Genomic DNA, 57,671 nt, shown 5'->3' with positions numbered 1-57,671 from the left:
GATTTTTTGCAGTATACTTTTATAGCGAAATCACAACAAAATCTGGCATTATATTCGCTTAATTATTAATGCCGTATACCTCCTATTTTAACTATTCCATCCTCTGATTTAACCGATTTGTTCCGATATATCCTCTAGAAAACTGTGCTTAACTGAACAAAAAGAAGGTTTATGAATCGGTATCGTTTATTGCGGAACAATAAGGAAACTGGCCCTTTTACGGCAGAAGAACTTATTACTAAAGGCTTCAAGCCTTATGATTTGATTTGGGTTGAAGGGAAAAGTGCAGGTTGGCGCTATCCCGGTGAGCTCCCGGAGTTCGCAGGTGTTGCTCCTATTGTGGAGGAACAACCTTTTGATCGATTCTTTAAGAAAGAGACATCGACACCCCCCACTATAACACAGCAGCAAGAGCAAATCCTGTCTCGCACTACTTCGGCATCTGCGGAAGTAAGCCCGAGAAAAGTATTTGTAACGATGCCAGCAAATAGAACAACGAAAAAAATTGAGCCCATTGTAGTGAGCACTCCTGTTCCAAAACAGGAAAAGACACCTGAATTCAAAGTAGATTCAGCAACTCGAGATGAAATTCGTTATAACAATCTTATAGATCAATTTGCGGAAGCGCCTGAAAAAACCGCCGATACTATTCGAAGCGGAAAAAGAACCACTAGGCGGCTCATTCGTGGTGCATTAGCCGCCTGTTTGCTTATTGGTGGTGTGATTATAGGATATTTGGTAAGCAATGTTAAACAACAGTCTGAACAAGAAAAATTGGCGGCTTTACTTGCATCACAACATTCAACTGAAACAACAAAACCCGTTCCAGTTGAGAACTTGAATCAAAATGCGCCAACAACTGCACCGAATGATTCTGTTTTAGTATCTGCAGAGGACGTTGCCTCCGCGTCAGAAGCAGCAGCTTCCATGGTTGTAAATACAGCTGCTCCGATAAAAAGGAAGTCAGCAACCGGGAAAACAACCCCTTCGTTACCAGTACAACAAGATCCTATTGTTACTAACACCGTTTCAGTTCCTGTTGCAGAAGAGCGAGTGGCAGTGAAAAAATTTGTAGCTCCTTCAGAAGAACAATTGATGAAATTAGTAACATTACAGGCGAACAATTATAAAGTAGGCGTTCTTGGTGGAATCTCGAATTTAAAAATAACGGTTTCAAATAATAGCAGTTTTCCTTTGTCGTCGGTTGTTGTAGCTGTGCAGTATTTGGGCCCTGAAGGGAGAATAGTTAAGGAACAGAAAATAAATGCAGAGTCGTTGAAAGCCGGTGAACAAAGAGAACTTGAAATACCGAAATCAGGTCGTGGTGTTAAGATCAATTACCGTTTAGATCGTATTTCAGCATCCGACAATGCAGTGGCTCAAAACAGTGGGGAATAACTAAAAACAGCAATTATAAATGCAAGCATCGTCATATGACGGTGCTTTTTTTTTAACTTGCGGTAGACAGAAATGATGCTTGTTATGGAAACAATTGTATTGATTGGTGCCGGTAAATCGGCTTCTTGCTTAATTGAGTATTTAGAAATTCAATCGCATAAGAATGGATGGATTTTTATCGTTGCAGACGCCAATATTGAATTAGCAAAGTCTAAAGTAAAATCTCCGAATACAATTGTTGTACAGCTGAACATAGAAGCAACTGAAGAACGAAGGGATTTGATTCGAAAAGCTTCTGTAGTTATTTCCATGATGCCTCCTCATCTTCATGTGCAGATTGCTGAAGATTGTGTTGATTTAGAAAAACATCTTCTCACAGCCTCCTATACAGATGAAAAGATAAGGCTACTTGAAGATAAAATCACCACCAAGCAGTTGTTTTTCTTGTGTGAAATGGGCTTGGATCCGGGTATCGATCACATGAGTGCCATGAAAATCATTGATGAGATCAAAGCAGCCGGAGGAAAAATTACTACGTTTAGGTCGCATTGCGGAGGACTGGTGGCTCCTGAATCGGATAATAACCCATGGCATTACAAGATCAGTTGGAACCCCCGAAACATCGTAATGGCAGGCAAAGCCGGCGCTGTATATCTGGAAAACGGGGAATCGATCACAAAAGACTACAAAGATTTATTTGATGCGAAGAACAGAGTATCAATTCCGGGTCTTGGTGAATTAGGTTGGTATCCGAATCGAGATTCGCTAAGCTATATGCCGTTGTATCAACTCGAAAAAGTCTCCAACTTTATTAGAACAACCCTGCGCTATCCTTCTTTTAACAAAGGCTGGAAACAGCTGATCGATTGGAACTTTACAGATGAGTCAATCAAATATGACTCGAACGCTGTAACTGTTAAGTCGTTTACCAAAAAACACTTGGCAAATTTTGACATAGAAAACGAATTTCATGCTGTTCTTTCTTCAAACGCAAAGGATTCTCTATTGAAAGAGCTCATCAATTATTTAGATCTTTTAGAAGACGACCGTTTGCCAATGAAAGGTGCATTTACTGCATTGGATTATATGCAATTCGTTTTGGAAACAAAATGGAAGCTGGAACAGTTCGATAAAGACATGATTGTAATGCTTCATGAATTTGAATATGAATTAAATGGTAGTACCCACCAATTAACAAGTTCGTTGGTTGTAAAAGGAAAAGATCCGGTAATGACTGCAATGGCGAAAACAGTTGGACTTCCTCTCGGAATTGCAGCAGTAATGTTACTGCAGCAAAAAATCGCATTAAGAGGGCTGTACATACCTACGGTACCTGAAATCTACCTGCCTGTTCTAGCTGAACTTGAAAAGGAAGGAATAATATTTGAGGAACAGCATTCAATTAGGTAGTTTCTATTTTATTGCTTCCAGTAGAAACTGATGTAGTAACGGCACTCCTATAGTTGCGGGCTGTTCAATGATAGTCAGATTGCTAATTTGCCTGGTTTGTGGTACTTTCTTATCAACAATAAACTTAGGGACACTATGGTATGCGTAGTTAAGTAATCCGGCAGCAGGGTATACTACTAAGGAGGTACCAACTACAGCGAAAAAATCGGCTGATTGTATAATAGGAATGGCTTCTTCTATCATTGGTACCGGTTCTTCAAACCAAACAATGTCGGGGCGCCACTGGTATCCGTCAGGTGCCAAATCACCCAAAGCAATATCGGTATAAATTTCTTGGCGATAAGATTCGTCTGCCTCACTGCGCATTCTCAATATTTCACCATGTAAATGCAGCACCTCGGTGCTACCGCCTCTTTCATGCAAATCATCAATATTCTGAGTAATGATAGTTACTTCAAAATCTTGTTCCATTCTTGCCAAAGTAAAATGTGCTTCGTTTGGTTGAGCTTGTAAAACATCTCTTCTGCGCATATTATAAAAATCAAGCACCAATTGCGGATCTCGTTTCCATGCTCTAGGGGTAGCAACATCGGCTACATTGTATCCTTCCCACAAACCATCGCTATCGCGGAATGTTCTCAATCCACTTTCGGCACTGATGCCGGCACCTGTTAAAACCACTAACTTCCTTTTACTCATATAAGTTATATGTACAGTAAATTACGCAAGAATTTATGATTTCGATGCTATTGAATTCTTGCGTGTGTACTTTTTAAATGCAAGATAAAAAATGCCAAGTACTACCCATAGGGGCCAAAGAGTTAAGAGTATTTGAGTAAAGGCAGCTACTCCATTCAAACCATTTAAAAATGCTTGTTTCCATTTAAGCCAAGCACTGTTTTCACTGTTTTCGAACTTGCTTTTAACCGTAATATCTAGTGTGCTATAGGCAGCGGTTTGAGTGAGATAAAGCGCTCTTCCTTGATACATGTCGATGTTTACCTGAACGGCATTGATGGCGTTTTGCACCTCCAACATTTCAGCAACATTGCGGGCTTTGGATAGCATATCCAAGTATCTGAGCCTAACTTGTCTTTTTGTATCAGCCATCAATTTAGCATCTCTGAATTCGCCGGTTACATCTTCAGCTGTTATTGATTTCTGTTCTACTTTTAAATCATACTGCAGCGCATTTTCAATGAACTGATCAAACTGATCAACGGGAATCTTTGCAACAATTTGTAAACTACGAGTATCTGAATTCTGATTGAAATTTTCGTTGCTGAAATAGCCGTTAACCTTGGCAACTGTTGATTTAAGATAAGACCTGAATTTTTCAATACTATCAGTGACAACAGTAATGGTTGCGGTTTTAACGATTTTCTTCTCTAATGGTATTGAAGACTGAGGAATCTTATTAACTTCTTCTCTTTTTTGATCTTCAGGTGGGCTTGATTGGAAAGCGGAGTCAGCAACCGGAGCAGCAAAGTCTGCTACCTGTGAGTTTTTTGATTCTTTCTGATTACATGCAACAACGGCTATACATATCGCAATAGCGAATAGTGCTTTTTTCATACAACTTGTTTTTGTGAGTTTATACTAGATCGTTAGGCTGTTGCAACAAACCACTAACTATTGATGCTAGAATTAGAAGATTGTCACCAAAAACAAGTGTTAAAAAAAACCTAATAAGCTTTATTGTTCCCCCGCGAGTTCCATAATCACATCCCATTCTTCATTGGTTACAGGCTGTACACTGAGTCTTCCGAGGCGAACCAACGCCATTTGTTGCAAACGAGCGTCTGCTTTGATTTGTGCGAGTGATACAGGCTTTTTTAGCTTCTTATGCGGCTTTACATCTACAGCTACCCAAGCTTCTTCCTCCGTTGTAGGATCTTGATAGGCTTCCTTTACAAGCTTGGCTACACCAACAATTTCGAGGCCTTCATTAGAGTGATACCAAAGCAAAAGATCGCCTTTTTTCATGGCTCGAAGATTGTTTCTGGCAGCGTAATTTCGAACCCCATCCCAAAAGGTTTGTTTATCGTTTTCGAACTGATCCCAAGAATATTTGAACGGCTCCGACTTTACCAACCAATATGCCATGAGTTTTAATTGAATCGTAAAATTAGTTGAAAGCGAGAATTTCGCCAATCGAAAAAAATTATTTTCCCGAAATCTGAAAAATTCCATTCCCCGTAAGTGATGATGTTCGTTACATGTAAACGATTTCAAAATCAAATCAATTAATCACAATTCATTTTTATTTATGAAACGCATTTTCACAGTAGTAGTTGCATTGGTTGCAATGGTAGGTTTTAACGGAGCTATGGCTCAAGAAAAAACAGTAGAAGTTGGTGGCGCTCCTATGTATCCATCTAAAAACATCGTTGAGAACGCAGTTAATTCGAAAGACCACACCACGCTGGTAGCAGCTGTTAAAGCAGCCGGATTGGTTGAAACATTGCAAACTGCGGGCCCGTTCACAGTATTTGCACCAACAAATGCAGCCTTCGAAATGTTACCTGCAGGAACTGTTGAAACACTTTTGAAACCCGAAAACAAAGCAAAATTACAAGGCGTACTTACCTATCATGTGGTAGCAGGTAAACTTGATGCAAAGACATTGGCGGCAAAAATTAAAGAAGGGAAAGGTAAAGCAGTATTAACTACTGTAGCAGGCGGGAAATTGATTGTATCAATGGAAGGCAACAAAGTTTTGATCACCGACGAAAACGGAGGTAAGGCATATGTAACCATCAAAGATGTTTATCAAAGTAATGGCGTGATTCACGTTATAGATCATGTGGTGTTACCCAAGAGCTAATGCTCTTACGAAGGCCTTGTTTTCAGGGCCTTCTTTTCATGTTGTAGTCGTGGTTGATAACAATCACGACTTTTTTATTTTGCAAAGAAAACAGTTTTTAAATGATCAATGAATGAAGTAAATAGCAGTACTGAAACCACACCTGTAAGAGCGAAGAGGTATTTGGCATGAACGATGCCGTAATATATTCCAAAGCCAACAGTGAGCACAATGAGCAGGTTTGCTATCCAATCGAAGATTGGCTGAATTGACTTAGACAGCGCCGTTCGAATTCCGGAAGTAACAGCGTGCACCAACATTTTCACCAAAAAAAAGAGAATCAACAGCATTAATATTCCAACGAAAATTTTACAAACAGTACCCAAGACGGAATTACTGATAAAAGGTCTCCAATTCTTACTATTAATAAATGAATTCGTATAAGTGAACATCACATAAATAGCACCGAGTAGTAAAACAGGGCTGTTCGCGATGGTATCCCAATGCCATTTAGGACTCGAATTAGACTTTGCCACGAGAAAGGATTGTTACCAACCGCTGGCCAATATATCAGCGATGTGATAGGTTTGTAATGAAAGTTGCTTGTTCTTTACGACTCCATCGATGTGCATTAAGCAAGACATATCCGTAGAAATGATGCATTCAGCGCCGGTTGCAGCTGCATTATTCGCTTTTTGATCGCCCATCCCGATGGAGATCGGTTCAAATTTCACAGCAAACGTGCCTCCAAATCCACAGCAAGTTTCAACATCTGCCATTTCTACCAGCTCCAACCCCGCTACATGTTCTAGGAGGATTCTGGGTTCCTTTTTTAGTTTACATTCACGCAAAGCCGCACAACTATCGTGATAAGTGGCTTTTGCATTAAAACTGGCACCCACATCAGTAACGTTCAATACGTTCACCAGAAAATCGGTGAACTCATATACTTTTTTCTGCAGCTCTTTTACTTCATTATGAAGGGATGAATTGTCAAAAAGTGCAGGATAATAGTTCTTAATAAAGCCAATACATGAAGCGCTTGGCGCAACTACAACTTCGGCGTTCTTAAAATCGTTCACAAATTTGGTACAGACTGCTTTTGCTTCATCTCGAAAGCCGGCATTAAAAGCAGGTTGCCCGCAACAAGTTTGTTCTGTATTATACACAACTTTACAACCCACTTTTTCCAGCACTTTCACCATATTAAAGGCTGTTTGAGGATAAAGTTGATCTATGAAACAAGGGACAAAGATTGCTACCGTTGGTTTATCTTGAAGTTGTTCCATTGCAATAACTATTATGCTTTTGATTGTGCCAATGCAGCCATTTTTAATGCTGTGATAGCTGCTTCGGTTCCTTTGTGACCATGTTTGCCTCCTATCCTTTCGATCGCTTGTTCCTCTGTAAGAACAGTAAGGACACCAAAAATAGTAGGAACAGGAAGTTTTAGATTTAATTGAACTACACCATCGGTAACAGCTTTACACACATAGTCAAAATGTGGCGTATCTCCCTGAATAATACATCCAAGTGCTATATAAGCTACCGGCTTTGAGGAGTTACTCGATTTTTCCCAATGATTTTTAATTGCAAAGGGTATTTCGAAAGCACCAGGCACACTGACAACTTGGTAATTTTTGAAACCTTGCTCATTCAAATAAGCCACACATCCTTCCTCTAATTTATCAAGAATCGAAGCATTCCAATCGGTTCGAACAATAACGATACGGGCATCCTTATTAAGAATGCCCGTATCGATTTTATATAATTTACTATTACTTACGTCAGCCATATTAATTTAATTCGCCTAAACGAGCTAAGTTTTTGTCCGCATCATTTGAATGTAAAGATGCAGGGAATTTCTCTTTTAATTGTTTGTAAGCTGTAATTGCTTCGGCGTTTTTCCCAAGTTTTTCATACACTTGAGCTAAGCGATACAAGTATTCTGCACTGTTTATTTCATCTGTTTCAAACACAGAACTTGCTTTCTTATAGTAATCGGCAGCTTTGTCAAACTTACCTGTTTCACCATAAGCATCCCCTAGGTTACCATACAAACGAATTTGCAAGTTTGGATCACTAGTTGAGAAATCTTCTAAAAACTTAATAGCGTTATTGAAGTCCTCCAGTTTAAGATAACACACACCAGCGTAGAATTTGGCTAGTTCGCCGGCTTTTGTTCCACTGTGCTCTTTTGCAACTTTTAAAAAGCCGATATTGGCTTTGGTTCCGTTTCCGTTCAAAGCTAATTTGAATGAATCGGTTTTAAAAGCGGCTTGGGCGGTCCAAATAGCGTCCAACGCTTTATTTTCAGCAGGTTTCTTAATCAATAGATCATATGCGAAATAACCACCTACTAAAACCACCACTGCGCTCAGGGCAATCAGGATTTTCTTACTGTTTTTACTCCAGAACTGCTCCGCACTCTGGCTTACTTTTTCCTCTACATTTTGAGGGGCTACACTTTGCTGTTCAGCTGTTGACATATTCTTTTTTTCTTGGTGTTAGTTGTCTATTAGTCTACAATGAATGGATAATTAGGTTCCATAACGATGTCTTTCAATACTTCATCTTCATTAGGCCAAGGGCTTTCCTCAGCAAAACGCACTGATTCTGCTACTTTGTCGTTCACACGTTTGTTGATCGCATCAATTTCTTCTTGAGTTGCAAACTTGTTTTCAAGAATTGTATTCAACACATGTTCAATTGGATCACGTTGTTTGTACTCCTCCACTTCGTCTTTGGTACGGTATTTCTGCGGATCAGAAATGGAGTGCCCTTTATAACGATATGTTTTCAATTCAATAAGTGTTGGGCCTCCACCTTCACGCGCGCGTTTTACTGCACGAGCTACTGCATCGTGCACCGCTTCTGGGCTCATCCCGTCGATTGAATCAGCCGGCATTTCATAAGCATCTGCCAGTTTATAGATGTCTTGTACGTTACTAGTTCTAGCAACAGAAGTACCCATTGCGTAGTTATTATTTTCACACAAGAAGATCGCAGGAAGCTTCCACGTCATTGCCATATTAAAAATCTCGTGCAAAATACCTTGGCGAGCAGCACCATCGCCAAAGAATGACAAGCTTACATTGTCAGTACCCTTATACTTTTCAGCGAACGCCAATCCGGCGCCGGTTCCAATTTGAGCACCTACAATTCCGTGACCGCCAAAGAAAGCGACATCTTTTCCAAAGAAGTGCATACTACCACCTTTACCTTTTGCGCATCCGGTAGCCTTCCCATACAATTCAGCCATACAAGACTCGGGACTAACACCTTTTGCCAATGCCAATCCATGGTCACGGTAACCTGTAACAAATGGGTCTTCAATTCTTGTAGCGGTCATACAACCGGCTGCAATAGCTTCTTGACCCACATAAGCATGGAAAAAGCCTCGAATTTTACCTTCCATTTTATACTTTTCTTCTGCCATTAATTCGAATTGGCGAATCAGGTACATCAATTCGTACCAATACATGTAAGTTTCTTTGGAAAATCTTGTAGCCACGTTTAATTGAATTTGATGGTGACGCCAAAACCCAAGGGTCCTAGCGGGGGCAAAGATAAGGGGTTCAACCCATTTTAAAAACAGCATCCTGATATAAAAAATTCAAGGATTTAGGTATTGAAAACCACCGATTTCTACCAAAAAACCAAGAAATCAGATTTCGGAATTCAAATCAGCCCATCTTAGCCAAAACGAAGTTAACTTGCAGGCTGAAAATGCTTCGCGTTACCAAAATATCATTGCTACAGTTCAAGAATTATGGTCAAAGGGAGTTCCCCGTTGAAAATAGCCTTGTTGGGATCGCTGGTCCTAATGGTATTGGAAAAACCAATTTGCTCGACGCTTTGTACTATGCCTGTTTTACCCGATCGTATTTTACTAAATCAGATCAAATGGTTGTTCAAAAGGGTCAATCCGGCTTTAGGCTCGAAGTTGTTTTCGAAAAAGAAGGGCAGCAAAATACGGTTACCGCCATTTTACGAGAGAACGGCAAAAAAGAGTTTTTGGTTGACGGCATCCCCTACTCTCGGATTTCACAACACATTGGGTTGTTTCCAGCCATTATGATCGGGCCCGATGATATTCAAATAATTACAGAAGGAAGCGAGGTTAGGCGTAGTTATCTCGATAGTTTGATTTCCCAAATGAATGGAACTTACCTGCAAGATTTGATCTACTACAACAAGCTGATAACACAACGCAACAGTCTTCTAAAACAGTTTACGGAAACCAGAACCTGGAATGAAGCGCTTCTAGATGTATACACCGAACAATTGTCTCCTCTTGGCGATCGAATTTTTAGTACTCGAAAAGAAGTGCTTGGAATCCTCATTCCAATCATTGGCAAGCTCTATGAGTCGATTGCGGGAAAAGATGAAGGACTGACTCTGCAGTATTCTTCCCTCTTACATTCAAAGTCGATGCGCTCTTTATTGGCAGAAAATCTTGAGAAGGATCGCATGCTGCAAAGAACCAGCCAAGGAATCCACCGCGACGATATTATCACAACCTTGTTCGACGAGCCCTTTAAAAACATAGCTTCTCAAGGTCAAAGGAAGAGCTTGTTGTTTGCATTTAAATTGGCAGCTTTTGAATACCTTAAATCACAAAAGGGGTTTTCTCCTCTATTATTACTTGATGATGTATTTGAAAAGCTAGATGCAGAACGAATGCATAATTTATTAGTTCAAGTTAGCGCAGGAACTGAAACTCAGATCATTATCACTGATACCCATGCCGAAAGGATCAAAACTCATTTCAATCAGCTCAACAGAGACTTTCAATTAATTGAAATGAAATAAGCGCTAATGATTAATTTTGGGCCATGTCGGAGTTTTCATTAGGTGACGCCATTCAACAATTCTTGAACAAAAGTAAGATCAAGACATCGATTCAAGCTATTCAAATAGAAGATGCTTGGGAACAGATTATGGGCAAAACCATCGCAAAATATACGGAGAGCATAAAGATTCAAGGGCATACTCTTTTCATAAAAACTCCGGTAGCTCCTTTGAAACAAGAACTGTTGTATCAAAAAGAGAACATAATAAAAAGGGTCAATGAATGGTTGGGCCAAAATCAAATTTCGGAAGTAGCTATTCTTTAACCCAATCGAATTCTGGGATCATTCCAAGCATTTAGAAGATCAGCAACAATATTCATTAATACAAAAAATAAGGCTGATACAAGAACAGAACCCATTACCACAGGGAAGTCAAGCTTTTCCAATGCATCTACAGTTACTTTTCCTATACCTTTCCAACCAAAAATATACTCAACAAAAAAAGCACCCGCTAGCAATTCGGCAAACCAACCGGTTGAAGCTGTTATAACAGGATTGAGCGCATTTTTAAGGGCATGTTTCCAAATAACCTTTTGAGCGCTAAGACCCTTTGCTATTGCTGTTCTGATAAAATCTTGTTGCAAAACATCCAGCATAGCAGATCTTGTGAGTTGAGTAATTATCGCCATTGGACGAATTCCAAGGGTAATGGCAGGCAAGATCAAATTTTTTAGTTGAAGATGAGTACCAAGAAAAGCATCTGTTTCATGCAAGCTGCCATTCATTGGCAGTCCTATATAAGGAAAAAGAAGGAACCCTACCAAATAGGCGATGATGATACCAATAAAAAAGGAAGGTGCCGAAATACCAATAATTCCGGTAAAAACGGCGGAACTATCAACCCATGTACCTTTATACCTTGCGGCCAATACGCCAAGAGGTATTCCAATAACACATGCCAAAAACATAGCCGTAAGGGCTAATAAAAAGGTTCCCGGTAAGGCTTCGGCAAGAACAGTACCCACCTCTCGCTTTGACTGATAGGAACGTCGCAAGTAAGGAAACTTTAATACAATTGACGATTTACTCGTTACGATGAGGCTAAGGTAGTTCGCCCTGTTTCTTAAGGTTGAACTATCGTACCAACTGACGAAAGACAAATCGTTTACATACAGAACCAATTGTTTCCATTTTGGTTGGTCTAAGTAAAGTTCCTTTCTAATATTTTGTTGGGTAGTTGCATCGGCTCTCTGTCCAAGAACTAACCGAGAAGGATCTCCAAAGCCTTGAAATAGTAAGAAAACAATTAACACCACTCCCATCATCACCAAACAGCCATAGGCCAACTTTTTGACGAGGAAGTTGATCATAAATTAATATTGCTTATAGATCTTGCGGATGGTTCTAATGGCATCGTCAATATCGGCATAGCTCCATTTCTTAACAATTGTATCCTTATTCATTAAGAAGATGGTTGGATTTGCTCTTGCAGCCGTTTTTATGGCAGTAGCATCGCAGGTAAAAGGTGCTACTTGATAAAACAATCCGGGAGGTTTTTCATACAATTCTTGTAAGGGAACACTTGTTATCAAAACCCCTGGAATTCCACCTTGATGCGACGATTCATAGATCAATTTCTCTGCCTTTGGAATCCAGTCGCCTTGATTGTAATTTTCTCTCAAGAAAAAGAAGACTTTATAACCTTCGGCATTCAAAATAGTTTCGGTTGCAGGTTGTCCTTGTTGATTGGTGAGCGAAAAATCTTTAATTGCGGGCACCGCGTCACCTTGACGAATCAGTTTATCATAGCGACGAACAAATTCATAAGTAGTATCATTGAAGTCTTCAGGGAACTTATCGGCTGTGAATTCAATTTCTTTCCCTTTGTTCTTGTACACAAAAGTAATAACAGTACTATCAGGCTTTGCACCGGGAGGTATTTTCATGCCGCCTAGAATATTTATCCCTTCTTTGTAGGGCAAACAGTCAACTACAGGAAGGTGCAACAATGTGTACCACATGAAAGAAAAGCTGAAGACTGCACTAAAGAATAGTACCAATACATTGTTCATGGTTGAGAACAACGGTTTGAACTTGTTTCTTTGAGAAAATAGTAGAAGTATCAGCCCAGTTAGTACCAAGTCTTTAATGAACGATTGCATAGCAGTTAACGGAATACAATTTCCGAAACAACCACATTCCTTTATTTTTCCGGAGATTACGGCGTATCCGGTTAAGAAGGTAAAAAACACAATCAGTAGCAGCAATAACCAGCTAAATAAACGCATTTGCCAGCCAACGATCACAGCAACTCCAGCAATAATTTCAAAGCCAATCATTGCAATCGATAACGCTAAAGTGTATTCGTTGAATTGGTGCAGGTTCCAAACCTCAAAAAACTCCTGCATTTTGTAGCTCAAGCCTAATGGATCATTGGCTTTCACCAAACCGGAAAAGATAAACAGTAGCCCTACTACCCATCGAATGATCATCCAAACTGCTTTCATAAAAAGTAATTATGGTTTATGTTTTCCTTCTTCAATCAGAATCAATCCGAATACCGAATAATTAATAATATCAACGAAATTCGCATCAATGCCTTCGCTAATCAGCGTTTTACCATCATTGGCTAAAATTTGCTTGATTCGTAAAAGTTTCATCAAAATCAGATCAATAAAGCTTTCCTGGCTCATATCTCGCCATGCTTCTCCATAATCATGATTTTTATCAAGCATCACTGATTTTGCGAATTCAATTTTTGTATCAAACCAATGCTGTACCTTATCGATGGGAAGATCTTCCATGCTTTCGCCATTTAATTCTAACTGGATCAACCCAATTACTCCATAGTTCACAATGCCTTTGAATTCACTGGTGATACTATCTCCAACTTTTTGAACTTGCGTTTGCTGAAGTGTTTTGACACGTTGGGCTTTGATGAAAATTTGATCAACAACCGAAATAATTCTTAAAACGCGCCAAGCGGTACCGTAATCACTCGCTTTTTTGACGAAAATGTCTCTGCAACCCTGTACCGCCTTATTATACTGATCAATTGTACTCATAAAATATACTTCTCCCGTTCAAATTAAGTTGGGTATGGAAATAAATGTGCAATTTTATCGTCCAAAAATAAAGATTCAATGTCAATTTTTAGTTTGAATTGTAAGGGTAAGTTGTTGATTGTGAATAAACCCATGGTTATGGGGATTATTAATTGTACACCGGATTCTTATTTTTCAGACAGCCGAGTTCACAGCCTTCCCGACATTCTCGCTAAAGCCCACCAAATGGTTCAAGATGGAGCCGGGATACTGGATTTAGGTGGACAAAGCACAAGACCAGGAAGTAAAAGAATTCCTGCAAGTGTTGAGATGGAACGAGTAGTTCCGGCTGTCAGGGCCGTTCGTGTGTCATATCCAGATATTATCATTTCAGTTGACACCTACTATTCTTCCGTTGCAGCAGCTGCCTTGGAAGCAGGCGCATCTATTGTTAATGATGTTACCGGAGGCAGTTATGACCCTGAAATACTTGAAGTAGCTCAGCAGTATAGAGCACCCTACGTATGCACGCATTTACCGGGAAATTTGGAATCGATAACGGATGCCATGCAAACCAATCAAGTGAGTGCTGAAGTGCTGCGTTTTTTTGAATCCAAATTGGATTCCCTGAGAAAAAAAGGCCTCAATGATATCATCCTCGATCCTGGATTTGGTTTTGGGAAGTCTGTAGCTCAGAACTATGAACTACTGAAATCTGTTGCGGCTTTAAAAGCTATTGGCGCCCCCTTATTAATTGGAATTTCAAGAAAATCGATGGTTTATAAACCACTAAATATCAGTGCAACGGAAGCGCTTAGCGCAAGTTCCGCTTTACATATGTATGCGTTAGAACGTGGCGTAGATATTCTAAGAGTACACGATGTAAAAGAAGCAACAGAATGTATTACGCTCTATAATTTATTGCAATAAAAAAGGCAACGAAATTCGTTGCCTTTTCTAATTGATATCTTATTGATTAATGACCACCAGGCATTTGCTGCGCCGATTTAGGCATTGTATCAGAAACTTCCACAACTTCTACATCAAAAATTAGGTTTTCGTTTGGCTTGATGTCTTCACCTGCTCCTTGTTTTCCGTAAGCATAGGCTGAAGGAATGTACAAACGACCTTTCCCCCCTTTCTTAAACAAACGCAATCCGTCATCCCAGCCTTTGATCGCACCACGACCACCGATCATAAAAGTGTACGGTTGGCCTGGGTGTTGAAATTTAGGATCAATGCTTGAGTCGAACACTTTACCAGCCATAGTTTGACCAGTATACATTACTGAAACGTACTTACCACTATCCACTTGAGCACCGGTACCAGGATTGGTAATTTCTACCAAAGTTCCTTGGGGCGCAGATTGAACGGTAATATTCTTCGATTTTACGTATGCATTCAGTGTTTCAAGATCTTTTAATTTTTGTTTTTCAGCTTCTTGTTCGGCTTTCTTCATGTAAACTTCCATGGTAGCCTTTCTGTCTGCATCCGCTAAATCTTGGGTAGCAAACAGGTCGATTACTTTGATAGTGAGGTATACTTTGTCTTTCGACTTTAAGAAAGCGGGTAACTGACCACCATTCTTTTTGCGAATGGTATCTGCTTCAATGATCACAACGGCTGAATCCCCTTTTCTAAGGAAAGCAAAAATTTCATTGGGGTTGTAGTCTGGTGTGGCTGCGCTGTCAATAACAACGTAAGCAGGTCCATTTTCAGCAGAACTGAATAAAATTGAATCGCGAACTTTTTGAACGTATTCAAACTTTAGAAATTGTCCATTCTTAGGAAGTGGATTTTTTTGATCAGAAATGATCTTGTACATCAATCCACTTTTAGTGCGTTTAAAACTACCGCCACCATTACATGCAGCAAAACCTAGCACGAACAAGGCAGCCAACGCCATCAAACTGAGTCTTTTCATTTGTTGTTTTTTAATATTTATTGTTGCGATCGTAGAGAAAGATAAAGGTACGCGGTTTTAAGGCGCTACCCCAATTCCTCAGCATAATTCTTGATTACTTGTTGAAAATGATGCACTGTTGATTCAAGGCTGTCGCTGCTTCTACCGCCGGAGGCGTTGAAATGCCCACCACCTTCGAAATGGCGTCTCGCAAATGTATTTACGTCGAAGTCGCCCTTGCTTCTAAAACTCCATTTGCGTTCTTCGTCGCGATCAATCACTAAAGCTGCCATTTTAATACCTTGGATACTCAAAGGATAATTGACCAAACCATCAGTATCACCGGTTTTAATTTGATAGCGCAGAAGATCCTTTTTAGAGATTGCAATCAATGCGGTATTCAATTCATAGTAAACCTCCATTCTGTTCGAAAGTATGTGTCCGATGAATCGAAGGCGATTTTCTAGGAAATTATCATAAACATTTTCGTGAACTTTTGTATGATTGAGCCCGGTAGCCTTCAATCGTGCAACCATTAGGTGAACGCTGGCAGATGCAGCCGGAAATCTAAATGAGCCGGTATCGGCCATCACCCCGGCATACAGTGCAGCTGCAATATCTTGATCTAGTAAATGATCATTTCCACTTTCTTGGATAAAATCATAAATCATTTCGCAAGTAGAGCTCTTCCCGGTATTGCTAATTCCATAGTTGAAATTAGGGGTATCAGGTTCTTGGTGGTGGTCGATTAGAATTTTGGTGCAGTTAGCGGCTGCCAGCAAACCGGCCAAATGCTTGGTACGGTGAAAAATATTGAAATCTAGGCAAAACAGCCATTCCGTATCGTTCAAGATACCTGCAACTTTCTCTCTATTGTGCTCGAAATCAATTACTTGATCCACTCCCGACATCCAATTTAACCATCCGGCCCAATTAGTGGGCGACACTACTGTAACCTGGTGGCCTAATTTTTTGAGGACGGCAGCAAGTCCTAAAGACGAGCCCATGGCATCAGCATCGGGCTTTTGGTGAGTAGTAATAACCACTTTTCGTGGGCTACCTAAAAGTGGGTATAACGCTTGAATTTGTTCCATTTGAAGTTGGCAAATTTGCGGAAATAATGGCCAAATCCCAAATTCAAATGCCTAAATCGACGATAAATTATGAACTCAAGCAAATTGAGTGTAACTTTGCGGCCTAAATTGAAAAACAGACTATGAGTAATCGTACGTTTACCATGATTAAGCCTGATGCCATGAAAAATGGCCATGCAGGAGCGATCCTTGATCGAATCATTAAAGAAGGGTTCCGTGTTGTGTCTTTGAAGCTAACTAAATTAAGTGCTGAAAAGGCAGGTGAATTCTATGCAGTGCACAAAGAGCGCCCTTTCTTTGGCGAATTAGTTGAATTCATGAGCAGTGGTCCCATCATTGCGGCAATCTTGGAAAAAGACGACGCAGTAGCTTCTTTCAGAACCTTGATTGGTGCTACCAATCCGGCTCAAGCTGCAGAAGGCACCATCCGCAAGCTGTTTGCGACATCTGTTGGTGAAAATGCAGTACACGGAAGCGATTCAGACGAGAATGCAGCGATCGAAGGAAGTTTCTTCTTCAGTGGACTTGAAAAATTCTAAATAAAAAAAGAGGCGATGCCTCTTTTTTTTATGGGTTTGCTTCAATTCCTGATTTTACAACATTAGGGATTGGACGAACTGTATACCCCGCATTGCGCAATAATTGCAATACTCCTTGTTTTCCCGGTAAATGCCCCGCTCCTACAGCAATCAAATACGAACCTTTTGGCATGAGTTCTTGTAGCTTCTTCACCCAATTCTTATTTCGATTGAACAATAAAAGGTCCAAGTAGTTCGATGTTCCAGGATCCGATTGAACCGTCATTTTTTCAATTTCGTCTAAATCTTGCTTTTTGTAAACCGATACCAAGGCCTTTGTTTGATCTAAGTAGTAAGATCCACTGTCCACATATCTCATCAATTCTCTGGCTTGATCTTTATAAGGAATACTATCAAAAATACCTGCTTGATAGGCCACGGTTTCCAAGCCGTTGATAACCTTATCATGAGCTTTTGCTTCCTTCATAATTGCCGATTCCATTCCATCTTTTTCTTTACAATCGAGCCCCGATTCGGTAATTAATCCACTAATGAAAAAGGGCTTAAAACGAGTCATCATCGATAAGGGCAGCGGGCTTTTGGCCTTAAGATAGGTTTCCAATTTTTTGTATTCATCTACAGTTAACAGATCTGACAACTTCACCCCGCCTTTCATATTTACATGCTGTAGCATTCCCATCATTTGCATGATATTGTCCATGTCTATCTCAAAATATACCTCATTTACTTTATGAATTATTGTTTTGAGTGAATCGCTTAACTGCGCATCTTCTGCACATAAAACATGCATAGTACCAAAAACATAAGTCGGCGCTTTCAGCCCATTCCCGGAAACCTCCCAAAGCAACGTGTTCACTTTTGAAACTGAATTATTTTGGGCTGCTTTAGGCTTTGCCTGACTGTAAGTGTAAGTACTGAGTAGCAGTAAAAGCGAGAACAGAAAAATAGTCTTGAAATAAATTTTACAAACTTGCATAGACAAAAAATTCGCAGATTTAAAATTATGTATATATTTATCGCGCGATCTTAATTTAAACCATTTATGAAACCTTCCTTTTTACTACTGTGCCTTCTACTGGCAGGGTCGATTGTATTCGGCCAAAAAAAGAACGACAACAAAGATATTCCAGGATACGGTAATATCGAAAAATCAGTTTTAGAGAAAAAAGTATGCGATTTTGACAAAGACGCCGAAGCCGAAGTGCTTTTCGATGTTGGCGAATTTGTGTGCGATGTTGTTGGAAACATCCAGCTGGAGAAACATGTTCGGATAAAAATCTTAAAAGAATCCGGCCTTGATCATGCAAACGTCAAAATTCGTTACCACAGTTATCGAAATGATGAATCGATCATGAAGTTTCAAGCGCATACCTATAATGTTGATGCAAATGGTACTGTGGTGGCAACACCGGTTGACAAAAAGTCGATTATTGAAAAGCCATTAAACAAGAGATATACAGAAATGGTCATTGCCTTTCCTAACGTTAAAGTTGGAAGTGTAATTGAGTATAAGTATATCCATCGTAACCCTGGATTCCCCCGCTGGTATTTCCAAAGAGATATCCCTGTGGATTACAGTCGCCTGAAAACCGATGTTCCAACTCAGCTAGAAATCAATTTAGTTCCTTACTGTAGTTTAGAATACCAAGCTCAAGAAGTACCGGTTAGAGGTGATAGATCTGTAAAGCAATTTAGTATGAGCAATGTACCTGCACTTCGCGACGAACCTTTTATTAGCACAGACGATGATTATTTACAAAGAGTAGATGCACGATTAATTGCGGTAACCCTTTCCGATGGTCGCAGACAGAGTTTGGTACGTTCATGGCCCGGTATCATCAAAGAATTAATGGAGGATGATGATTTTGGAGTTCAATTGAAGAAAAACATTCCAAGAACAGATGACCTTGAGGCGGCATTGCGCACCGTAACAAACCCTTATGAACGGATGAAAACAATCCATCACTATGTTACAAAAAACATGACTGATAATGGATACACTTCCATCTATTCATATGATGGCGTAAAAGCAGCCTGGAAAGACAAAAAAGGTACTGCGAGTGAGATCAATTTGATTCTGGTGAATCTATTGAAGGATGCAGGTTTAGATGCTTATCCTGTATTGGTTAGTACAAGGGAGAATGGTCAAATTAATACATTGATTCCTTCGTTTGAGTACTTCGACAAAGTTATGGCCTATGTTATTATCGATGAGCAAGCCTATGTTCTAGATGCATCGGATAAAAACACCCCAACGCATCTAATTCCTGAAGATGTATTGGTAACCCAAGGTTTGGTAATTGAAAAATTGGAGACCTATCAGTGGGGTTGGAGAACGCTTTGGAACAATAAAGCCTTGAAAAAGAACATGATCATTATTCAAGGAAATGTAGATGATGCCGGAAGTTTAAAAGGTGAAGCAGTAATCAACAGCAATGATTACGCTCGAATTCCAAGAACTGAACTACTAAAGAAGGGTAAAGACGACTATCGAAAGGCTTACCTCACAAAAGACAATAGCGATATTCAAATTTCAGACTTGACTTTTGAAAATGAAACCCATGATTCGTTGCCCCTGGTTCAAAAATTCAAGTACTCAACACCATTGGGAGGATCGGGAGACTACCGATTCTTTAGTGTAAACATGTTTACAGGCTTAGAGAAAAATCCATTCGTAGCGGAAGATCGTTTTAGTGATGTGTTTTTTGGAATCAACCAAAGCTATACTATCATTGGCAACTTCAAAATTCCCGAAGGATATGTGGTGGAGGATGCTCCGAAAAACGTTCGAATGATGATGCCTGATACAAGTATCACATTCTCACGAATTACTGCTTCAGAAAACGGTACAATTTCCGTGCGCATTAATTTGGATTTCAAACAACCCTTTTACTCTGTTCAAGACTATCCAAACTTCAGAGAGTTTTACAAAAAACTTTTTGAACTCCTAAGTGAACAGTACGTAATTAGAAAAAAATCAGCCGCCATACCAAAACCATAATTTTTCGTCCATGAAATATAGTTTTTTGTTCATTTTAGCCATTCTTTCGGGGATGGCTTTAAATGCTCAGGTTAAGCCTTTATACGCAGCAACATATATACCAGATAGTCTGAAAAAAGAAGCAGATGTTGTTGTGAGAGATCAACAACAAGAGCTTATCATTAAGAACCCTGGGAAAGGTACACTTTCGGTTAAGAGAGTGGTAACCATATTGAATGCGAAAGGAAAAGACGAACTTATATTTAGAGGGTTTCAAGATAAGTTCAATAAAGTTGGGGATATAGATATTGACATGTTTGATGAATGGGGCAACTATGTGAAAAGATTAAAGAAAAAAGATCTCTCTAAGTTCCCAATTGGAGATGGTATCAGTATTGCAAATGATGACTATATCATTATTGGTGAATTAACAACCGACAAATATCCGGTAACGGTAGAAATCAACTATACACTTACTTACAACGGCTTCTTAGAATATCCCGATTTTGATTTTCAAGAGTACGATGCGAGTATTCAAAAATCGAGTTTCAAAATCGTTACTTCAAAAAACAATAGGGTACGGTATAAAAACTATCGCTGCAACTTAACTCCATTAATTCAGGAAACGGGCGACAATATCAGCTATTACTGGGCCGTCAACAATGTATTGCCCCTGAAATCGCAACCCGGAAGTGCTAAGCGCGACAATCCGCGCGTATTGATCTCCCCTTCCTTGTTCGAAATGGATGATTATGCGGGCGATATGTCAAGCTGGAAATCATTTGGTAAATGGCAATCAAGCTTGATCAAGCAAACCAATCAGCTTCCTCCGGCTCAAGCAACATTCTATAGAGAATTAGTAAAATCGGCGGGGTCTGACCGTGAAAAAATAAAGATTCTATACGAATACTTACAAAAGAATTTTAGGTATGTAAGCATACAACTGGGTATTGGCGGTTGGAAACCTTTCAGCGCAGAATTCGTTGATGCTAAAAAGTACGGTGATTGTAAAGCCTTAAGCAATTTCATGCAAGCAACGCTGAACGCGGTAAATATCAAGAGTCACTACGCTGTTATCAATGCCGGGAGTGATCAAATGCCGGTAGATCCCGATTTCCCGCAAAGCGCGTTTAACCATGTTATCTTATGTGTACCTCAACCAAAAGATACTATTTGGCTAGAATGTACCAGTAGAACGCAACCTTTTGGAGTGCTGGGAAATTTCACCGAAAATCGAAATGCTTTTTTGATTACTGATGATGGTGGTACAATGGTTTCAACACCTAAAAGCAAAGCAGAGCAAAATACCTATTCTGCAAATTCTGTGATTACATTTAATGAAGATGCGAGCGGTTCGGTTACAACTGTTATGTCAATGACCGGTGAGTACATTTCTGAATACGACCACTATTTATTTGAAGCTGGCGAGCAAACAAGAAAGCAATACCTGATCAATGTTAGAGGGTTCAAGCAACCCGATGAAATGAAACTTGAAAAGAAAGTTGGCACGCATGAATTGTTGGTAGTTGAGTTCCAAGGCGAGTATGAAAAAATTCCAGATTTCAGCACCGGATCTAAATTCTTTTTAAGTCAACGTTTGAATAAATTCTGGGTCGACAATTTGCCAAAAGTCGAAAACCGAACCAACGACTACTATATGGATTTTCCTTTAGTACAAAATGACACGACAGTTATCAAGATTCCAAAAGGATTCATTGTAGACAATCTTCCTAAAAACAACTCTTTCGAGTTCAGTCAAGGTTCATTTAAAGCGCTCTATGCTTTCGACGCAACGAAATCGGAGGTTAGCATTATCAACTTTATTAAAGTAACCGGAAATAAGATTCCTGCAGCAAAATATCAAGAAGCATACGATTTTTTCAATAAGGTATTGAAAGAATTGCAACAGAAGATTGTTCTTAAAAAAGAATAACTATGAGGAAATTATTAATGGTAGCGATTGTTCTACTAAACATACATGCCTATTCTCAGAAGCCTGCTGGGATTCCAGACTATGGCACCATTACTCCGGAAGACATTGCATTGAAAGTTTGCGATTTTGACCCAGATGCTGATGCTGTTGTTTTATACGACTATGCTGTTGCAGTTCCAGGTTCCAATTACGAGTTAATAACAGAGCGGAGAGTTAAGATCAAAATTCTAAAAGAAAGTGGTATCGAAAGAGGCAATATTGTGATTCCTTATTACAGTAAAGGAGATTTTGAATCAATAGCAGCAATTGAAGGGTATGTATACACCATAAGTTCTGAAGGATATCCTACTAGAACTTCCCTGGACAAGAAATCGATCTTTCGTAAACAAGAAAATGATTTTTACAGTACGGTTAAAATTGCCATGCCTAATGTAAGAGTGGGAAGTATTATCGAATATAAGTACGAAGACACAAAAAGAAGCTATTCGGGCCTTGATGAGTGGGAATTTCAAACAGACATGCCCACTCTTATTAGTCATTATCACCTAACTATTTTGCCTTCGGTAGCCTTTCAGTATAGGGTTAAAAAGAGTCCTTTTCTACCAATTGCTATAAAACCAATGCCAGACGAAGGAAAGATTTCTTTCGAAATGAAAAACATTGCTTCACTTAGGGATGAACCCTTAATGGATTCCAAAGAAGATTATCGGCAGAAAGTAGTTTTTCAATTAGCAGAATATCGAAACTCCTTTGGAACGCTGCAGAAGTATGCAACCAGTTGGGAAGAACTTGCCAGAGAATTGAATTCATCAGAATATTTCGGGAAGGAAGTATATCGAAATGTTCCGGGTGCTGATGCATTGATAAAAGAAGCCAAATCAATTGCAGATCCATATTCGAGAATGCTTTTTGTTTACAATTACATTCGTAAAAACTTCGCGCACGATGGATACGGCTCACGCTATGCCAGTGAAACAATGAAGCGAATTTGGGATAAAAAAACAGGTAATGATGGATGTTTGAATATTCTATTGGTCAACTTATTGAAAGAAGCAGGATTAGATACTGAACCGGTATTGGTAAGCGAAAGGAGACATGGAAAAGTAGATCCCTCCTACCCTTTCGAAGATCAATTCAACAAAACAGTTTCTATGACCCTGATCAACGGCAGACCTTATTTCCTAGATGCTATTGATTACAAAACACCGATTGGTTTGATTTCATATCAATTATTAAATACCACCGGTTTTGTAGTATCAAGGAAAAAGCCCATGCTTATAAAACTAGCCGATAGTGAACACTCTATTAAGAACTTTATCGGAATACAATCTACAATCGATAAAACCGGATTATTAAGTGGTCAAGTTTCAATTTCTAGCTACGATTATGCGAAAATCAACAAGCAATTGACACTCGCAACCAAAGGAATGGAAACCTATAAGAACAGGTATCTTTTGAAAGACAATACTGCTTTAAAAATAGATAGTCTAAAATTTAAAAATGAGAACTCTGATTCATTGCCCCTTGAGCAAGCATTTGATTTTTCTTTGGCCCCGAGTGTAAATGGAGATTATTTGATATACGACCTTAATTTGTTTACTGAGTTTTACAAGAATGAATTTGTATCAAAAGTGAGGTTCACCGACATCAATTTTGTAACCAACAATATACTTGCCTATACTCAGGTTATTACAACTCCTTCCGATTTTAAACCCGAGACTTTGCCGAAAAGCATGACGCTACAAATGCCGGATAAAAGCATTGTTTTCACGCGAACAGTGAACAGGGACGCCGCAACTAATCAGATTGTTATACGGTATCGGTTGGATTTTACGCGATTTGTATTCGTTGCAACAGAGTATCCTACGATCCAAGATTTTTACAAAAAGATGATCGATTTAATGAACGAACCATTGGTATTGAAAGTGGTGAATTAATCGGCCACCGCTTCTTCCCCGTACATTTGGCTCTTATATTTGAGCGAAGGCGAGGGCAAGAACTCACCCAAACCAAGTTCAGCCCATTTGGCGTCAACCGCTTCAATTGTTTTATCATCGGCCACAATGATATTCGGCCAGTTTCGCTGGAAATTATCGAATTCTTTGGTTTTAATGGTTCCGTCTAAGCCAATGCATGCATGTACTTTTCCGGGAACTGTTTTTGAAGCAGTTTGCACCATTGTTTGATCTCTTTTGGGATCCATATTGTTACAAAATCGCCAAAGTGCAACTGGCAAATCTCTAGGGTTCACTGTATGTTCAACATAGAGAATCATTTTAACCCCTTCCAATTCAGGAAGCTTCGCTATGTTTTCGTGTAGTTCGCGAACTTCACCCGATTTTGATTTCTTTACAGACACAATCAAACAGGCTATATCTTCTTTCAACAAATCTGCATTGATAGCTACCACTGATTCAAATTTGTTTTCAATAGCGATTGTATCCAAATTTTTAGGCGGGGCTGTATTTAAAACTTGATCGTCAATTTCTTCATCAAATTTGAACGTTCCGTCAATACATATCTTCCCACCAAATCCAAGTTTACTGCAACTGTGATCCAACACATCCATCGGCCCTTGGGAGATGGTAATATCTTGAGCGGGGTTTAAGTTTTTGAACACGTATTGGGCCAATGCCTTATAGTCTTGTATTTTAACCTTTGTATCGGCCAGCACTAATATTTTATTGAACATCATTTGACCGGCTCCCCACATCGCATTCATTACTTTTTGACCTTGGCCGGCATAATCTTTCTGAATTTGAGTGATCACCAAATTATGAAATACTCCTTCAACAGGCATGTCCATATCGGTAATTTCCGGAACCATGGTCATTTTAATTGGAGCAAGGAAGATGCGTTCTGTTGCTTTGCCAAGCCAGGCATCCTCTTGTGGTGGTATACCTACAATAGTTGCTGGATAAATTGCTTTCTTACGATGGGTAATTGCGGTAATATGAAAACGAGGATAAAAATCGGGAAGCGAATAGTATCCTGTATGGTCTCCGAAGGGTCCCTCCCAAATAAGTTCATCAGCGGGATCTACATACCCTTCAATAATAAAATCCGCATCGGCAGGAACTTCAATTTCCGGCTGAGTGATACACTTTACAAGTTCCACTTTCCTTTTTCTAAGGAATCCTGCTAACATGTATTCATCAACATTCTCGGGAAGCGGCGCTGTTGCTGAATAGGCATAGGCTGGGTCTCCTCCAAGGGCAACCGCAACAGGCATTTTCTTTCCCAATTTTTTATATTCTGAGAAATGTTTAGCACTTACTTTGTGTTTATGCCAATGCATACCCGTTAATTGTGGCCCGAATACTTGCATTCGATACATACCAACGTTTCTAGAACCCGAGAGCGGATCCTTTGTATGAATTACGGGTAGTGTAACAAAGGGGCCACCATCTTTTGGCCAACAAGTAATTACCGGTAGTTTAGTAATATCCGGATTCTCAGTAATTACAACTTCTTGACAAGCTCCTCTACCGGAAATAACTTTTGGCATCCAACTGTAAAACTGAGCCAATTTTGGAAGCATCTTAAGTTTATCCAGCATCCCTTCTTTGGGAGCACTCAACATTTTAAACAAACCTTCGATCTCATGTGCAACATCATCAAGGTGATTAACCCCCAAAGCCATACACATCCGCTTTTCACTTCCATAAGCATTCATCAATACCGGAAAATCATATCCGGTATTCTCAAATAAAAGAGCTTTACCACCTCCTGCTGTTTTGCTGATGCGATCTGTTATTTCAGCAATCTCAAGTTTGGGATCAACGTACGATTTTATACGGATAAGCTCCCCTGCTGTCTCTAAAGCTTCTATAAACTGGTCTATGTTTCTAAATGCCATAAGTATAAATTCGGTGCAAAAGTAAAACACCTCAGGCAGGAAATAGTTGAACTTTGTTATTTCTTGGCTAGAATTTATGTAATGAGCAGCATTTTGAATGATTTAGAAGTAAACTCTTGGACAATCAGTGGAAGATCGAGCGGAAGGTGAATAAGTTCTGTTCAATGAAATGATCAAGTGTAAACCGTGAAAATAATACCAGTCTTTCGATACGGCACTGCCCCGAATGGTACCTTCGGCTGGATAGGCTGAAGGCGCCGCCTTAACCTCGTCACCACGAAAAGCGAGTTCTACCGCCTTCAACCCTTTGAAGCTTTGAAGGCGGTTTTGATCAACATAAGTGGTGCTTGCATCGTCGATATAATCTGTAAATGTTTTACGAAACCCCAGTTCATAGGCGATGGTAAACATTGAACTTATCTCAAAACGTACACCTCCACCAAAGGGCAGTGCAACTTGGTTTAACTTGTAAGGAGCCGCTCTTCCGGGAAGTCCCTGTCCTTCTGTAGACAGCGGTTGTAAATAATACCTCGTGCCCGTGCTATCGAAAGTGTAAGGATTGAAATGGAAAAAAGCGATGCCGGCAAACACATACGGAACAATATAAGAATCTTCAGGGTCTAATAAAGACCAATCAGCGAGTAACGCAAGCTCCTGTATTTTTGATTTGAAACTTAGGTTTCGTAATTGATATTGTGGATCATTCCAAAGATCATTGGCCTCCACAACACCGTAGTTGTATTCTACTCGAATGCTTAGTTTTGAACTACTTGAATACATTAAGCCAACACCCAACCCTTCATTTGCAGGATTCAACGAAAAATTCTTCGACTGCAAATCACCTCGATATCCAGTGTACCCAACTCTTGCAGTAAACTTTAAAGGCTGTGCACGGACTATTAGGGGGAACAATGTAATGATCCCAATCAGAAACCTTTTCATAGCAATTGAACTTTGACAATTTTAACCGGTCAACCATATTCAATTACTTTGCCAAGCCGCTGTGTTGTGGATAACTATCAATGTTTGAAATCAAATTATTGATTTTGGGCAATATCGACCCCTAAACCGGGTTTATCGGACAATTCAATTACTCCATCGCGATATATCAGACCGCTTGCCAGATCTTCTTTTAAAAGCAAAGGGCCGTCGGCATCTAAATAGTCTACCATAGGTGATAAATGAACCAATGCAGCCGAACCAATACTCGATTCATTCATACACCCCAACATGACGCTTAAGTCTTTTGAACGAGCATCTTTAATCATTCTAATTGCAGGTGTAATGCCACTGCATTTGGTGAGTTTGATATTGATACCATGAAAATGTCCCACCATTTTTTCTACATCGGATTCAAACACACAAGCTTCATCAGCAATAAGGGGAATGCGTGATAATTTATAGAGTTTCTTCATTCCTTCCCAATCATCTTTGGCTAAAGGTTGTTCAATCAGTTCTACCTTCAATTCTTCTAAAATGGGCAGCAGTTCAATTGCTTGATCAATAGTCCATCCGGCATTGGCATCTACTCTAATACGAGCGTCTGTAGCTGCGCGCATTGCTTGAAGTCTAGGTATATCATCGCTGGTGCCCACTTTTATTTTATAAATAGGCCAAGGTGTTTCTTTTATTTTAGCCACCATGGCTTCCGGTGTATCAATTCCGATGGTATAATCTGTTAGAGGTCTGTTTTTAATATCTAATCCTAGAATTTGATACAAAGGCTGACGCCTGAATTTTCCAAACATATCCCAAGCAGCCATATCGAAAGCCGAAACTAAAAAAGGATTGTTGGGGATAAGGTGATGCAAATAATGCCAATAACGCTCCGGTTCTGTAAAAGCAAATTTGTCGAAAAACATACGTTTTCGTTGCCAATCTTCTAGCATTTTTTCAGCTGTGATGTTATAATAGGCAATAGCGGGAGCTTCCCCGTAGCCACCGATGCCTCTATTATCGAGCTTTATAAAAACACCCGGTTGATGCGTTTTTGTACCCTTTGAAATGGTAAAGGGATGTGCAAACGCCAAATTGTAAGTTTGAACATGCGAAATCATGACATTGAATATACTAAGAGTTATTATTTATCGTTATCTAGGAGTTATTAGCACTAAAGTAGCGCATTCATTGAAAATCAATGACTTCGAACTTTAGAAGTACAAATGTATCGCAACCTACCTTATGAAACGTACCAATTTTCTATTAAAATGGGGCATACTATTAGTATTGATGTTTCCGGCATTCGGGTATACCCAAAATCTGCTTACCAATCCTGATTTTTCAAGTGGGCATTCTGGCTGGAACTACAACGGAAACTCTGTAGAAACCAATCCTGCAAGCACCTATGGTGGTTCAGGCTCTAATCGTTGTGCCGAAATCGACAATCAAGTTGGATTATCGCAACGGGTTGCTGTAATTCCGGGCAATTACTATCAATTTACAATCAAAGCCACCCGAAGACCCAATTCCGGAACACCTGCAGCTGTAGGTATTCGAATAAACATTCGGGGAACAGTAACATCAACAAATTATATCAATAAGACAAGAGTTTACAATAATGGCAGTTTCTCTTATTCAAATGACGTTTCATCTTTCTACATCCCTATCCTCAGCGCTGAAACTTTTGTAGTTATCTCAATTACAGCATTCAACAATAGCACTACCACAGGTGTAATTGTCGACGATTTAGCTTTGCTTCAAGTTTCTGCCACTACTTTTCTTCCTGTTAGTTTTAGCGATTTCTCAGGAACAGTTCAAAACAACAAGGTATTTCTAAATTTTAGCACCGATCAAGAAACAAACAACAATCGATTTGAAATTGAAAGAGCACGACTTGGAGGGGCCTTTACGGTAGTAGGCAAAATTGATCCGACAAATACTTCCATCAGGCAATCCTATTCCTTTACAGATAATCCTCCGGTTGCCGGAACTTATCAATATCGAATCAAACAAATTGACAATGATGGAAAATCGACCTATACCAAAGTCATTTCCTTGAAGTTGATCACATTGGCCGAACAAATTGCGGTTTTTCCCACATTAGCACAAACAAAGATCAATTTCGCGCTGGCCGTGAGTGAACCTACCCCACTTCAAATCATAATATCAGATACCAAGGGGAGAATTCTGATTCATAAAGTACAAACAATTTACGCCGGGGCTAACCAGCAAACAATAATGGTTGATCAATTACCTTCAGGCCTGTACTATTTACAGATCAAAAACACCTCCCAAACTATTCAATATACTAGCAGTTTTCAAAAGCAATAACTACTTTGTTTTATCATCAACGAGCGTCCTATTCTTCACTGAATGGGGCGCTTTTTTATTGCAGTAAACTTCCTAAACTTGGAAAAAAAATCCAAAACTGGGAATGTAAGTAATTCGCCAAAAATGCAAAAACATGATTATGATGTAATTACATTTTGGCATAAGGCTAGTATTCTATTGAATACCCTTAATTACTTATTTTATGAAAACAAATTCACTCAAATCAAAGATCCTTCTGATCGCCTTCATTTTGATGGCTACCTTTTCGAGCAAGGCTCAAAACATTCTTTTAAATTCATCTTTCAGTTCAGGAAGCACCAACTGGAACTACAACGGTAATTTGGTTGAAATTAACCCCGTAAGTGCCTACGGTTCTAGCGGTAGTAACGCTGTTGCAGAAATTGATGTAGAAGTTGGATTAAGTCAAAGAGTTGCCATCACAAAAGGAGCTTCTTACCAGTTCACTTTCAAAGGTTCTCGCAGAACCAGCTCAGGAACACCATCAAGTGTTGCCATGCGAATTCGCGTAACAGGTGCAACCAGTGGTACCTATTATGTAAACACTACGAAAGCATACACCAATACCAGTTTCTCTTTCGCAACACAGAGCTATTCTTTTAATATCCCATCAAGTTCAACAGATTCATATGTAGTTGTTAGCATGGTTGCTTATAATAATACCGGAACACTCGGTGTAATTGTAGATGATGTTCAATTGATCAACACAAGTGCAACCACTTCACTTCCAGTTGTATTTGGAACCTTCTCTGCAACTGCTCAAAATAATAAAGTAACTATCAATTTTATCACTGAGCAAGAGATTAACAATGATCGCTTTGAAATTGAACGTTCATCAAATGGCGTAGACTTCACTACTGTAGCCACTTTGAAAGGAACGAACACCTCAGTAACTCACCAATACAATGTAGTAGATGTACCTTCAACAACCGGTACTTTCCAATATAGAATTCATCAAATTGATGTAGATGGTAAAAGTACTTATTCTAAAGTTGTTGTAGTGAGAATGCTTACATCATCAGAAAACTTCAAAGTTTTCCCAACTGTAGCAACTTCTCAAGTAAACATTGCTTTGTCGTTAACTGAATCAAGCACAATTTCAATCATGATTTTGGATGTTCAAGGAAGAATTTACATGCAACAACAACAAATAATTGGAAACGGAAGTAATCAACAATCGATCAATGTATCTTCTCTTTCAAAAGGAATGTACTATATCCAAATCAAAAGCAACGATGGAAGCATTAAAATGACTCAGGCTTTTCAAAAAGCTTAAACAAATAAGGGAGTAATTAAGGGTAACATTAAGATTTTAATAAGTACATAAAGGGTAGTCCAAACTTCCAACATTAGGAAAATACTTTCCTAATTTGGGAGATTTGGCATTTCAGCTAGATCATAAATGACTCTCTATCAATTAGTTGAATTTTGGCACATTGCTAGTATTCCCTATACTACCCTTAATTACTTATTTTATGAAAACAGCAAATTTAACAAAGGCCTTGATCGCAACGTTGATCGTTTTTACTTCAGTAAATGCTTCTTCACAGAACATTCTTACCAACTCAGATTTCAATAGAGGAACAACAGGATGGACAAACAATAATACTGCTGTAGAAGTATATACAGAAAACGTTTATGGTGGCCGCAGTACAACTAATTTCACTGCAGAAGTAGATGTTCAAGTTGGATTGAACCAAAGAGTAGCTATCACTAAAGGAAATGGATATCAGCTTACTTTCAAAGCAAGCAGAAGAACAAATGGCGCTCCTAGCACAGTAGGTCTTTTGATCCGTGTTACCGGTGATAGAAGCGGTACAAACTATGTAAACGCTACTAGAAGTTTCACAAACACTTCTTTCGCTTTCTCTACCTTCACCTATACTTTCACTATTCCTACAAACAGCACTGATGCCAATGTAACTGTTATGTTTGCCGCCAACAACAACAATACTACTTTGGGAGTAATTATGGATGATATTCAATTGATCTCAGTTAGCACTAATAGCGCTCTTCCGGTAGTTTTCGGTTCAGTAAAAGCAAGCGTTTTGAATAATAAAGTAAACATCGCTTTCACAACAGAACAAGAAAACAACAACAAAGAATTTAAAATTGAGCGTTCTTCAAACGGTGTAAACTTTGAAACAGTTGGTACAATTGCAGGTACTAATACAACTGTTACACATCAATATAGCTTCATAGATGTACCTTCTGTAGCAGGAACATTTCAATACAGAATTCGTCAAATTGATTTCGATGGCAAAAGCAGCTACTCTTCAGTAATGGTTGTACGTTTAAGCACTACTAACGATGCAATGAAACTGTTTCCTACAGTTGCCACAACTCAAGTTAATATTGCTGTAAGTTTAACAGATGCTACAACATTACAAATTGCAATTGTAGATGCTCAAGGCAGAATGGTAAGTTCACAAAATGTAAATGCATCAACCGGTGCGTTCCAACAGAGCTTGAATGTTGCCAATTTAAGCAAAGGAATCTACTATGTGAAAGTGGTAAACGCTCAAAACACAATCAACTTCGTTCAAGCTTTTCAAAAATAAGTAAGGGTAAGGCTTTCGTTAAATAAGAGGCCCGCCAATTGGCGGGCCTTGCTTATTAAACAATGATTATAAATGATACTCAAGCTACAAACGGTTGCTTTGTTTGATCATATCTTTCAACTCCTGGTTGAAGTCTTTTTCTTTGATCAATTTTTCCAGATTCAGGTGCATTCTGTATTGCCAGTAATGTTTAGGATTTGCAGGAATATTAATTCGTTCTTCATGTGGACTTTCTCTTCTTATGATAGGATCCATTCCCAGTAAATCTTGCAATTGGAAAATACTCCACATCGCCGGTGAATAAAAATGCTGGAGCAGAATTTCTTTGTTTATCCATGCTTCGCAGAATGCAGGAGCTTCTCCATAATGACCAAGTTCTTGATTGAAAAAACGCTGCGTTTTTGCTCTGTCTTCTTCCCACCATCCTCTGATGGTACTCATATCGTGTGTAGAAGGTGTTACCACACTCATATAAGGTGCCGATTTGGGGTGAAAGAATTCAGCACCCAGCGCTTTAGGCATTCTTTGAATTTCAAGACTTAGAATTCCGAGTTGGCTCATTACATCCGGAACACATGAGGGAACGAGACCAAGATCTTCGCCACAAATCAACATATCAGTAGAACTTTTCAAAGCAGGAAGCTTCTCCATCGCTTCTTTCTTCCAATGTTCATCTTGACGTCTAAAAAAGTAATCAATATAAAGTTCTTTCAAATGGAACTGCAAATTCGAGTCAAGGTACTTGAAGGAATGCGTTTGCTCCATATTGAATCTAAAATGAAAGGCCGGTTCATTGGTATCTTTCGCTTCGAACAGCACAACATTTGCTGCCAGGTCCATTAGTGAGTTGGCGCAAAAGGAAGCATTTTCAAGATTAGATTTATCAAAATACTGCTCAATTTGACGTTGCGTTTGAAAACCTTCCTTCAATGAATAAGTTCCATCGGGATGCTGCTGTAAGTATTCTTTCAACTGGAGAGACGCTTCGCCGAAAAGATCAAATAAAACGGAATCAGTTATGTAAGGAGAACAAAGTCGGTGAGCATCAATGGTAACTCCTCTCCTGCTAAATTCATTCAAATAAACCGGTATCGAAGGAACAAATTGCCCCATGATGCCCTGTGTAGACTCCAATGGAATACTCCAAATACGGAAAAATCCGAGGATATGATCAATCCGAAAAGCGTCGAAATAGTGACCCATTTGAACAAATCGCTTATACCACCATTTGTATCCATCTTGCGCCATTCGTTCCCAATTATAGGTTGGGAATCCCCAATTCTGACCATGAACTGCAAAATCATCGGGGGGTGCACCTGCTTGGCGATCCATATGATAAAGTTCCGGCTCCATCCAAGCATCAACACTGTTTCGATAGATACCAATTGGAATATCTCCTTTTACTATCAATCCATTGCTATGGGCATATTTTGTTGCTTCTGACAATTGGAGATGTAAATGATATTGAATGAAATAGTGCAAGGCAACATCATCGTAGTTCTTTCCGCGTGGTGATACAAATCGGTCGATGGCTGATTTGCTATAAGTTCCAAAAGAAGGCCAAGTAGTGAAATCTGCTGTACCGTACTTGTCGCGTAATGCAGAAAAAGCAGCATAAGCAACCAGCCAATGTTTATTTTGTTCAAAGAATTGAAGGTAATCAGGATCTTTGAACAAGGTTTCCTTTTGCAAATGATACAACTCTTTCAAAGCGGCCCACTTCAGCTTCATCACTTGTTCATAGTCTACAACAGGAAGTGCATTCAACTCTTTCTGTTTTTTAGCAAGGGGCTTCAAAAGCTCTGCGTATTTTTTGCCTGCAACTTCTTCGAGATTTATAAAAATTGGATGCAATGCAAAAGCTGAAATGGCAGCATAAGGGTAAGAATCCTGCCAAGTATGGGTTGCCGTAGTATCGTTTACCGGTAGTAATTGTATCAGCTTCATTCCTACTTTTGCCGACCAATCGACTAACAGCTTTATGTCAGTAAACTCTCCAACTCCAAAACTCTGTTTTGAACGCAAGCTAAATACAGGAATGGCCACACCGGCACCTTTCCAATTGGTGTTGGTCATCCGGAGAAAACCATCGTGCAAAATAGTTGCTACACTTTGTGCACCTTGAAAAATTCGATTGTCGCCGCTTTCAAATGTTTCAAATTCTTTTGATTTGGTATTGTAAATACCATATTTATAGGTAACACGCCCACTGTTCAATTTCACTTGAGCCCACCACCAATGTTTTGATTTTTTTAATAAGATCGGAGATTCAGTGTTCCAATTCCCTAATTCCCCCTCTCCAAGCAAACACACCACTTGATTCTTGCTCAAGAGAGGCGCTTTCACTTTGAAACATGTAAACCCTTCTTGCAAGAAAAGCCCGCCATTTGCGTCCTTATGGTGATCCAACAAAACTTCTTGAAAAGGTTCGAGCAAAAATACATTGTCGTATTCCCCTGCATGGTTCCAAGTGTCAATTACATGGATAAAGGAATTCCCCTCTAGATTAATGGTCCTGTCTTTTCCCCATTCATGAACAAACGCGCCATCATCATTTTTTAGAAGGTACTGATAGTTTAGCGGAATAACGGCATTTTCAATTTCTAAGGAAGTCCCCCAAAGTTCGGGATTGATGTATTCCAAATCAATGGTGTTTCCTTGTAAGTCGGGATGTTCAGACTTCAAGTGCAGTGTTTGGCCGAAAACTGTATGAAAACGAAGCGTAATTTGGATCCTCATCGTTAGAAATTTGCGAACAAGCGAAAGTATTACAAAGTGTACAAATTACACAATTTGTTCAAAAAATGATTAGTATTTGATATATGATTGCCGAAAAAGCTCAAAAAAACATACTCTTATTTGGCATAAAATCTTGGTTTTGAAGTGGATTATTTCATTTCAACCCTTATTTTTGCAAAAAAGATTCGAAAAATGGAGACTACACAAAAAAATACCGCAGTATGGTGGGTTGTATTTTTTGCTTCAACCGGCCTTTTGGGATACGCAATTTATGATCATTGGGAATATCTAACGTTGATCATGCCGTTTGTTTGTACTTCATTTGTAAAAGCAATGGATATCATCTAAGAACAAATATTTATAATGAAAAAGGTAACAGCGTGCTGTTACCTTTTTTTTTATTGCAATTGGTTAATCTCTAAGAACTAGGGAGTACTTTTTCGATAAAAATCGACTGTTTGAGCTTTACAGCTACGTTTTTTTCCTCTCTTACTGCCGGCTTCCATGTTGGCATTTGTTCGAATTTTTGCTCTAAATTTTCATTGATCTCTTCTGTTCCTCCTTTCAAAACCTTGGCATAAACAGGCTTTCCTTGCTGGTCAATTACAAATTCCATCATAACATAAGCCTTTGTAACACCCGCCGGTAATAATTCAGCCGACTCTTTACTTACTTGATCTATAAACTTTTGAAAATGTTCGTTTCCTCCGGGATACTCTGGCAAACGGTCTACCACTTTAGCGATATTCTCCTCAGGGAATATTGTTTTTACTCGTGCGGGCTTATTCAACGATACGGCCCCTCTATTTTGCCCAGATTCAACTCCTATCAGCCCTGGAACAACTTTTGATAAAGGTTCGTCTTTAATTTCAGAAACCACTTGATACTCCCCTTTTTTGTTAACTAAGAAAATGGGAAGTTGATGATTTTTCTCAAAAAATGCGTAAGCACGTTTCAGTTCTACATTCAAATTGGTGTACTCAGGATAATCTTTCAAGAACTTCGTTAGGTAATCAACACTCTTCGCATTCTTGTATTGAATAGGATAAATGTGAACCGGAATAAAATCTTGTCCGGCGTTTTTGGCATGTGAAGCTAAGATGTAAAGTTCTTCTATTTGTTGATTTGTAATGGGAATACAACCGGTTGTTACACAACTACCATGAATGTATATCTCGCCACCAGGTTGCAACGAATCGGCTAGTTTCTTATCGGAAGAATTGGGATAATTCAAACCTAAACTTAAATGATACATGCTTTTAGGGTTGAATTCATTTACATAGTAAAACCCTTCGGGTACTTGATAGTCTCCTTGCATTCGCTTAGGTCCCAAACTACCACTCAATGCACAAACCTTATATGTTTTGAACAATTGATATTCTTCTTGTTTGGTATATTTTACCCAAACTTCTAATTGACTATCAAACTTGAATGATCTAATGTAAATATAAGGTGCAGGCCAAACCAGCTTCTTTTCCTGAAACTGTTTGATCAATGTGTCTTCTTTGCGTGTGATGGCGTCGGAAATTCTCGGGAATTGTTTTTGAAAATCAATAAAGCTTTTCGTGGTGCCCTGTGCAACTACACTAGCTGTTAAGAGTATGGAAGCCACTGAAAGGCATAGGATTCTGATTTTCATACGTAGATAACGCAATTTCTGGTTTGTTACTTATGCAAGATTACAATTTATGGTCGTACAAATTTGTAAACTATATCACAAAAACCAGACCTTCTTTTCAACATTGTGAAAAAGTCCCGCAAATTGCGGGACTTACACTTTAATATGCATTGATTTCTAAAGGTTTCCGCGTAACTCTTGTTCGCGTTCAATGGCTTCAAAAAGGGCCTTAAAATTGCCTTTGCCGAAGCTTTTGGCACCCTTGCGTTGTATGATTTCAAAGAAAAGAGTAGGTCTATCTTCAACCGGTTTTGTGAAAATCTGCAAAAGGTAGCCTTCATCGTCACGATCTACTAATATTCCCAATTCTTTCAATGGCGATAAATCTTCATCTATGGTTCCAACTCTATCCAGTAAATCGTCATAATAGGTTGTTGGAACTTGCAAGAATTCAATTCCACGAGCTCTCAACTCTTTAACAGTTTCAACAATGTTGTTGGTAGCCAAGGCAACGTGCTGACAGCCTTCCCCGTTATAATATTCGAGGTATTCCTCTACTTGACTTTTTTTCTTTCCTTCCGCAGGTTCATTTATCGGAAACTTAACATACCCGTTTCCGTTACTCATCACTTTACTCATTAAAGCAGAATATTCGGTTGAGATGTCTTTGTCATCGAAACTCAGTATGTTACGAAAGCCCATTACTTTCTCATAAAAAGAAACCCATTTATTCATTTGGTTCCATCCAACATTTCCGACGCAATGGTCTACATATTGCAATCCGGTTTCTGTTGGTTTGAAGTATGGATTTGTCCATGATTTAAAACCCGGTAAGAAAACACCATTGTAATCTTTACGTTCAACGAAGAGATGAATGGTATCGCCGTAAGTATGAATACCGCTTAGCGTAACAAGTCCGTTTTCATCCTTGCGAACTGTAGGCTCCATATGGGAAGTAGCGCCGTTGCTCGTAGCGAATTTCCAAGCATATTCGGCATTGGGAACTCGCAATGCGAGCACTTTGATTCCATCGCCGTGCTTGTAAACGTGGTCGGCAATCTCATTTTCGTTTTTTAGGGCAGTGGTGAATACAAACCTCAATTTCTGTTGTTGCAATACGTAGCTCACTCGGTCTTTAACACCGGTTTCCGGTCCTGAATAAGCCAATGCTTGAAAGCCAAATGCACTCATATAATAGTGGGCAGCTTGTTTAGCATTGCCAACGTAAAATTCTACGTAATCTGTTCCTTCTAAAGGGAAAATATCGGAAGTAGCATCGTTAGATGCGCGTAAGTTTAATGACGCGGTCATAGCTCTATTTTTTAAAATCAGTAAATGTGAAAAGCCTTTTCTCAGGCGCAGGAAGTAGTAAATGAAAATAGACTAGGCGTCCATAGCAAGCGTCTCCATTAAGAGGTTGAATTGACCTCTCTTATCAGTGAAAGTTTTCTGTGGAAAATCAGGACGCATATCACAAAATTAGTAAAAAAAGAATCAGGTCAAAATTCGTTTAAAAACCGCTCAAAATATATGTGCCTTTCTTTAAACGTTAAAAATATCCGGAACGTATCTTTGCGGCATCCTATCTAAAACGGGCGTCTTTACATACTGAAAGACAAAAGTTTATATATCAAATACTTACACAAATCAATTGTAATAAAATGAAGAAAGTGGGCATTTTAGGCGGAGGCCAGTTAGGACGAATGATGCTTCAAGCTGCGGCAAATTACCCGGTTGAAACTCATGTATTGGAAAACGATGCAACCTGCCCATCTGCACATTTGTGCCATCATTTTGTGAAAGGTTCAATAACCGACTTTGAAACGGTTTATCAGTTTGGCAAAGGCTTGGACGCCTTAACCATTGAAATAGAAGCAGTGAACGTAGATGCACTGGAAAAATTGGAGGCCGAGGGCGTTCGGGTGATTCCAAAACCGGCCGCTCTGAGAACCATAAAAAACAAGGTTCACCAAAAAGAATTCTATGCCAATAATAGCATAAAAACAGCCCCATTTATAATTACTAAAGATCTAGCCGTTACACGCGCTAATGCTTCCTTCCTACCGGCAGTTCACAAAATTGCTGAAGGTGGCTATGATGGCAAAGGCGTTCAAGTATTGGAAACAGAGGCTGATATTGAAAAAGGGTTTGATGCTCCATCGGTTCTGGAAAAGATGGTAACTATCGATAAGGAAATCGCACAAATGATTGCCGTTAACGAAAAAGGAGAAACGGCTCTCTTCCCTACTGTGGACATGGTATTTGATCCTCGCTTAAATTTACTTGACTTCCAAATTAGTCCCGCTCAGTTGCCCGATGCCGTTTTATGGAAAGTTGAGGCATTGTCTTTAGCCGTGGTTAAGGGTTTGAAAAGTCCCGGGTTGTTTGCAGTAGAATTGTTTGTTGACAAAGCCGGAGAAGTATACGTTAATGAAACGGCGCCAAGAGTTCACAATAGTGGTCATCATACTATTGAGGGAAATTACAGTTCTCAATTCGATATGCTTTGGCGAATTCTACTAGAATATCCATTGGGCAATCCTGATCCAATATTACCGGCTGCCATAGTAAACGTGCTTGGAGCACCCGGCCACGATGGGCCGGCCTATTATGAGGGGCTAGAAGAAGTATTAGCAATGGATCAGGTTTTTGTTCACCTCTACGGTAAAAAACAAACAAAACCGGGCAGAAAAATGGGACATGTAACCATTATTAGTGCGGAGCGACAAGATTTGATCTATAAAGCCCATCGAATTAAAGAGTACCTGAAGGTTATTACGAAATAAGGCGTCTAATTACCGTTCATAATACTGTGACTCAGGAAATTGGGTAAAAAAACTACTTTTAAGAGCTATAATTCTGCATATGACGAAAAATTTTGATAGAGCCATTAAGGCCGGATTATTAGGGTTGGTTTTGGCTTTTGGAGCATGTAAATCTGATAAAAAAGACGCTACCGCACAAGGCGGAAACAAACCAAGTGGGCCGCTTCCTGTTGAAGGTTACGTAGTAAATGGTAAATCACTGGCTTCTATGATTGAAGTTCCGGGGAGTTTGATGCCTTTTGAAGAAACAGAAATTCGTTCGGAAATATCTGGCAGAATAATCACTTTGAATATATCTGAGGGCAATTTTGTTAGAAAAGGTGCTGTATTGGTTAAATTGTTTGATGGTGATCTCCAAGCGCAACTCAAGAAATTGGAAGTTCAATTACAAATAAGTGAGAAAACGGCGGAGCGCCAACGTGAGTTATTGAAAATTGGCGGTATCAGTCAACAAGAGTATGATTTAAGTGAACTTGCTGTTAATAATTTGAAAGCAGACATTGAGATTGTAAAAGTGAATATCTCTAAAACTGAGATCAGAGCTCCATTCGACGGTAGACTTGGTCTCAAAAACATCAGTTTAGGTGCATACATCTCTCCTTCCAATCTTTTAACAACCATCAGTCAAGTTTCTCAATTGAAACTACAATTTACGGTACCTGAAAAGTATGGCTCTTTGGTTCAAAACGGACAGTCGGTTCAGTTTCAATTGGATGGCACTACTGCTAACTTTCAAGCTACAGTAATGGCAACAGAAACGGCCATAGAAGAAACCACCCGCAGTTTGGCTGTAAGAGCAAGAGTAATCGCAAACAATCGCTTTTTAGTTCCGGGTGCATTTGCAAAGGTTCATATGATCTTAGGCAGGCAGTCAGATGCGATTATGATTCCGAGTGAGTCAGTTATTCCTCAAGGCAGAAAGAAACAAGCCATTGTATATAGAGATGGGAAAGCCAGTTTTGTTGACATTACTACTGGTGTGCGCGATTCAGTAAATGTTCAAGTACTTGAAGGCTTGAAATTAGGCGATACTGTGATTACAACAGGTTTGCTGTTTGTACGTCCCGGCGCAGATTTGAAATTGACCAAAGTAAATTGATCGTCTTAACGCATTTAGCATGAATTTATCCGAATTAAGTTTAAAGAGACCGGTACTTGCGATCGTATGCTCCATAGTAATTCTAATTTTTGGAGGATTGGGGTTCACCTATTTGGGTGTAAGGGAATATCCCGCTATTGATCCGGCAGTAATCAACGTGCGCACATCTTATACAGGTGCCAATGCGGAGATCATTGAAACCCAAATCACAGAGCCTTTAGAGAAAGCTGTTAATGGAGTTCAAGGTGTTCGAAATATCACCTCAAATAGTTCGCAAGGTGCAAGCAATATTACGGTAGAGTTTGAATTAGGTGTTGATCTTGAAAAGGCTGCCAACGATGTTCGCGATAAGGTATCGCAGGCATTGAATGCATTACCACAAGACATTGATGGGCCTCCTATCGTATCAAAAGCCGATTCTGATTCTGATCCAATCATTTTCTGTCAGGTACAAAGCCAAAAGAAAAGTCTACTGGAATTGACCAACTTCGCAGAGAACGTTGTTCAAGAACGCTTGCAAACCATTTCAGGTGTAAGTGGAGTAAACATATTTGGTAGAAGATTTGCGATGCGCTTGTGGATAGATCCTGCAAAGCTTGCAGCCTATAAACTTACGATCTCCGACATTCGAACGGCTCTTGATAGAGAAAATATTGAATTACCCGGTGGTAAAGTAAGAGGTAATAAAACAGAATTGACTGTAAAAGCCTACGGTCGATTGACCACTGAAGACGACTTCAACAACCTAATCGTTAAAGAAGACGCTACTCGAATCATTCGATTCAAAGATTTAGGATATGCAGTTCTAGGGCCCGAAAACGAAGAATCGATTTCACGTAAAAACAATATTCCTTCTGTAAATATTGGTGTTGTAGCGCAACCAGGTTCTAATCAAATAGAAATAGCAGATGAAGTATACAAACGTCTGGAAGCCATTAGGAAGGATATGCCGGGCGATATTGTATTGGAAGTAGGTTTTGATAGAACGGTATTCGTTAGGAAAGCGGTTGAAGAAGTAAAAGAAACGTTGTTGATTGCGATCGGACTGGTTGTTATCATCATCTTTTTGTTCTTCCGAGAGTGGACTATTGCTTTGCGTCCTTTGATCGACATTCCCGTATCGCTTATTGGAGCGTTCTTCATAATGTACATTGCCGGATTCTCAATCAACGTACTAACGCTTTTATCATTGGTACTTGCAACGGGGCTCGTGGTGGATGATGGTATCGTAGTAACGGAGAATATTTATAAGAAAATGGAACAGGGCATGGATAAATTCAGAGCCGCTAGAGAAGGTGCAACTGAAATTTATTTTGCTGTAATCGCCACCTCCATTACCCTTGCCATTGTATTCTTACCAATTATCTTCTTGCCAGGTTTCGTAGGACGTTTGTTCCGAGAGTTTGGTATTGTAGTGGCTGGTGCCGTAATTATTTCAGCATTTGTTTCGCTAACACTTACTCCGGTTTTGAATATCTACCTCACTGGTAATACGCACAAACATTCTTGGTTCTACCGTGTAACAGAACCTTTCTTTACCGGATTGGAGAATCTGTATCGAAAAACGCTTGCCGGTTTTATGAAAGCACGATGGATTGCGTTAGTAATTCTTTTAGCGTGCTTATCAATAATCTACTTTATAGGAAAAGGACTGCCCTCAGAATTGGCACCGATGGAAGATCGAAGCCGAGTTCGAGCTACCATTCTGGCACCGGAAGGCACCGATTTCGACTTTATGGATAAAGTAGTGTATGATGTTACTCAAAAGGTGATCGATTCAATTGGAGAACGAAGAGTGGTCTTGTCTTTTGCGCCGGGTTTTGGTGGTGGTGGAAGCGTGAACTCCGCTATTTTAAGCATGGGTTTAACAGAGCCCAATGAACGAAAAAGATCTCAAGATGATGTGGCCAAACAAATGAATCGCATCTTTAGCAGGTATACCACGGTTCGTGTTTTGGTGGTTCAAGAGCAAACCATTTCAGTTGGATTGGGGTCTCGAGGCTCTCTTCCGGTTCAGTTCGTAATTCAGCATTTGGATTTTGAAAAGTTGAAATCGAAACTTCCCAAATTCATGGAAGAAGTGCAGAAAAGTAGTGTTTTCCAAAACTTCGACTTGAACCTTAAATTCAATAAACCAGAATTGCAAATTACCATTGATCGTTTGAAGGCAAGTGAACTGGGTGTTTCGGTACTCGACATTACTAATACTCTTCAATTGGCATTAAGTGGAAGACGCTTTGGTTATTTCATCATGAATGGTAAGCAATACCAGGTGATTGGTCAGGTTGATCGCGACAACCGAGACGATCCTTTAGATTTAAAGGCTTTCTATGTGAGAAACCGCGTGGGAGATTTGATTCAATTGGACAACTTGGTAAATATCGCAGAAACGGCCAACCCTCCTCAAATTTACCACTTCAACCGGTACAAGAGCGCCACTGTGTCTGCCGGTTTAGCTCCGGGAAAAACGCTGGGAGATGGTATCGCAGAGATGCAGCGAATTGCAAAACTAGTATTGGACGACACCTTTTCAACTTCCTTGAGTGGTTCTTCACGCGACTTTGCCGAAAGTTCTGAAAGTACTTCATTTGCCTTTTTCTTAGCATTGATACTTATCTATTTAGTATTGGCAGCTCAGTTTGAAAGTTTTATTGACCCAATTATCATTATGATTACGGTTCCACTTGCATTGGCGGGTGCTGTACTCAGTTTAGATTTGTTTGGTCAAACCATCAATATCTTCTCCCAAATCGGCATCATTATGCTTATTGGGTTGGTAACGAAGAATGGAATCTTGATTGTGGAATTTGCTAACCAAAAAAGATTAGCAGGCGAAGAAAAAGTGAAGTCGGCAGTGGAAGCAGCAGTTGCACGTCTGCGTCCAATTTTGATGACAACATTGGCAACTACCCTTGGTGCGTTGCCCATTGCAATGAGTTTGGGATCGGCCGGTAAAAGTCGTATTCCATTAGGTATTGTTATTGTAGGGGGAATGTTGTTTGCATTGATTTTAACCTTGTACGTTGTTCCTGCCTTGTATACATTCCTTTCAATTAAAAAGAAAGCAAGAGATAATGAAGAAGCTTAGCATATTGTTTTTTTTAACGGCAAGTATATTCTTTTCTAAAGCGCAAAATGCGTCGAATCCTATATTGAGTTTGGATGAGGCTGTTGGAACAGCTGTTAAAAACAATTTCAACATATTGATGTCTCGAAACGATTCCGCCTCGTTTGCGTTGGATCGTTCTTATGCGTATGCTGCTTTTCTCCCTCGTGTAAACGGAACCTTCAGTAAAGTTTGGAATATCAATGCCCAAAAGCAGGAATTAGCCAATGGACAAAAGCGCGATACAAGCGGTTTAAGGTCGAACAACCTTGCTGCTGCTGTGAACTTAAACTGGACGGTATTCGACGGAATGAAGATGTTTGCCACCAGAGACCGGATCATGGAATTAGAAAAACTGGGTGCTTTGGGGGTGAAGGCGCAAGTGCTTGCTACTGTAACCGCAGTGAGCAATAACTACTTCAGCATCGTTCGTCAAAAGCAACAATTGAAAGCGATTGAGGAACAGATGTCGATCAACGAAGAGCGAGTGAAATTGGCAGACAAAAAGCTAAGTGTTGGATTGGGCGCAAAACCTGAATTGCTTCAAGCAAAAGTAGATTTGAATGCTCAAAAAGCAGCCAGGTTGCAACAGATCACTTTGATAGAGCAATTGAAAGAACAGATGAATCAATTGATGGCTGTTCCTTTGACTACCCAATACGAAGTGAGTGATTCAATTCCGATCAATTATGATTTGAATTTTGGTTCGCTGCAAAATGGTATCAATAGTACCAATATTGGATTGCTTCAGGCCCAAAAAGGAATTGATATTGCAAAGCTGAGCTTAAAAGAGCGTGAGGGAGAGCTGTTCCCAACCATTAGTTTAAACACCGGCTATACTTTGGGAAGATTAAAAAACAAAGCGGTAATCAATTCATTTACTCCCCTTTTTAATCAAAATTTAGGGTTCAACTATGGCGTAAGTATGTCGATCCCTATCTTCAATAACTTCAACACCAAGCGTCTAATTAAACAAGCGAAGTTGGATATTCAATATCAAGAATTGAACTTAAAAAACCTTGCTTCACAAGTTGATGTTCAATTAAGCAATGCCTTTAAAGATTATCAACTGCAATTAAAATCTCTTGCCTTAGAAGAAGAAAATATTCGTTTGGCGAAAGAGAATATGGAGATCAGTTTAGAGCGTTTTCGCCAAGGGGTGTCTACCTTTCTTGAGTTGAGAGAAGTACAAAAAAGCCTAGAAGACGCTTACAATCGTTTGATTGCCGCGCGCTACAATACTAAATTGGCTGAAATTCAACTACTCTCTTTAAAAGGAGATTTGTTGAAATAGATTATGTTTGCAGCATATCTCTTAATGACTTCAATTTAGAACCATGGCTGTACAAGTAGGTATTATTATGGGAAGCGATAGCGACTTACCGGTAATGAAAGACGCTGCTGATATTTTAACTCAGTTTGGAGTGGAGTTCGAATTAACAGTTGTATCAGCGCACCGTACTCCAATTCGCATGGTTCAGTATGCTCAAACGGCAAAGGAAAGAGGCTTGAAAGTGATCATAGCCGGTGCCGGCGGAGCAGCTCATTTACCGGGGATGGTGGCTTCCCTAACATCATTACCGGTTATAGGAGTACCGGTAAAATCTTCAAATTCAATTGACGGGTGGGATTCAATATTGTCCATCCTCCAAATGCCTAATGGCATTCCGGTGGCAACTGTAGCACTGAATGCTTCAAAGAATGCTGGCATTCTTGCTGCAAGCATGATTGGCGCATTTGATGATGCAGTTGGGGTAAAAATAGCCAACTACAAAGCTGAGCTTGCTTCAGCAGTAGAATCTAAAGTGGCTCATCTTAAGCTCTCCGGGTGGAATAATAATTTCGACAAATAGTATTACTCAGAAATCTCTACTGTAGTAAAGAATGCCTCTAATTCTTGACTATTTTCATAAATTAAGTCTAGAATGGAGGTTCCATAACTTGCGTAATAAGGTAAGATCGATTCGATGCGCTCTTGGAGACCATTCTTTGGAAACAATGAATTCTTAAGGGTCTCTAGTTGACGAATGCGGTCCTCCTGCTTTCTCCGTTCTGCCCTCATCATTTTACCTTTTAAAGCTTGTATTGGCTTCAAAGATTTTTCTTTTAAAGAAGCAATGTGAGCAACCAATGTTTGATCAACGAGGGCTACTTGCTTTTGTAGAGACTCATATGCATCCATTATTGATTTTTCCTGTGTAGAAATATCAATGCGTGCGCCTGACTGGGAGATGATTTCACTTTCAATGATCGCACGTACCTCTCTGAAAATCGTTGGAACATCCAAGTTTAACTTGTTCAATAAGGCAGCTTGTTTTGGATTTACAAGCATCATTGAATTCCTTAGAACAAGTACAGGGAATGGAACACAATAAGACTGGAATAAATCCTTTAATTCAAGCCAATAAGCAGTTTCTCCGCCACCGCCTATAAAGGCAATATTTGGCAATAATGTTTCTTGAAACAAGCCCCGTAAAATTACATTTGGACTGAATTTCTCAGGTTGTTCTTCAAGTAAATTTCTTAGCTCGGACTCTGAAAAACTAAGATTTGTGTTTACTACTACAAATCGATCACCTTGTTTTTCAAATCGCTCGCGAATCTGTTGGTCGAGGTAGAATAAATTTATCTTTCTTGGATTGGCCTGAACTTTATAATGCTCTTGTAACGATGTTATTGTTTGCTCTACGATGGAAGAAGGTCTATTCGTAGTTAGATCTTCCCAGAAAACTTCTTTCATGATCGTTTTGAGTTTCCCGCTATCCGGAATCAGCACCACCAATCCAAAGCGATCAAACAGTTGATGAATGAAGTGAAAGGTTCCCGTTTGTATATCAGTAGCATTCAAATAACAGCTACGAAGCAAGTTTGACAATTCATTCCCAAACGGTTGAACACCTAACTCTCCGGCTATTCTTTCAATTAAGGGTTGAAGACCTTTTGGATTCATCCTACCCACAGCTCCGGTTTGCTTGGTTTCCCAAATCAACTTCTCTTCACCAAGATAGATCTTGCCTAATTCATCCAGATCTGCATCTTCGCTTCCCATCCAAAATATAGGGACAAAGTTTTTACTTGGATGCTTTTCTTTCAAAGCAGCACACAACTTCACAGTATGAAGAATCTTGTATACAAAATACAAGGTTCCGGTAAATAATGTAGGCTGATGAGCCGTACAAACGGTATAGGTATTCTCTTCTTGTATTAACTCAATATTGCTGGCTGTTTTTTTGCCAACGCTGATGTCTTTATATTGAGTAATAAGGTGATCGTGCAACAAAGAACGATAAGAAATTGCTTGATCTCGGGCGGCCATAGCCTGCTCTATTCCGCTCCAATTTACAGCGTACCGATAAAAGGGTTTTACCGAATCCATTTCGGATAAATAGTCGGTAATGAGTTTTGAAAAATAACCTGTTTCTTGATAACGAAGCAGCGTAGCCTTTCCTTTCATAATGTAGCGTTCAAGCGTCTTCAAATATCTAATTCTTATTTCAATTCGTAGGCAACTACGGTGTTTTTCCAAAAAGTGGGAACGTAGATGATTCTGCTGATTGGATCAAAAGTAATGTCGGCCGTATTAAATTTTGCATTTCGAGTATCAAGCAATTTTTCCTTGGTGCCATCAGGATAGATATAATAGATAACCCCGGCCCAACACGAAACCAAAAATTCCTTTTCACTAATGGGTTCAATTCCATCTACACCTCCCTCCATTCCATCTGCTAGTTTCGTTAGTTTGCGATCATACTCAACTCGATAAAAGCTGGAATTATCTAGTAAGTATAAATTATCTTTAAACCATTTTACACCGTTCGGTCCTTTGAGTTCTTCTACATGTGGAGTTGCATAGTCGCCTTTTAATACATATACTCGTTTTCCTTTTGAATCCGAAACGTACACGTTTCCGCGATCGTCTACTGTAACATCATTCAGCGCTTCAGCATTGGGTATTGCAATTCGCTTTTTGATCTCACCTTTGTCAAGATCGATAACCGATACTTCTGTAATATCGGCAACGTACATTAGATTTTTATAGATGGCCATTCCCTTGGGTGCGCTGAGGCCTTTCACCCATTCAACGGCAATTGGCTTTCCATCAAGACCCAATTTCCCAATTGAACCTTTTCCATCTTTTTCCCATGGCTGACCGTCGATATTTGAAACGTAGAGAACTTTGCGTTTTTCATCTATGCAAACAGATTCCGGTACTTTGAATACCGAATCGGTAGACCAAATTTTTACAAGGCTGTGTTGTTGTGCGAGGGTAGTAAAAGAAACTAGCAGACCTAATAGCGTAAATCGACACTTCATACTGGCTTATTTGTCTGCTAATTTCACTCAAAAAAAGCTGCTATCCAAACCGTTCTACCTTAAAAGGTGTTAAATCCATATCGGTGGCAGTTTCGTTGGCCAAATCGGCAACAAATTTACCGGTGCCGGCGCCAAGGCTTAAGCCAATCATGGCGTGTCCGGTAGCCACGATGCAATTGTTTAATTTATCGAGTTTTCCTATAAAAGGAAGGCCGTCGGGTGAACAAGGTCGGTATCCATACCATACCTGATCCATAGAAGGTTTGGGTATATCGAACTCAGGAATAAACTTCTTTACGGCATCGAGTATCCCTTCTACCCTGCTCATTTGTGGAGGACGCGAAGTAGTTGTGATTTCCATAGTGCCCCCAAAACGGATTTTGTTGCCGTCCATCGGCGTAATCGCTACTCTCCCTTCTACTAAGATAGCAGGATAGTTTAGCTTATAGGGTGAGTTTTCTAAAGTCAACGAATAACCTCTGCCTGGTACAAGCGGAAGTTTCAGGTCCATAAGCGCTGCTGTTTCGCGACTCCAAGAGCCCGTTGCCACCACAACCATATCCGGCTGGTAACTAGCTTTCGTTGTAGTAACCCTGGTTATCTTTTCCCCATGCTTTTCAAACTTAGTTACGGCCTCATTGGGGCACAAACTCACTCCATTTTGCTGCAACCAGTTGATGTAGCTTTTCATCAGCTTATTTGGATACAAATGTGCGTCGCATTTAAAAAGTACAGCGCCTTGTATATTCAACTTGGTTTGAGGCTCCATGGCTTGTACTTCTTCTGCCGACAAATAGACTGTATCCAAACCTAAATCAACCGAACGTTGCACAAGTTCAGGGCCGTGAGCAGCCTTTTCCTTTGTAAGAAAATACTCAAACAGACCTTTATGTTCATAAGAAAAATCAAAACCAGGTTCCTTAGTAAGGTCTTCATAGCATTTCTGTGAGATAATGGCTGCATCTCTTAAAGGTATTGCCGCATCATCCACATTTTTTTGAGTAGCGCTTTTCACGAATTTCAGGCCCCAATCAATCAAGCTCCAACTTAATCTAGGTTGCACATAGAAAGGGCTTTTGGGATTTAACATCCAACGTAGTCCTTGTTGTACGATACCCGGTGAAGCCAACGGTATATAGTGACTTGGGCATACATATCCTGCGTTTCCATAAGAACAGTTGTTCAGAAAGTCACTTTGGTCAACCACAGTAACATCCCAACCCGACTTTCGTAAATAATATGCGGAACTTAAGCCAATTACACCACCGCCAATAATCAACGCTTTACTCATACTAACTTTATTTTATTCTTTGATAGTTCGAACACCAAAAATACGACCTGCTGTTTTACCATAATTTGCTTCAACGCGCACGGTGATTGTAGTACCCGTGCCTAAGACATCTGAAGGTATTGGATAAACAAAATCATAAAACTTACCCGTTTGACCGCCTTTCCAGTTTACTGTGGTCAAAAGTTTTCCATTCACTTTGATATCAAAATTTCTGTCTTTATCATCTCCAATATAGGTGCAAAGCAGACTATTTTTTTCACCGGGATTTACTTTCATTACAAACTCAAAATAGTTCTGAGCCCTAGCTTCTCGTCCGGTTCTACCAAGAGCTGCATCAACATAAGAGCGCTCACTCGCCTTTAGCTGATGATCTCTTTCAGGTTGCATTTCCCCTATTCTGAAATTATCGATGGTAATTGATTCTACATGCGCTTGGCGTTTCTTTTCTGCTTCATAAGTAGCCTGTAGTTGGGTCCATGCATCCTTGGTAAAGAAATCCCAATAAACACTGTAGTATTGATCGTATGTTTTGTAAAAAGGAATCAAGGTAACGTCTTTCGGTTGACCCACACCTTTCATTTGAAATACCAAGTTTTTACTGTCGCTGGTTAACCATTCAGCTGCATTTCTATTATTGGTCAACAGTACCGGAATACCATAAACCGGATCCGGTTGCTCCTTACCCAGTACGCCTGCCAAAACAATTGGTCCGTATTTGAAGGCTACTCTATTTGGATTGTCGGGCATCGCCTCTGTATATACGCCCATTGGAGTTGTAACTTGAATGCGGTCGTTGCTTCCAAAAGTTCTATCAATGAGCCAATAACCAAACTCATCAACAATTGCTTTTACCGGCTTTTGGTTTATGGTGATAACAGCATCTCCTTTCAACCAAAAAGGCTTACGAATTCTAATTTGCAGGCGTTTCGGCTTGAGTTGAGTTATTGTAATTAGCATTGATTCGCTGTTAGGAAATGTAGTTGCCAATTGAACTTTTGCTTGTTTCGCCTTCCAGTTTAAAACAGAGGGGATGAATAGGTTGATAAATAAACTGCCGTCATTGCCATCACCATAGATGCTTTCGCCATACTTGCTATGATTTTCAATTCCACTTCCTACACAACAAGTAAAAGTATTGAAGGAGTCACTGAATTGTTTTTGTGTTCCCATTCGCAAAGGCACAAAGTAACACATCATTCCTGTCTCAGGATTTTGAGACGCAAGAATATGATTGTACAATGCACGCTCATAATAGTCCATCAACTTTGAATCGGGCTGCCATCCAAACAAATGACGCGTAAGCTTCAACATATTATAGGTATTGCAAGTTTCGCAGGTATTGTCACTTAAGCGGTCACTTAAAGAATCTGCTTGTCCGCAATACTCATAGTTACTGTTTCCACCAATTACATAGCTGTGATGGTTTACCATGGTAGACCAGAAGAATGAGGCAATCGTTTTGTCCGATTCATTTCCTGTAAGTTCAAACTGTCGGGCACTACCAATTGCTTTGGGCACATTAGTATTGCTATGTTTGCCGGGTAGAGGGTCAATTTTTTTAGCCAGCTTCCCCATTACAAACTCATCGTAAAACTTATAAGAAAGATCGAGGTATTTCTTGTTACCAGTAAAGGAGTAGATATTCGCCAATACATCATTCATGCCGCCATATTCACAATTCAACATTTTTAACCGAATAGAATCGCTTAAATGATTTACGGTATTGTAAGTCCAGTCGGCCATCTTCACCACTACATCCAATGCTTTTTTATTGTCTGCATATAAGTAGGCATCGCACAATCCCGCCATTACCTTGTGTACGGTATACCAGGGGCTCCAGCCTCCATTCAAATCAAACCCGCTTGACTTGATTTGCCCTCGGGCTACTTGAGCGAAAATGCTGTCTTCCTTGGGAATGGCACCCACATAGCCTGTTCCCCTTGCCTTTTGGCACCGCTCCAATTCAGAAACGATGTAATTGATGCGGTTCTTGAATTCAACTTGACCGGTTGACACATACATCATTGATAGAGCTGAAAGATAATGTCCAAGGGTGTGTCCTGAAAGTCCATCGCTTTCCCATCCGCCATAGATAGAGTCTTTGGGTGGTAACCCTGCGTTTTTATTAAAGCGGTATAGAAGTCGATCCGGATTTAGCAACATCAAATAGGCACTATCCTTCTGCATCGCATTCGTAAACGGACTGCGAGTTATTTTTACATCTTGCAAGGGAAAAGAATAGGACTTCAACGGCACTTTGTCTTTAACCTTAACAAGTGAATTTTCCTTCTGACTCAAGAATGACTGCGAAAATCCGTTGCTTGCGTTTAAACAAGTTCCCAAGATTACTGCTCCTAAAACGAATGCATGTAGTTTATTCACTTTAATTAAATTCTATTTTAAAGAAAACTTGTAGACAGTTGTTTGAGAATAAGTTTCACCGGGTTTCAACACTGTTGAAGGGAAACTAGGTTGATTTGGACTATCGGGAAAATGCTGAGTTTCTAAGCACAGTCCTGAATGTTGAATATAGCTGCGTCCATACTTAGCACCTGCTCGTGTACCATTCAAGAAATTACCACTATAAAACTGAATACCGGGTTCTGTGGTGAAAACTTCCATAAAACGTCCAGACTTGGGATGATATAACGAAGCAATCAATTCTAAACCTGTTCCGCTTCTCGATAACACCCAGTTATGGTCATAGCCGCCTGCCACTTTATCAATGTCTTTTCCTATGAGTTTAGGTGTGTTAAAATCCATAGGCCCTCCTGCAACGGGTTCTATTTTCCCGGTTGGAATTAGTTGATCATTCACCGGAGTAAAGCCGGCGGCTTTTATCATCAACTCGTGTTCTTTAACAGTTGAATCTAAACCTGCAGAAAGATTAAAATAGGCGTGATTGGTCAAGTTTACCGGGCAGGCTTTGTCTGTAGTTGCTTTGTATTCAATACGAATAGAATTGTCTGCAGTTAATGTATAAGTGACGGAGATATCCATATTACCGGGATATCCTTCTTCCCCATCTTTGCTATGATAGGTTAATACCACACTGCTATCGCCGGGCTGTGGTTGCATTTGCCAAACTACTTTATCATAGCCTTTGTTCCCTCCATGCAAACTGTTTCCATTGTTATTGCCTGCCAGCGTATATTCTTTTCCATCTAGAGTAAATTTACCTTTTGCAATTCTGTTTGCATATCGTCCAACCAAACTTCCTATATACGGTACTCCTTTTTGTAGGTATCCTTCCATATTTTCGAAACCCAATACTACATCTCCCATTTCACCATCCTTATTAGGAACCATTACTTCTCTTAAGGTTCCACCATAATTCAACACCTTAATTGACATGCCATTGGGATTGGTAATGGCACATTGCATGATTTTTTGACTGTCGACAGCACCTCCAAAAGGCGACACGCTTAATTGATAAGATTTCATTTTACTTGATTCGGTTGTTTTAGTTTCTTCCGTTTTTCCGGATCCCTCTCCACAAGAAGCTAATCCGAGAAGCGAGAGCATCATAAATGAGTGAAACGACAATGATTTCATATGACAAGTTTTATTAAGGAACATAATTGATTTTTATATTTTTAATAGTAGTAGGCAACCAAATTTGCATTTCGTTTTTACCTCTATTTGCCCAGGTATAGTATGGAATGGCAGTGATGGTTTTTGTTTCTGTTTGAATTGACGTTCCATTACTACTAATGGTTACTACCGGAACATTTGCTTTTAAAGATATTACTGATTCATCTAGTATAGATTGTGTTGATTCAACAAAGCTTGTTTTTTCAGGAAGAATGATATTCCAGGCGGCATTGTTATTGTCGGCACCTTCAACACAGTAAACCAAGGGTCCCCTTTGTATGGCAACTCTTCCTTCATCTTGCTTAATGGCTTCTTTGGCTTTCACCAACACCGTATTCATTGGAAATCGATAACTGATTTTGTCACCCTTTTTCCATTCCCTATTCAACACAGCATATCCATTTTCTACACTGTAAGGGGTAGTAACACCATTGATCAGTAACTCAGGTTTTACAGAACTTTGCTCGGAAGCTACATAGGTTCCGCCCGGTGTTAATTCTCCATTGAGCCATCCCGGTATTCGAAGATGTAATGCAAACTTTGCCTTCTTAACCGGATCAACACTTAATTCTATTGAGCCGCTAATAGGATAGTTTGTATTTAAGGTAACCGATACCGGCTGTTTATTGAAAACAAAATTGGTTTTATTACTAACAAACAAATTCACCCACAACCCTTCATTATTCTTCGCATAAATATAGTCGCCTAGTGAAGCCACCAAACGTGCAATATTAGCAGGACAGCAGGCTGTTCCAAACCATTCTCTCCTCTGATGTTGGCCACGTGAAGCCAGAGGGTTTCCATAAAAGAAGCGATCTCCTGTTAAGCTTAAACCATCTAAGGCACCATTATACAAACTTCTTTCCAGCACATCAATGTACTTACTGTCTCCTGTTAATAGGTTCATCCGTTGGTTCCAAAACACCATACCTACTGAAGCGCAGGTTTCGCAATAAGCTTGTTCGTTAGGCAAATCGTAGTCTTGTGAGAACCCTTCGTTACTTCCTGCAGACCCTATGCCGCCTGTGATGTACATATTTCTGTAAACAACATCTTCCCACACTGCTTTCATTGCCTTCATATAGGCTTGATCACCTGTAAGGGCAGCTACGTCTGCGGCACCGGTGTACATGTACATGGCACGCACAGCATGTCCGGTGATTTGTGTTTGATCTTTTACAGGTAATAGATCTTGCGCGTATCCGGTGTCCTTCCAATCGGTCCAAGTATACCCTTTTGCATAACCATGTCCACGTTCAGCTAGTAACCAATTAGAGAGGTTGAGATATTTCGAATTATTTGTTACGCGGTACAGTTTTACGAGTGCAAGTTCTAATTCTTGGTGACCTGTTACCCAATGTTTTTTTCCTGGTCCGAATAGCGAATCGAAATGATCGGCCCATTTGATGCAAACGTCCAATAATTTTCTTTTTCCGGTTGCATTGTAGTAAGCAACACCTGCTTCAATCATGTGACCGGCATTGTAATCTTCATGCATGCTCATGTCAGTGTAACGATCTTGAATACCACGCAGCGTGTAGTAGGTATTCAGGTAGCCGTCGGGTTGCTGGGCGGCTGCAATTTTATCGATCCATTCGTCGCACTTTGCTTCCATTTCTGCACTTGGATGCGTTTTTAAAGAGTAAGCCATGGCTTCCAATGCCTTAAAAACATCACTATCGTCGTAGAAAATTCCTTCATGTGCTTCACCCTTGCCTCTGGCAACCTTTTCAAAATTTCGAATCCGAGGCGTAGCCACTTCTGTTTGATAAATACAGGCAGCCAAGGTTTTAACGGCTACTTTATCAATCTTAGGTTTCCAAAACGAATCGGTAATCGCTACTTGCGCAAAACTTACCGGATCCATTTTCAAAATTGAAGATGGTTCTTGTGCATTTACTTGGCCGGCGAAGGCTACAAGCCCTAAACCCAAAACCAATGAACTACGCATATTCATATGTATTAATTTAAACATTCGCAACTTTAAACGGGATGACTTGATAATCTTTCCAAACGCCCTGTTTTATATAGGGTTCGTTGGCTAACCAGTGTTGTAAGTCCTCATCAGATTCGAATTGTACTATCATTACAGAGCCTTTCATTCGCCCCGTATCGCTCAACATAGCTCCACCAATTACGAAATTTCCTTGTTCTTTGAGCTTTTGAGCTCCCTCTAAATGAAATGGTCGAGTGTTAAGTCTGCGATCCAATGCGTTTTCATCCGTTCCGTCATTGGCTATTACTACATACTGTTGCATACTTGGTATTAATTAAATTACTTGAAATCCGTTCGCGTAGGGGTCATCTACGGTATCAACACTAATTGTATTGTACCCATAAATTCGAGCCCAGCCTTCAATTCCGGGTTTCATGGCTTTAACCCCATTTACAGAGGTTTCTTCCTCAATAGTGCCTATAAATTTACTTCCAATTATGCTCTCATGAATGAATTGATCGCCTTTCTTTAGTAGCCCTTTAGCATACCATTGTGCCATTCTTGCAGAAGTACCTGTACCACAAGGGGAACGATCAATGGCTTTATCACCATAAAAAACGGCATTCCTTGCAGTAGAGCTTGGGTCAATCACTGCCCCTGTCCAAAGAATATGCGAGCATCCATTAATAGTTGGGTTTTCTGGATGAACAAAGCTGTACCGTTTGTTGATATCCTTTCGAAGTTCTCTCGCCCAACTTACCAACTGGTCAGCCGTGTAATGTTCCAATCCTTTGAAATTCTCTTGAACATCTACAATAGCATAGAAATTACCACCGTAGCTTACATCTACTTTCAATAAGCCTAAATCAGGACATTCTGCTTCTAATGCTGTGCTATGCAGGTATGCGGGCACATTGGTAAGCTTAACGCTCTTTACTTTACCACCTTCTTCCTTGTATTCAATCATCACCAAACCCGCAGGCGCTTCCATTCTCACGATGCCGGGGGTTTTCGGCTTGATCAATCCCTCTTCAATAGCGATGGTAATGGTACCAATTGTTCCGTGTCCGCACATGGGCAAACACCCACTGGTTTCTATGAAAAGTACTGCTACGTCGTTTTCAGGGTCATGAGGGGGATACAAAATACTGCCACTCATCATATCATGACCTCGGGGTTCAAACATCAATGCTTTTCTGATCCAATCAAACTCTCTTAGAAAATGTTGTCGTTTTTCACTCATGTTTGCTCCCTCGAGGGCTGGTCCTCCGTGTGCTACCAAACGCACCGGATTTCCGCAGGTATGGGCATCTACACAATGAAAAACCTGACCTCCGAATCGATGAAGGTCGGCATTGGGGAAGTGCTTAGTTATGGGTTGAGTTGCCATATTATGTATTAAAATTCTATTTTATTTAGTTGCAAGTGTTAACTAATTGGACTTCGTCTGCAAGAAAACACTAATTTGATACAGTTTTTAAGATTACTTGCTATGGAACAATATGGAAAAATATTATTGATTGCAATGCCTGCTTTTTTGCTCTTGGTACTATTTGAGAAATGGTACGGTTGGAAGAAAGGCTTCGATACTGTTAGAAATCTAGACATGATCAGTAGTTTAAGCAGTGGAATCACCAATGTAACTAAAGATGTATTAGGACTTAGCCTAGCTATTATCAGCTACCAATGGATGGTCAGCCATTGGGCTGTTTTCCATATTGAAGCTACCTGGCTTACTTATCTCATTGCTTTCTTTGCGTTGGATTTTTCGGGATATTGGGTTCATCGAATTGCGCATGAATACAATTTCTTTTGGAACAATCATATCATTCATCATAGCAGTGAAGAATTCAATTTAGCTTGTGCTTTGCGTCAAAGCATTTCTGTATTTGTTAAGCTTTTCACTTTTTTTCTATTGCCTGCTGCACTTTTAGGTGTTCCTGAAAAAGTAATCGCAATTACAGCTCCATTACATTTGTTTGCACAATTCTGGTATCATACTCGTCAAATCAATAAAATGGGTTTTCTTGAGAACATCATTGTAACGCCCTCCCATCACCGTGTTCACCATGCCATGAATCCTGAATACCTTGATAAGAACTATGGTCAAATTCTGATTGTGTGGGATAAAATTTTCGGCACCTTTCAAGCTGAACTAGATTCAGTTCCTCCAGTATATGGAATCACCAGACCAGCCGCCACCTGGAATCCGATCAAAATCAACTTTCAACACTTATGGCTATTGATCTCCGATGCAATCCGAACAAAAAACATTCAAGACAAGTTCTTGATTTGGTTCAAACCAACAGGATGGAGACCGGCAGATGTAGTAGAAAAATACCCCACCAAGAAAGTTGAAGATGTCAATAGTCTTGAGAAATATGACACATTCGCAACTACGTTTCACCATAGCTGGTATTGGATTCAGCTGGCATCACTCCTACTTTTCATTAGCTATCTTTTTGGCAATATTGCATTGATCAATGCAGCAAACACCGCATACATCTACTTATACGGCTTATTTGTTTTCATTTCAGTATATGCAATCAGCGACTTGATGGACGAAAACAAATCGGCTCCCTATTTCGAATTCATAAGAGCAAGCTATGGAGTATATTTGATCTGGCTTACCAATGGATGGTTTGGAGCTGAACACTTTGGATACTGGATACCTTACGCAATAGCATCCTACCTTGTAGTTAGTACCGTAGTATCTGCTACCATTGTACAACAACAAAAAGCAAACGCCTTAAAAACTGTTTTGTCAAAGAACTAAGCGTGAACTACATCGCGCTTTGTGTAAGTTGATTGTTAACGGTTCTCCACATATGCAGCGGATTCTCGTTCTTCAGCGCTTCCGGTAATAAACTATTGGGCCAGTTTTGGAATGACAGTGGTCTGGCAAATCGTTTAATTCCATCAGCACCAACCGATGTGAATCGAGCATCTGTTGTAGAAGGGAATGGTCCTCCATGGTGCATACTTAAACATACTTCTACACCTGTTGGCACTCCATTTAAGATAATTCTTCCACAAATATTCTTCACCGCTTCGATCAAGTTTATATTGCTTTTCAGATCAGCTTCAGTTCCCATAATCGTTGCCGTTAGTTGACCTTCCAATTGACGGGCAATCTGCAACATTTGATTCGTATCATTACACTCCACCAATAATGAATAAGGTCCGAAAACCTCTTGATGCAAAAGTGGGTTGGCTAAAAATTGTTCACCTGAAACAGTGGCCACTGTTGGTTGACCTTGCCCCTCATTGGGTGCAGTTGAAGATTCAGCCACTAGGCTAACACTAGGTTGCGATAGCGCAACTTCTCTCTTAGATGCATAAGCTTTGGCAATTCCAGTGTGCAGCATGGTGCCGGGATTAATTTCTTTAATGGCAGTAGCAAGTGCCAACTTAAACTCATCCAATCCTGGAGATTTCGTTGCAAACAAAAGTCCCGGGTTCGTGCAAAACTGTCCTACCCCAAGCGTAATGGAGCCCGCATATTGTTGAGCAACTGTAGCGTACTCGTGTTCTAGCT

The 57,671-nt window shown here is 39.8% G+C and carries 49 protein-coding genes (1 of these 49 cut by a window edge); 20 read left to right on the top strand and 29 right to left on the bottom strand.

Annotated features, from left to right (window positions below):
* Nucleotides 1–171 precede the first annotated feature (171 nt).
* Together ACQ2HE_RS06910 and ACQ2HE_RS06905 are read left to right on the top strand one after the other, a co-directional pair.
* On the top strand, nucleotides 172–1,398 hold the full coding sequence (locus tag ACQ2HE_RS06910) for a hypothetical protein (RefSeq protein WP_430897078.1): 1,227 nt from the start codon (nucleotides 172–174) through the stop codon (nucleotides 1,396–1,398).
* An 84-nt stretch (nucleotides 1,399–1,482) separates the two neighbouring features.
* The gene (locus tag ACQ2HE_RS06905; protein ID WP_430897080.1) at nucleotides 1,483–2,808 is read left to right on the top strand and encodes a saccharopine dehydrogenase C-terminal domain-containing protein; all 1,326 of its coding nucleotides are present in this window, start codon (nucleotides 1,483–1,485) and stop codon (nucleotides 2,806–2,808) included.
* Between the two features lie 3 nt (nucleotides 2,809–2,811).
* Here the strand turns inward: ACQ2HE_RS06905 and ACQ2HE_RS06900 are convergent, their stop codons facing one another.
* From ACQ2HE_RS06900 to ACQ2HE_RS06890, 3 genes are all read right to left on the bottom strand, one after another.
* Entirely contained in the window at nucleotides 2,812–3,507 is a 696-nt protein-coding gene (locus ACQ2HE_RS06900; RefSeq protein WP_430897082.1) for an SIR2 family NAD-dependent protein deacylase, read from the bottom strand.
* 33 nt (nucleotides 3,508–3,540) lie between these two features.
* Nucleotides 3,541–4,383 (bottom strand): DUF4349 domain-containing protein, encoded by an 843-nt coding sequence (locus tag ACQ2HE_RS06895; protein WP_430897084.1) that lies wholly within the window; start codon nucleotides 4,381–4,383, stop codon nucleotides 3,541–3,543.
* 120 nt (nucleotides 4,384–4,503) lie between these two features.
* Nucleotides 4,504–4,914, bottom strand: coding sequence for an EVE domain-containing protein (locus ACQ2HE_RS06890; protein WP_430897086.1), 411 nt, complete (start codon nucleotides 4,912–4,914; stop codon nucleotides 4,504–4,506).
* Nucleotides 4,915–5,077: 163 nt separating this feature from the next.
* Between ACQ2HE_RS06890 and ACQ2HE_RS06885 the strand changes: the two genes are divergently transcribed.
* Nucleotides 5,078–5,635: a fasciclin domain-containing protein gene (locus ACQ2HE_RS06885; protein WP_430897088.1), complete on the top strand. Its 558-nt coding sequence runs from the start codon at nucleotides 5,078–5,080 to the stop codon at nucleotides 5,633–5,635.
* A 74-nt stretch (nucleotides 5,636–5,709) separates the two neighbouring features.
* Here the strand turns inward: ACQ2HE_RS06885 and ACQ2HE_RS06880 are convergent, their stop codons facing one another.
* From ACQ2HE_RS06880 to pdhA, 5 genes are read right to left on the bottom strand one after another with little or no spacing between them, the layout of a single operon-like run.
* Complete coding sequence (locus ACQ2HE_RS06880; RefSeq protein ID WP_430897090.1) at nucleotides 5,710–6,150, bottom strand: hypothetical protein; 441 nt, start codon at nucleotides 6,148–6,150, stop codon at nucleotides 5,710–5,712.
* A gap of 12 nt (nucleotides 6,151–6,162) precedes the next feature.
* A complete protein-coding gene (locus ACQ2HE_RS06875) occupies nucleotides 6,163–6,903 on the bottom strand; it encodes a (Fe-S)-binding protein (RefSeq protein ID WP_430897091.1) in 741 nt (246 codons plus the stop codon).
* Between the two features lie 11 nt (nucleotides 6,904–6,914).
* Nucleotides 6,915–7,409 (bottom strand): 6,7-dimethyl-8-ribityllumazine synthase, encoded by a 495-nt coding sequence (gene ribH, locus ACQ2HE_RS06870; RefSeq protein ID WP_430897093.1) that lies wholly within the window; start codon nucleotides 7,407–7,409, stop codon nucleotides 6,915–6,917.
* Nucleotide 7,410: 1 nt separating this feature from the next.
* A complete protein-coding gene (locus ACQ2HE_RS06865) occupies nucleotides 7,411–8,103 on the bottom strand; it encodes a tetratricopeptide repeat protein (RefSeq protein WP_430897095.1) in 693 nt (230 codons plus the stop codon).
* 29 nt (nucleotides 8,104–8,132) lie between these two features.
* Entirely contained in the window at nucleotides 8,133–9,128 is a 996-nt protein-coding gene (gene pdhA, locus ACQ2HE_RS06860; RefSeq protein ID WP_430897097.1) for a pyruvate dehydrogenase (acetyl-transferring) E1 component subunit alpha, read from the bottom strand.
* Between the two features lie 215 nt (nucleotides 9,129–9,343).
* On the opposite strand from pdhA, the gene recF reads away from it, so the two are divergent.
* Both recF and ACQ2HE_RS06850 read left to right on the top strand, forming a co-directional pair.
* Nucleotides 9,344–10,429 (top strand): DNA replication/repair protein RecF, encoded by a 1,086-nt coding sequence (gene recF, locus ACQ2HE_RS06855; protein WP_430897099.1) that lies wholly within the window; start codon nucleotides 9,344–9,346, stop codon nucleotides 10,427–10,429.
* 23 nt (nucleotides 10,430–10,452) lie between these two features.
* Nucleotides 10,453–10,734, top strand: a complete 282-nt coding sequence (locus ACQ2HE_RS06850; protein ID WP_430897101.1) for a DciA family protein — start codon at nucleotides 10,453–10,455, stop codon at nucleotides 10,732–10,734.
* On the opposite strand, the gene ACQ2HE_RS06845 is transcribed toward ACQ2HE_RS06850, so the two are convergent.
* Genes ACQ2HE_RS06845 through ACQ2HE_RS06835 form a run of 3 tightly spaced genes read right to left on the bottom strand, consistent with a single transcriptional unit; the run spans nucleotide 10,731 to nucleotide 13,475 of the window.
* The gene (locus ACQ2HE_RS06845; protein ID WP_430897103.1) at nucleotides 10,731–11,780 is read right to left on the bottom strand and encodes an ABC transporter permease; all 1,050 of its coding nucleotides are present in this window, start codon (nucleotides 11,778–11,780) and stop codon (nucleotides 10,731–10,733) included. The two genes, ACQ2HE_RS06850 and ACQ2HE_RS06845, sit on opposite strands and share 4 nt — an antisense overlap.
* 3 nt (nucleotides 11,781–11,783) lie before the next feature.
* Nucleotides 11,784–12,917, bottom strand: coding sequence for a BT_3928 family protein (locus ACQ2HE_RS06840; protein ID WP_430897105.1), 1,134 nt, complete (start codon nucleotides 12,915–12,917; stop codon nucleotides 11,784–11,786).
* Between the two features lie 9 nt (nucleotides 12,918–12,926).
* The gene (locus tag ACQ2HE_RS06835) at nucleotides 12,927–13,475 is read right to left on the bottom strand and encodes a DUF1599 domain-containing protein (protein WP_430897107.1); all 549 of its coding nucleotides are present in this window, start codon (nucleotides 13,473–13,475) and stop codon (nucleotides 12,927–12,929) included.
* 78 nt (nucleotides 13,476–13,553) lie between these two features.
* On the opposite strand from ACQ2HE_RS06835, the gene folP reads away from it, so the two are divergent.
* Complete coding sequence (gene folP, locus ACQ2HE_RS06830; protein WP_430897109.1) at nucleotides 13,554–14,384, top strand: dihydropteroate synthase; 831 nt, start codon at nucleotides 13,554–13,556, stop codon at nucleotides 14,382–14,384.
* 46 nt (nucleotides 14,385–14,430) lie between these two features.
* Here the strand turns inward: folP and ACQ2HE_RS06825 are convergent, their stop codons facing one another.
* Together ACQ2HE_RS06825 and ACQ2HE_RS06820 are read right to left on the bottom strand one after the other, a co-directional pair.
* Complete coding sequence (locus tag ACQ2HE_RS06825; protein ID WP_430897111.1) at nucleotides 14,431–15,378, bottom strand: FKBP-type peptidyl-prolyl cis-trans isomerase; 948 nt, start codon at nucleotides 15,376–15,378, stop codon at nucleotides 14,431–14,433.
* A 65-nt stretch (nucleotides 15,379–15,443) separates the two neighbouring features.
* The gene (locus ACQ2HE_RS06820; RefSeq protein WP_430897113.1) at nucleotides 15,444–16,451 is read right to left on the bottom strand and encodes a DHH family phosphoesterase; all 1,008 of its coding nucleotides are present in this window, start codon (nucleotides 16,449–16,451) and stop codon (nucleotides 15,444–15,446) included.
* A gap of 122 nt (nucleotides 16,452–16,573) precedes the next feature.
* Between ACQ2HE_RS06820 and ACQ2HE_RS06815 the strand changes: the two genes are divergently transcribed.
* Nucleotides 16,574–16,990, top strand: coding sequence for a nucleoside-diphosphate kinase (locus ACQ2HE_RS06815; protein WP_430897115.1), 417 nt, complete (start codon nucleotides 16,574–16,576; stop codon nucleotides 16,988–16,990).
* Nucleotides 16,991–17,018: 28 nt separating this feature from the next.
* Here the strand turns inward: ACQ2HE_RS06815 and ACQ2HE_RS06810 are convergent, their stop codons facing one another.
* The gene (locus ACQ2HE_RS06810; RefSeq protein ID WP_430897117.1) at nucleotides 17,019–17,966 is read right to left on the bottom strand and encodes a TraB/GumN family protein; all 948 of its coding nucleotides are present in this window, start codon (nucleotides 17,964–17,966) and stop codon (nucleotides 17,019–17,021) included.
* A gap of 66 nt (nucleotides 17,967–18,032) precedes the next feature.
* Here ACQ2HE_RS06810 and ACQ2HE_RS06805 point away from each other — a divergent pair, with 66 nt between their 5' ends.
* From ACQ2HE_RS06805 to ACQ2HE_RS06795, 3 genes are read left to right on the top strand one after another with little or no spacing between them, the layout of a single operon-like run.
* Nucleotides 18,033–19,991 (top strand): DUF3857 domain-containing protein, encoded by a 1,959-nt coding sequence (locus ACQ2HE_RS06805; protein WP_430897118.1) that lies wholly within the window; start codon nucleotides 18,033–18,035, stop codon nucleotides 19,989–19,991.
* Between the two features lie 10 nt (nucleotides 19,992–20,001).
* A complete protein-coding gene (locus ACQ2HE_RS06800) occupies nucleotides 20,002–21,903 on the top strand; it encodes a DUF3857 domain-containing protein (protein ID WP_430897120.1) in 1,902 nt (633 codons plus the stop codon).
* Nucleotides 21,904–21,905: 2 nt separating this feature from the next.
* Complete coding sequence (locus tag ACQ2HE_RS06795) at nucleotides 21,906–23,840, top strand: DUF3857 domain-containing protein (RefSeq protein WP_430897122.1); 1,935 nt, start codon at nucleotides 21,906–21,908, stop codon at nucleotides 23,838–23,840.
* Here the strand turns inward: ACQ2HE_RS06795 and ACQ2HE_RS06790 are convergent.
* From ACQ2HE_RS06790 to ACQ2HE_RS06780, 3 genes are all read right to left on the bottom strand, one after another.
* Nucleotides 23,837–25,762, bottom strand: a complete 1,926-nt coding sequence (locus ACQ2HE_RS06790; protein ID WP_430897124.1) for a menaquinone biosynthesis decarboxylase — start codon at nucleotides 25,760–25,762, stop codon at nucleotides 23,837–23,839. The genes ACQ2HE_RS06795 and ACQ2HE_RS06790 overlap by 4 nt on opposite strands.
* Nucleotides 25,763–25,864: 102 nt before the next feature.
* Nucleotides 25,865–26,704 (bottom strand): DUF6089 family protein, encoded by an 840-nt coding sequence (locus ACQ2HE_RS06785; RefSeq protein WP_430897126.1) that lies wholly within the window; start codon nucleotides 26,702–26,704, stop codon nucleotides 25,865–25,867.
* A gap of 95 nt (nucleotides 26,705–26,799) precedes the next feature.
* A complete protein-coding gene (locus ACQ2HE_RS06780; RefSeq protein ID WP_430897128.1) occupies nucleotides 26,800–27,819 on the bottom strand; it encodes a mandelate racemase/muconate lactonizing enzyme family protein in 1,020 nt (339 codons plus the stop codon).
* A 124-nt stretch (nucleotides 27,820–27,943) separates the two neighbouring features.
* Here ACQ2HE_RS06780 and ACQ2HE_RS06775 point away from each other — a divergent pair, with 124 nt between their 5' ends.
* From ACQ2HE_RS06775 to ACQ2HE_RS06765, 3 genes are all read left to right on the top strand, one after another.
* Nucleotides 27,944–29,032 carry a T9SS type A sorting domain-containing protein gene (locus ACQ2HE_RS06775; RefSeq protein WP_430897130.1) on the top strand — a complete coding sequence of 363 codons (1,089 nt, stop codon included), beginning with the start codon at nucleotides 27,944–27,946 and terminating at the stop codon, nucleotides 29,030–29,032.
* A 202-nt stretch (nucleotides 29,033–29,234) separates the two neighbouring features.
* Complete coding sequence (locus ACQ2HE_RS06770; protein ID WP_430897132.1) at nucleotides 29,235–30,326, top strand: T9SS type A sorting domain-containing protein; 1,092 nt, start codon at nucleotides 29,235–29,237, stop codon at nucleotides 30,324–30,326.
* A 199-nt stretch (nucleotides 30,327–30,525) separates the two neighbouring features.
* Nucleotides 30,526–31,611, top strand: a complete 1,086-nt coding sequence (locus ACQ2HE_RS06765; RefSeq protein WP_430897134.1) for a T9SS type A sorting domain-containing protein — start codon at nucleotides 30,526–30,528, stop codon at nucleotides 31,609–31,611.
* Nucleotides 31,612–31,695: 84 nt separating this feature from the next.
* Here ACQ2HE_RS06765 and ACQ2HE_RS06760 read toward each other — a convergent pair whose 3' ends face one another.
* Nucleotides 31,696–34,350 carry a 4-alpha-glucanotransferase gene (locus ACQ2HE_RS06760; protein ID WP_430897136.1) on the bottom strand — a complete coding sequence of 885 codons (2,655 nt, stop codon included), beginning with the start codon at nucleotides 34,348–34,350 and terminating at the stop codon, nucleotides 31,696–31,698.
* Nucleotides 34,351–34,542: 192 nt separating this feature from the next.
* Here ACQ2HE_RS06760 and ACQ2HE_RS06755 point away from each other — a divergent pair, with 192 nt between their 5' ends.
* On the top strand, nucleotides 34,543–34,698 hold the full coding sequence (locus ACQ2HE_RS06755) for a hypothetical protein (RefSeq protein WP_430897138.1): 156 nt from the start codon (nucleotides 34,543–34,545) through the stop codon (nucleotides 34,696–34,698).
* A 70-nt stretch (nucleotides 34,699–34,768) separates the two neighbouring features.
* Here ACQ2HE_RS06755 and ACQ2HE_RS06750 read toward each other — a convergent pair whose 3' ends face one another.
* Together ACQ2HE_RS06750 and hppD are read right to left on the bottom strand one after the other, a co-directional pair.
* Nucleotides 34,769–35,989: a L,D-transpeptidase family protein gene (locus tag ACQ2HE_RS06750; protein WP_430897140.1), complete on the bottom strand. Its 1,221-nt coding sequence runs from the start codon at nucleotides 35,987–35,989 to the stop codon at nucleotides 34,769–34,771.
* A gap of 156 nt (nucleotides 35,990–36,145) precedes the next feature.
* Nucleotides 36,146–37,279: a 4-hydroxyphenylpyruvate dioxygenase gene (hppD, locus tag ACQ2HE_RS06745; RefSeq protein WP_430897142.1), complete on the bottom strand. Its 1,134-nt coding sequence runs from the start codon at nucleotides 37,277–37,279 to the stop codon at nucleotides 36,146–36,148.
* Nucleotides 37,280–37,629: 350 nt separating this feature from the next.
* Here hppD and ACQ2HE_RS06740 point away from each other — a divergent pair, with 350 nt between their 5' ends.
* From ACQ2HE_RS06740 to purE, 5 genes are all read left to right on the top strand, one after another.
* Nucleotides 37,630–38,754 (top strand): 5-(carboxyamino)imidazole ribonucleotide synthase, encoded by a 1,125-nt coding sequence (locus ACQ2HE_RS06740; protein WP_430897144.1) that lies wholly within the window; start codon nucleotides 37,630–37,632, stop codon nucleotides 38,752–38,754.
* Nucleotides 38,755–38,833: 79 nt separating this feature from the next.
* On the top strand, nucleotides 38,834–39,892 hold the full coding sequence (locus tag ACQ2HE_RS06735) for an efflux RND transporter periplasmic adaptor subunit (RefSeq protein WP_430897146.1): 1,059 nt from the start codon (nucleotides 38,834–38,836) through the stop codon (nucleotides 39,890–39,892).
* Between the two features lie 19 nt (nucleotides 39,893–39,911).
* Nucleotides 39,912–42,980: an efflux RND transporter permease subunit gene (locus ACQ2HE_RS06730; RefSeq protein WP_430897148.1), complete on the top strand. Its 3,069-nt coding sequence runs from the start codon at nucleotides 39,912–39,914 to the stop codon at nucleotides 42,978–42,980.
* Complete coding sequence (locus ACQ2HE_RS06725) at nucleotides 42,967–44,292, top strand: TolC family protein (RefSeq protein WP_430897150.1); 1,326 nt, start codon at nucleotides 42,967–42,969, stop codon at nucleotides 44,290–44,292. The genes ACQ2HE_RS06730 and ACQ2HE_RS06725 overlap by 14 nt, the downstream gene beginning before the upstream one ends.
* 43 nt (nucleotides 44,293–44,335) lie before the next feature.
* Nucleotides 44,336–44,851: a 5-(carboxyamino)imidazole ribonucleotide mutase gene (purE, locus tag ACQ2HE_RS06720; protein ID WP_430897152.1), complete on the top strand. Its 516-nt coding sequence runs from the start codon at nucleotides 44,336–44,338 to the stop codon at nucleotides 44,849–44,851.
* A 2-nt stretch (nucleotides 44,852–44,853) separates the two neighbouring features.
* On the opposite strand, the gene bshC is transcribed toward purE, so the two are convergent.
* From bshC to ACQ2HE_RS06680, 8 genes are read right to left on the bottom strand one after another with little or no spacing between them, the layout of a single operon-like run.
* Complete coding sequence (bshC, locus tag ACQ2HE_RS06715) at nucleotides 44,854–46,476, bottom strand: bacillithiol biosynthesis cysteine-adding enzyme BshC (protein ID WP_430897154.1); 1,623 nt, start codon at nucleotides 46,474–46,476, stop codon at nucleotides 44,854–44,856.
* Between the two features lie 11 nt (nucleotides 46,477–46,487).
* Complete coding sequence (locus tag ACQ2HE_RS06710) at nucleotides 46,488–47,312, bottom strand: SMP-30/gluconolactonase/LRE family protein (RefSeq protein WP_430897156.1); 825 nt, start codon at nucleotides 47,310–47,312, stop codon at nucleotides 46,488–46,490.
* A 40-nt stretch (nucleotides 47,313–47,352) separates the two neighbouring features.
* Complete coding sequence (locus tag ACQ2HE_RS06705) at nucleotides 47,353–48,603, bottom strand: NAD(P)/FAD-dependent oxidoreductase (protein WP_430897158.1); 1,251 nt, start codon at nucleotides 48,601–48,603, stop codon at nucleotides 47,353–47,355.
* Nucleotides 48,604–48,615: 12 nt separating this feature from the next.
* Entirely contained in the window at nucleotides 48,616–50,985 is a 2,370-nt protein-coding gene (locus tag ACQ2HE_RS06700; protein ID WP_430897160.1) for a glycoside hydrolase family 127 protein, read from the bottom strand.
* Between the two features lie 12 nt (nucleotides 50,986–50,997).
* Nucleotides 50,998–52,158, bottom strand: a complete 1,161-nt coding sequence (locus ACQ2HE_RS06695; protein WP_430897162.1) for an aldose epimerase family protein — start codon at nucleotides 52,156–52,158, stop codon at nucleotides 50,998–51,000.
* Between the two features lie 13 nt (nucleotides 52,159–52,171).
* Nucleotides 52,172–54,154, bottom strand: a complete 1,983-nt coding sequence (locus tag ACQ2HE_RS06690) for a glycoside hydrolase family 127 protein (RefSeq protein ID WP_430897164.1) — start codon at nucleotides 54,152–54,154, stop codon at nucleotides 52,172–52,174.
* A 10-nt stretch (nucleotides 54,155–54,164) separates the two neighbouring features.
* Nucleotides 54,165–54,455 carry a YciI family protein gene (locus ACQ2HE_RS06685; protein WP_430897166.1) on the bottom strand — a complete coding sequence of 97 codons (291 nt, stop codon included), beginning with the start codon at nucleotides 54,453–54,455 and terminating at the stop codon, nucleotides 54,165–54,167.
* A 12-nt stretch (nucleotides 54,456–54,467) separates the two neighbouring features.
* Nucleotides 54,468–55,523, bottom strand: a complete 1,056-nt coding sequence (locus ACQ2HE_RS06680; protein WP_430897168.1) for a 4-hydroxyproline epimerase — start codon at nucleotides 55,521–55,523, stop codon at nucleotides 54,468–54,470.
* Between the two features lie 102 nt (nucleotides 55,524–55,625).
* Here ACQ2HE_RS06680 and ACQ2HE_RS06675 point away from each other — a divergent pair, with 102 nt between their 5' ends.
* Nucleotides 55,626–56,909 carry a sterol desaturase family protein gene (locus ACQ2HE_RS06675; RefSeq protein ID WP_430897170.1) on the top strand — a complete coding sequence of 428 codons (1,284 nt, stop codon included), beginning with the start codon at nucleotides 55,626–55,628 and terminating at the stop codon, nucleotides 56,907–56,909.
* A 7-nt stretch (nucleotides 56,910–56,916) separates the two neighbouring features.
* Here the strand turns inward: ACQ2HE_RS06675 and ACQ2HE_RS06670 are convergent, their stop codons facing one another.
* Nucleotides 56,917–57,671, bottom strand: partial view of an aldehyde dehydrogenase (NADP(+)) gene (locus tag ACQ2HE_RS06670; RefSeq protein WP_430897172.1) — the 3' portion only. The gene runs 727 nt beyond the window's last position; the window shows 755 of its 1,482 coding nt (coding positions 728–1,482); its start codon lies beyond the right edge, outside the window; it ends in the stop codon at nucleotides 56,917–56,919.

Source organism: Endoryza foliicola (assembly GCF_050589245.1).
Taxonomy (GTDB): Bacteria; Bacteroidota; Bacteroidia; order Chitinophagales; family Chitinophagaceae; genus Endoryza; species Endoryza foliicola.
Note: the sequence above shows the minus strand (reverse complement) of the source record. Positions and strands in the feature narration are given on the sequence as shown.

What these genes read in the sequence shown, in the direction of transcription:
- ACQ2HE_RS06910 (WP_430897078.1), top strand. Translation starts at nt 172, where the DNA reads ATGAATCGGTATCGTTTATTGCGGAACAATAAGGAAACTGGCCCTTTT.
- ACQ2HE_RS06905 (WP_430897080.1), top strand. Translation starts at nt 1,483, where the DNA reads ATGGAAACAATTGTATTGATTGGTGCCGGTAAATCGGCTTCTTGCTTA.
- ACQ2HE_RS06900 (WP_430897082.1), bottom strand. Translation starts at nt 3,507, where the DNA reads ATGAGTAAAAGGAAGTTAGTGGTTTTAACAGGTGCCGGCATCAGTGCC.
- ACQ2HE_RS06895 (WP_430897084.1), bottom strand. Translation starts at nt 4,383, where the DNA reads ATGAAAAAAGCACTATTCGCTATTGCGATATGTATAGCCGTTGTTGCA.
- ACQ2HE_RS06890 (WP_430897086.1), bottom strand. Translation starts at nt 4,914, where the DNA reads ATGGCATATTGGTTGGTAAAGTCGGAGCCGTTCAAATATTCTTGGGAT.
- ACQ2HE_RS06885 (WP_430897088.1), top strand. Translation starts at nt 5,078, where the DNA reads ATGAAACGCATTTTCACAGTAGTAGTTGCATTGGTTGCAATGGTAGGT.
- ACQ2HE_RS06875 (WP_430897091.1), bottom strand. Translation starts at nt 6,903, where the DNA reads ATGGAACAACTTCAAGATAAACCAACGGTAGCAATCTTTGTCCCTTGT.
- ribH (WP_430897093.1), bottom strand. Translation starts at nt 7,409, where the DNA reads ATGGCTGACGTAAGTAATAGTAAATTATATAAAATCGATACGGGCATT.
- ACQ2HE_RS06865 (WP_430897095.1), bottom strand. Translation starts at nt 8,103, where the DNA reads ATGTCAACAGCTGAACAGCAAAGTGTAGCCCCTCAAAATGTAGAGGAA.
- recF (WP_430897099.1), top strand. Translation starts at nt 9,344, where the DNA reads ATGCTTCGCGTTACCAAAATATCATTGCTACAGTTCAAGAATTATGGT.
- ACQ2HE_RS06850 (WP_430897101.1), top strand. Translation starts at nt 10,453, where the DNA reads ATGTCGGAGTTTTCATTAGGTGACGCCATTCAACAATTCTTGAACAAA.
- ACQ2HE_RS06845 (WP_430897103.1), bottom strand. Translation starts at nt 11,780, where the DNA reads ATGATCAACTTCCTCGTCAAAAAGTTGGCCTATGGCTGTTTGGTGATG.
- ACQ2HE_RS06840 (WP_430897105.1), bottom strand. Translation starts at nt 12,917, where the DNA reads ATGAAAGCAGTTTGGATGATCATTCGATGGGTAGTAGGGCTACTGTTT.
- ACQ2HE_RS06835 (WP_430897107.1), bottom strand. Translation starts at nt 13,475, where the DNA reads ATGAGTACAATTGATCAGTATAATAAGGCGGTACAGGGTTGCAGAGAC.
- folP (WP_430897109.1), top strand. Translation starts at nt 13,554, where the DNA reads ATGTCAATTTTTAGTTTGAATTGTAAGGGTAAGTTGTTGATTGTGAAT.
- ACQ2HE_RS06825 (WP_430897111.1), bottom strand. Translation starts at nt 15,378, where the DNA reads ATGAAAAGACTCAGTTTGATGGCGTTGGCTGCCTTGTTCGTGCTAGGT.
- ACQ2HE_RS06820 (WP_430897113.1), bottom strand. Translation starts at nt 16,451, where the DNA reads ATGGAACAAATTCAAGCGTTATACCCACTTTTAGGTAGCCCACGAAAA.
- ACQ2HE_RS06815 (WP_430897115.1), top strand. Translation starts at nt 16,574, where the DNA reads ATGAGTAATCGTACGTTTACCATGATTAAGCCTGATGCCATGAAAAAT.
- ACQ2HE_RS06810 (WP_430897117.1), bottom strand. Translation starts at nt 17,966, where the DNA reads ATGCAAGTTTGTAAAATTTATTTCAAGACTATTTTTCTGTTCTCGCTT.
- ACQ2HE_RS06805 (WP_430897118.1), top strand. Translation starts at nt 18,033, where the DNA reads ATGAAACCTTCCTTTTTACTACTGTGCCTTCTACTGGCAGGGTCGATT.
- ACQ2HE_RS06800 (WP_430897120.1), top strand. Translation starts at nt 20,002, where the DNA reads ATGAAATATAGTTTTTTGTTCATTTTAGCCATTCTTTCGGGGATGGCT.
- ACQ2HE_RS06795 (WP_430897122.1), top strand. Translation starts at nt 21,906, where the DNA reads ATGAGGAAATTATTAATGGTAGCGATTGTTCTACTAAACATACATGCC.
- ACQ2HE_RS06790 (WP_430897124.1), bottom strand. Translation starts at nt 25,762, where the DNA reads ATGGCATTTAGAAACATAGACCAGTTTATAGAAGCTTTAGAGACAGCA.
- ACQ2HE_RS06785 (WP_430897126.1), bottom strand. Translation starts at nt 26,704, where the DNA reads ATGAAAAGGTTTCTGATTGGGATCATTACATTGTTCCCCCTAATAGTC.
- ACQ2HE_RS06780 (WP_430897128.1), bottom strand. Translation starts at nt 27,819, where the DNA reads ATGATTTCGCATGTTCAAACTTACAATTTGGCGTTTGCACATCCCTTT.
- ACQ2HE_RS06775 (WP_430897130.1), top strand. Translation starts at nt 27,944, where the DNA reads ATGAAACGTACCAATTTTCTATTAAAATGGGGCATACTATTAGTATTG.
- ACQ2HE_RS06770 (WP_430897132.1), top strand. Translation starts at nt 29,235, where the DNA reads ATGAAAACAAATTCACTCAAATCAAAGATCCTTCTGATCGCCTTCATT.
- ACQ2HE_RS06765 (WP_430897134.1), top strand. Translation starts at nt 30,526, where the DNA reads ATGAAAACAGCAAATTTAACAAAGGCCTTGATCGCAACGTTGATCGTT.
- ACQ2HE_RS06760 (WP_430897136.1), bottom strand. Translation starts at nt 34,350, where the DNA reads ATGAGGATCCAAATTACGCTTCGTTTTCATACAGTTTTCGGCCAAACA.
- ACQ2HE_RS06755 (WP_430897138.1), top strand. Translation starts at nt 34,543, where the DNA reads ATGGAGACTACACAAAAAAATACCGCAGTATGGTGGGTTGTATTTTTT.
- ACQ2HE_RS06750 (WP_430897140.1), bottom strand. Translation starts at nt 35,989, where the DNA reads ATGAAAATCAGAATCCTATGCCTTTCAGTGGCTTCCATACTCTTAACA.
- hppD (WP_430897142.1), bottom strand. Translation starts at nt 37,279, where the DNA reads ATGACCGCGTCATTAAACTTACGCGCATCTAACGATGCTACTTCCGAT.
- ACQ2HE_RS06740 (WP_430897144.1), top strand. Translation starts at nt 37,630, where the DNA reads ATGAAGAAAGTGGGCATTTTAGGCGGAGGCCAGTTAGGACGAATGATG.
- ACQ2HE_RS06735 (WP_430897146.1), top strand. Translation starts at nt 38,834, where the DNA reads ATGACGAAAAATTTTGATAGAGCCATTAAGGCCGGATTATTAGGGTTG.
- ACQ2HE_RS06730 (WP_430897148.1), top strand. Translation starts at nt 39,912, where the DNA reads ATGAATTTATCCGAATTAAGTTTAAAGAGACCGGTACTTGCGATCGTA.
- ACQ2HE_RS06725 (WP_430897150.1), top strand. Translation starts at nt 42,967, where the DNA reads ATGAAGAAGCTTAGCATATTGTTTTTTTTAACGGCAAGTATATTCTTT.
- purE (WP_430897152.1), top strand. Translation starts at nt 44,336, where the DNA reads ATGGCTGTACAAGTAGGTATTATTATGGGAAGCGATAGCGACTTACCG.
- ACQ2HE_RS06710 (WP_430897156.1), bottom strand. Translation starts at nt 47,312, where the DNA reads ATGAAGTGTCGATTTACGCTATTAGGTCTGCTAGTTTCTTTTACTACC.
- ACQ2HE_RS06705 (WP_430897158.1), bottom strand. Translation starts at nt 48,603, where the DNA reads ATGAGTAAAGCGTTGATTATTGGCGGTGGTGTAATTGGCTTAAGTTCC.
- ACQ2HE_RS06695 (WP_430897162.1), bottom strand. Translation starts at nt 52,158, where the DNA reads ATGAAATCATTGTCGTTTCACTCATTTATGATGCTCTCGCTTCTCGGA.
- ACQ2HE_RS06690 (WP_430897164.1), bottom strand. Translation starts at nt 54,154, where the DNA reads ATGAATATGCGTAGTTCATTGGTTTTGGGTTTAGGGCTTGTAGCCTTC.
- ACQ2HE_RS06685 (WP_430897166.1), bottom strand. Translation starts at nt 54,455, where the DNA reads ATGCAACAGTATGTAGTAATAGCCAATGACGGAACGGATGAAAACGCA.
- ACQ2HE_RS06680 (WP_430897168.1), bottom strand. Translation starts at nt 55,523, where the DNA reads ATGGCAACTCAACCCATAACTAAGCACTTCCCCAATGCCGACCTTCAT.
- ACQ2HE_RS06675 (WP_430897170.1), top strand. Translation starts at nt 55,626, where the DNA reads ATGGAACAATATGGAAAAATATTATTGATTGCAATGCCTGCTTTTTTG.